General features: G+C 59.7%; 60 protein-coding genes (1 of these 60 running past the window's edge). 30 read left to right on the top strand and 30 right to left on the bottom strand.

Going from position 1 to position 54,203, the window contains the following annotated elements; all coding sequences use genetic code 11:
* The 3 genes from GHO42_RS24175 to choX all read right to left on the bottom strand — a co-directional run.
* Positions 1-274, bottom strand: partial view of an L-carnitine dehydrogenase gene (locus GHO42_RS24175; RefSeq protein ID WP_153326887.1) — the 5' end (the start) only. The gene continues 692 nt to the left of window position 1, outside the view; the window shows 274 of its 966 coding nt (coding positions 1-274); the start codon lies at positions 272-274; its stop codon lies off the left edge, out of view.
* Positions 275-427: 153 nt separating this feature from the next.
* The gene (locus GHO42_RS24170) at positions 428-1,315 is read right to left on the bottom strand and encodes a 3-keto-5-aminohexanoate cleavage protein (RefSeq protein WP_153326885.1); all 888 of its coding nucleotides are present in this window, start codon (positions 1,313-1,315) and stop codon (positions 428-430) included.
* A 73-nt stretch (positions 1,316-1,388) separates the two neighbouring features.
* Positions 1,389-2,315 carry a choline ABC transporter substrate-binding protein gene (gene choX, locus GHO42_RS24165; RefSeq protein WP_094999820.1) on the bottom strand — a complete coding sequence of 309 codons (927 nt, stop codon included), beginning with the start codon at positions 2,313-2,315 and terminating at the stop codon, positions 1,389-1,391.
* A gap of 165 nt (positions 2,316-2,480) precedes the next feature.
* Between choX and GHO42_RS24160 the strand changes: the two genes are divergently transcribed.
* Positions 2,481-3,428, top strand: coding sequence for a GlxA family transcriptional regulator (locus GHO42_RS24160; protein ID WP_153326883.1), 948 nt, complete (start codon positions 2,481-2,483; stop codon positions 3,426-3,428).
* On the opposite strand, the gene GHO42_RS24155 is transcribed toward GHO42_RS24160, so the two are convergent.
* Positions 3,418-3,834 carry a DUF3010 family protein gene (locus tag GHO42_RS24155; protein ID WP_094999822.1) on the bottom strand — a complete coding sequence of 139 codons (417 nt, stop codon included), beginning with the start codon at positions 3,832-3,834 and terminating at the stop codon, positions 3,418-3,420. The genes GHO42_RS24160 and GHO42_RS24155 overlap by 11 nt on opposite strands.
* A 28-nt stretch (positions 3,835-3,862) precedes the next feature.
* Complete coding sequence (locus GHO42_RS24150; RefSeq protein WP_153326881.1) at positions 3,863-4,264, bottom strand: lysozyme inhibitor LprI family protein; 402 nt, start codon at positions 4,262-4,264, stop codon at positions 3,863-3,865.
* Between the two features lie 220 nt (positions 4,265-4,484).
* Here GHO42_RS24150 and GHO42_RS24145 point away from each other — a divergent pair, with 220 nt between their 5' ends.
* The 6 genes from GHO42_RS24145 (at position 4,485) to GHO42_RS24120 (ending at position 12,400) form a co-directional block, all read left to right on the top strand.
* Positions 4,485-5,462 carry a dipeptidase gene (locus GHO42_RS24145; protein ID WP_094999824.1) on the top strand — a complete coding sequence of 326 codons (978 nt, stop codon included), beginning with the start codon at positions 4,485-4,487 and terminating at the stop codon, positions 5,460-5,462.
* Positions 5,463-5,640: 178 nt separating this feature from the next.
* Complete coding sequence (locus tag GHO42_RS24140) at positions 5,641-6,171, top strand: 4-vinyl reductase (protein WP_153326878.1); 531 nt, start codon at positions 5,641-5,643, stop codon at positions 6,169-6,171.
* A gap of 15 nt (positions 6,172-6,186) precedes the next feature.
* Complete coding sequence (gene dgcA / locus GHO42_RS24135) at positions 6,187-8,247, top strand: dimethylglycine demethylation protein DgcA (RefSeq protein ID WP_095023221.1); 2,061 nt, start codon at positions 6,187-6,189, stop codon at positions 8,245-8,247.
* 135 nt (positions 8,248-8,382) lie between these two features.
* Complete coding sequence (dgcB, locus tag GHO42_RS24130; RefSeq protein WP_153326876.1) at positions 8,383-10,323, top strand: dimethylglycine demethylation protein DgcB; 1,941 nt, start codon at positions 8,383-8,385, stop codon at positions 10,321-10,323.
* Positions 10,320-11,573, top strand: coding sequence for an electron transfer flavoprotein subunit alpha/FixB family protein (locus tag GHO42_RS24125; protein WP_153326874.1), 1,254 nt, complete (start codon positions 10,320-10,322; stop codon positions 11,571-11,573). Before dgcB ends, GHO42_RS24125 begins: the two co-directional genes overlap by 4 nt.
* Before the next feature lie 56 nt (positions 11,574-11,629).
* Entirely contained in the window at positions 11,630-12,400 is a 771-nt protein-coding gene (locus GHO42_RS24120) for an electron transfer flavoprotein subunit beta (RefSeq protein ID WP_095025286.1), read from the top strand.
* 30 nt (positions 12,401-12,430) lie between these two features.
* On the opposite strand, the gene GHO42_RS24115 is transcribed toward GHO42_RS24120, so the two are convergent.
* Entirely contained in the window at positions 12,431-13,093 is a 663-nt protein-coding gene (locus GHO42_RS24115) for a transglycosylase SLT domain-containing protein (RefSeq protein ID WP_323165439.1), read from the bottom strand.
* Between the two features lie 1,092 nt (positions 13,094-14,185).
* Here GHO42_RS24115 and GHO42_RS24110 point away from each other — a divergent pair.
* On the top strand, positions 14,186-14,761 hold the full coding sequence (locus GHO42_RS24110; protein ID WP_153326872.1) for a GNAT family N-acetyltransferase: 576 nt from the start codon (positions 14,186-14,188) through the stop codon (positions 14,759-14,761).
* A 23-nt stretch (positions 14,762-14,784) separates the two neighbouring features.
* On the opposite strand, the gene gbcA is transcribed toward GHO42_RS24110, so the two are convergent.
* The gene (gene gbcA, locus GHO42_RS24105) at positions 14,785-16,077 is read right to left on the bottom strand and encodes a glycine-betaine demethylase subunit GbcA (RefSeq protein WP_094999832.1); all 1,293 of its coding nucleotides are present in this window, start codon (positions 16,075-16,077) and stop codon (positions 14,785-14,787) included.
* A gap of 281 nt (positions 16,078-16,358) precedes the next feature.
* Between gbcA and gbcB the strand changes: the two genes are divergently transcribed.
* From gbcB to GHO42_RS24090, 3 genes are all read left to right on the top strand, one after another.
* Positions 16,359-17,459, top strand: a complete 1,101-nt coding sequence (gene gbcB / locus GHO42_RS24100; protein WP_094999833.1) for a glycine-betaine demethylase subunit GbcB — start codon at positions 16,359-16,361, stop codon at positions 17,457-17,459.
* 145 nt (positions 17,460-17,604) lie between these two features.
* Positions 17,605-17,829 (top strand): hypothetical protein, encoded by a 225-nt coding sequence (locus GHO42_RS24095; RefSeq protein WP_016782568.1) that lies wholly within the window; start codon positions 17,605-17,607, stop codon positions 17,827-17,829.
* Positions 17,826-18,128, top strand: a complete 303-nt coding sequence (locus tag GHO42_RS24090) for a cell division protein ZapA (RefSeq protein WP_094999834.1) — start codon at positions 17,826-17,828, stop codon at positions 18,126-18,128. The genes GHO42_RS24095 and GHO42_RS24090 overlap by 4 nt, the downstream gene beginning before the upstream one ends.
* A gap of 133 nt (positions 18,129-18,261) precedes the next feature.
* On the opposite strand, the gene GHO42_RS24085 is transcribed toward GHO42_RS24090, so the two are convergent.
* On the bottom strand, positions 18,262-19,302 hold the full coding sequence (locus GHO42_RS24085; protein WP_094999835.1) for a low specificity L-threonine aldolase: 1,041 nt from the start codon (positions 19,300-19,302) through the stop codon (positions 18,262-18,264).
* Positions 19,303-19,650: 348 nt separating this feature from the next.
* Here GHO42_RS24085 and glyA point away from each other — a divergent pair, with 348 nt between their 5' ends.
* The 7 genes from glyA (at position 19,651) to fdhA (ending at position 28,453) form a co-directional block, all read left to right on the top strand.
* On the top strand, positions 19,651-20,904 hold the full coding sequence (gene glyA, locus GHO42_RS24080) for a serine hydroxymethyltransferase (RefSeq protein ID WP_094999837.1): 1,254 nt from the start codon (positions 19,651-19,653) through the stop codon (positions 20,902-20,904).
* Between the two features lie 22 nt (positions 20,905-20,926).
* Positions 20,927-22,177: a sarcosine oxidase subunit beta family protein gene (locus GHO42_RS24075; RefSeq protein WP_016782563.1), complete on the top strand. Its 1,251-nt coding sequence runs from the start codon at positions 20,927-20,929 to the stop codon at positions 22,175-22,177.
* A 14-nt stretch (positions 22,178-22,191) separates the two neighbouring features.
* Positions 22,192-22,524 (top strand): sarcosine oxidase subunit delta, encoded by a 333-nt coding sequence (locus GHO42_RS24070; RefSeq protein ID WP_094999838.1) that lies wholly within the window; start codon positions 22,192-22,194, stop codon positions 22,522-22,524.
* Positions 22,521-25,538, top strand: coding sequence for a sarcosine oxidase subunit alpha (locus tag GHO42_RS24065; protein ID WP_094999839.1), 3,018 nt, complete (start codon positions 22,521-22,523; stop codon positions 25,536-25,538). The genes GHO42_RS24070 and GHO42_RS24065 overlap by 4 nt, the downstream gene beginning before the upstream one ends.
* A 12-nt stretch (positions 25,539-25,550) precedes the next feature.
* On the top strand, positions 25,551-26,183 hold the full coding sequence (locus tag GHO42_RS24060; protein ID WP_094999980.1) for a sarcosine oxidase subunit gamma: 633 nt from the start codon (positions 25,551-25,553) through the stop codon (positions 26,181-26,183).
* Between the two features lie 145 nt (positions 26,184-26,328).
* Complete coding sequence (purU, locus tag GHO42_RS24055) at positions 26,329-27,186, top strand: formyltetrahydrofolate deformylase (protein WP_016782559.1); 858 nt, start codon at positions 26,329-26,331, stop codon at positions 27,184-27,186.
* 67 nt (positions 27,187-27,253) lie between these two features.
* Positions 27,254-28,453 carry a formaldehyde dehydrogenase, glutathione-independent gene (fdhA, locus tag GHO42_RS24050; protein WP_094999840.1) on the top strand — a complete coding sequence of 400 codons (1,200 nt, stop codon included), beginning with the start codon at positions 27,254-27,256 and terminating at the stop codon, positions 28,451-28,453.
* A 119-nt stretch (positions 28,454-28,572) separates the two neighbouring features.
* Here fdhA and GHO42_RS24045 read toward each other — a convergent pair whose 3' ends face one another.
* Together GHO42_RS24045 and GHO42_RS24040 are read right to left on the bottom strand one after the other, a co-directional pair.
* The gene (locus tag GHO42_RS24045; protein ID WP_095019602.1) at positions 28,573-29,247 is read right to left on the bottom strand and encodes an anti-sigma factor domain-containing protein; all 675 of its coding nucleotides are present in this window, start codon (positions 29,245-29,247) and stop codon (positions 28,573-28,575) included.
* Positions 29,244-29,876, bottom strand: a complete 633-nt coding sequence (locus tag GHO42_RS24040; RefSeq protein ID WP_232527652.1) for a sigma-70 family RNA polymerase sigma factor — start codon at positions 29,874-29,876, stop codon at positions 29,244-29,246. Before GHO42_RS24040 ends, GHO42_RS24045 begins: the two co-directional genes overlap by 4 nt.
* Before the next feature lie 182 nt (positions 29,877-30,058).
* Here GHO42_RS24040 and GHO42_RS24035 point away from each other — a divergent pair, with 182 nt between their 5' ends.
* Entirely contained in the window at positions 30,059-30,616 is a 558-nt protein-coding gene (locus tag GHO42_RS24035; RefSeq protein ID WP_094999842.1) for a DUF2780 domain-containing protein, read from the top strand.
* A gap of 3 nt (positions 30,617-30,619) precedes the next feature.
* On the opposite strand, the gene GHO42_RS24030 is transcribed toward GHO42_RS24035, so the two are convergent.
* Complete coding sequence (locus tag GHO42_RS24030; protein ID WP_094999843.1) at positions 30,620-31,507, bottom strand: acyltransferase; 888 nt, start codon at positions 31,505-31,507, stop codon at positions 30,620-30,622.
* A 163-nt stretch (positions 31,508-31,670) separates the two neighbouring features.
* On the opposite strand from GHO42_RS24030, the gene GHO42_RS24025 reads away from it, so the two are divergent.
* Positions 31,671-32,171, top strand: coding sequence for an ATP-dependent zinc protease (locus GHO42_RS24025; RefSeq protein ID WP_095019604.1), 501 nt, complete (start codon positions 31,671-31,673; stop codon positions 32,169-32,171).
* 122 nt (positions 32,172-32,293) lie between these two features.
* Here GHO42_RS24025 and mtgA read toward each other — a convergent pair whose 3' ends face one another.
* Entirely contained in the window at positions 32,294-33,049 is a 756-nt protein-coding gene (gene mtgA / locus GHO42_RS24020) for a monofunctional biosynthetic peptidoglycan transglycosylase (RefSeq protein ID WP_370688633.1), read from the bottom strand.
* Between the two features lie 45 nt (positions 33,050-33,094).
* Here mtgA and GHO42_RS24015 point away from each other — a divergent pair, with 45 nt between their 5' ends.
* The 4 genes from GHO42_RS24015 to trmB all read left to right on the top strand — a co-directional run bounded on the left by GHO42_RS24015 (position 33,095) and on the right by trmB (position 35,333).
* The gene (locus GHO42_RS24015) at positions 33,095-33,466 is read left to right on the top strand and encodes a DUF423 domain-containing protein (RefSeq protein WP_094999845.1); all 372 of its coding nucleotides are present in this window, start codon (positions 33,095-33,097) and stop codon (positions 33,464-33,466) included.
* An 80-nt stretch (positions 33,467-33,546) separates the two neighbouring features.
* The gene (gene thiS / locus GHO42_RS24010) at positions 33,547-33,747 is read left to right on the top strand and encodes a sulfur carrier protein ThiS (protein ID WP_016782550.1); all 201 of its coding nucleotides are present in this window, start codon (positions 33,547-33,549) and stop codon (positions 33,745-33,747) included.
* Positions 33,748-33,806: 59 nt separating this feature from the next.
* Positions 33,807-34,601, top strand: coding sequence for a thiazole synthase (locus GHO42_RS24005; RefSeq protein ID WP_019828053.1), 795 nt, complete (start codon positions 33,807-33,809; stop codon positions 34,599-34,601).
* 9 nt (positions 34,602-34,610) lie between these two features.
* Entirely contained in the window at positions 34,611-35,333 is a 723-nt protein-coding gene (trmB, locus tag GHO42_RS24000; RefSeq protein WP_094999846.1) for a tRNA (guanosine(46)-N7)-methyltransferase TrmB, read from the top strand.
* Between the two features lie 164 nt (positions 35,334-35,497).
* On the opposite strand, the gene GHO42_RS23995 is transcribed toward trmB, so the two are convergent.
* From GHO42_RS23995 to GHO42_RS23945, 11 genes are all read right to left on the bottom strand, one after another.
* Complete coding sequence (locus GHO42_RS23995) at positions 35,498-35,821, bottom strand: DUF3392 domain-containing protein (RefSeq protein ID WP_016782547.1); 324 nt, start codon at positions 35,819-35,821, stop codon at positions 35,498-35,500.
* 9 nt (positions 35,822-35,830) lie between these two features.
* Entirely contained in the window at positions 35,831-37,045 is a 1,215-nt protein-coding gene (gene hemW, locus GHO42_RS23990; protein WP_095026639.1) for a radical SAM family heme chaperone HemW, read from the bottom strand.
* Positions 37,042-37,638, bottom strand: coding sequence for an RdgB/HAM1 family non-canonical purine NTP pyrophosphatase (gene rdgB, locus GHO42_RS23985; RefSeq protein WP_094999848.1), 597 nt, complete (start codon positions 37,636-37,638; stop codon positions 37,042-37,044). The genes hemW and rdgB overlap by 4 nt, the downstream gene beginning before the upstream one ends.
* On the bottom strand, positions 37,635-38,072 hold the full coding sequence (locus tag GHO42_RS23980) for a DUF4426 domain-containing protein (RefSeq protein WP_094999849.1): 438 nt from the start codon (positions 38,070-38,072) through the stop codon (positions 37,635-37,637). The genes rdgB and GHO42_RS23980 overlap by 4 nt, the downstream gene beginning before the upstream one ends.
* 26 nt (positions 38,073-38,098) lie before the next feature.
* A complete protein-coding gene (gene metW, locus GHO42_RS23975; protein ID WP_016782543.1) occupies positions 38,099-38,719 on the bottom strand; it encodes a methionine biosynthesis protein MetW in 621 nt (206 codons plus the stop codon).
* A 7-nt stretch (positions 38,720-38,726) separates the two neighbouring features.
* Positions 38,727-39,866: a homoserine O-acetyltransferase gene (locus GHO42_RS23970; RefSeq protein WP_095020465.1), complete on the bottom strand. Its 1,140-nt coding sequence runs from the start codon at positions 39,864-39,866 to the stop codon at positions 38,727-38,729.
* 187 nt (positions 39,867-40,053) lie between these two features.
* Positions 40,054-40,344: a DUF167 domain-containing protein gene (locus GHO42_RS23965; protein ID WP_095019607.1), complete on the bottom strand. Its 291-nt coding sequence runs from the start codon at positions 40,342-40,344 to the stop codon at positions 40,054-40,056.
* Positions 40,344-40,931, bottom strand: a complete 588-nt coding sequence (locus GHO42_RS23960; protein WP_094999852.1) for a YggT family protein — start codon at positions 40,929-40,931, stop codon at positions 40,344-40,346. The genes GHO42_RS23965 and GHO42_RS23960 overlap by 1 nt, the downstream gene beginning before the upstream one ends.
* A gap of 11 nt (positions 40,932-40,942) precedes the next feature.
* Positions 40,943-41,761 (bottom strand): pyrroline-5-carboxylate reductase, encoded by an 819-nt coding sequence (proC, locus tag GHO42_RS23955; protein WP_094999853.1) that lies wholly within the window; start codon positions 41,759-41,761, stop codon positions 40,943-40,945.
* Between the two features lie 33 nt (positions 41,762-41,794).
* Entirely contained in the window at positions 41,795-42,481 is a 687-nt protein-coding gene (locus GHO42_RS23950; RefSeq protein ID WP_095019608.1) for a YggS family pyridoxal phosphate-dependent enzyme, read from the bottom strand.
* A gap of 119 nt (positions 42,482-42,600) precedes the next feature.
* Entirely contained in the window at positions 42,601-43,248 is a 648-nt protein-coding gene (locus tag GHO42_RS23945) for a C40 family peptidase (RefSeq protein ID WP_094999855.1), read from the bottom strand.
* 252 nt (positions 43,249-43,500) lie between these two features.
* Here GHO42_RS23945 and GHO42_RS23940 point away from each other — a divergent pair, with 252 nt between their 5' ends.
* Positions 43,501-43,917 carry a TM2 domain-containing protein gene (locus GHO42_RS23940; RefSeq protein WP_094999857.1) on the top strand — a complete coding sequence of 139 codons (417 nt, stop codon included), beginning with the start codon at positions 43,501-43,503 and terminating at the stop codon, positions 43,915-43,917.
* Between the two features lie 92 nt (positions 43,918-44,009).
* Here the strand turns inward: GHO42_RS23940 and GHO42_RS23935 are convergent, their stop codons facing one another.
* The 7 genes from GHO42_RS23935 to gshB all read right to left on the bottom strand — a co-directional run bounded on the left by GHO42_RS23935 (position 44,010) and on the right by gshB (position 49,981).
* A complete protein-coding gene (locus GHO42_RS23935; RefSeq protein WP_094999858.1) occupies positions 44,010-45,281 on the bottom strand; it encodes a dihydroorotase in 1,272 nt (423 codons plus the stop codon).
* Positions 45,278-46,282 carry an aspartate carbamoyltransferase catalytic subunit gene (locus GHO42_RS23930; RefSeq protein WP_095026642.1) on the bottom strand — a complete coding sequence of 335 codons (1,005 nt, stop codon included), beginning with the start codon at positions 46,280-46,282 and terminating at the stop codon, positions 45,278-45,280. The genes GHO42_RS23935 and GHO42_RS23930 overlap by 4 nt, the downstream gene beginning before the upstream one ends.
* Before the next feature lie 12 nt (positions 46,283-46,294).
* Positions 46,295-46,801 carry a bifunctional pyr operon transcriptional regulator/uracil phosphoribosyltransferase PyrR gene (pyrR, locus tag GHO42_RS23925; RefSeq protein ID WP_094999860.1) on the bottom strand — a complete coding sequence of 169 codons (507 nt, stop codon included), beginning with the start codon at positions 46,799-46,801 and terminating at the stop codon, positions 46,295-46,297.
* Between the two features lie 83 nt (positions 46,802-46,884).
* The gene (ruvX, locus tag GHO42_RS23920; RefSeq protein WP_088378774.1) at positions 46,885-47,325 is read right to left on the bottom strand and encodes a Holliday junction resolvase RuvX; all 441 of its coding nucleotides are present in this window, start codon (positions 47,323-47,325) and stop codon (positions 46,885-46,887) included.
* A complete protein-coding gene (locus GHO42_RS23915) occupies positions 47,325-47,897 on the bottom strand; it encodes a YqgE/AlgH family protein (protein WP_094999861.1) in 573 nt (190 codons plus the stop codon). The genes ruvX and GHO42_RS23915 overlap by 1 nt, the downstream gene beginning before the upstream one ends.
* A gap of 154 nt (positions 47,898-48,051) precedes the next feature.
* Complete coding sequence (locus GHO42_RS23910; protein WP_094999862.1) at positions 48,052-48,951, bottom strand: energy transducer TonB; 900 nt, start codon at positions 48,949-48,951, stop codon at positions 48,052-48,054.
* A 76-nt stretch (positions 48,952-49,027) separates the two neighbouring features.
* A complete protein-coding gene (gshB, locus tag GHO42_RS23905) occupies positions 49,028-49,981 on the bottom strand; it encodes a glutathione synthase (protein WP_094999863.1) in 954 nt (317 codons plus the stop codon).
* 247 nt (positions 49,982-50,228) lie between these two features.
* Here gshB and pilG point away from each other — a divergent pair, with 247 nt between their 5' ends.
* From pilG to GHO42_RS23880, 5 genes are all read left to right on the top strand, one after another.
* Positions 50,229-50,636, top strand: coding sequence for a twitching motility response regulator PilG (gene pilG, locus GHO42_RS23900; RefSeq protein WP_095019610.1), 408 nt, complete (start codon positions 50,229-50,231; stop codon positions 50,634-50,636).
* A 41-nt stretch (positions 50,637-50,677) separates the two neighbouring features.
* Positions 50,678-51,055, top strand: a complete 378-nt coding sequence (pilH, locus tag GHO42_RS23895; protein ID WP_095019611.1) for a twitching motility response regulator PilH — start codon at positions 50,678-50,680, stop codon at positions 51,053-51,055.
* A 10-nt stretch (positions 51,056-51,065) separates the two neighbouring features.
* Positions 51,066-51,605, top strand: coding sequence for a chemotaxis protein CheW (locus tag GHO42_RS23890; RefSeq protein ID WP_094999866.1), 540 nt, complete (start codon positions 51,066-51,068; stop codon positions 51,603-51,605).
* Between the two features lie 41 nt (positions 51,606-51,646).
* Entirely contained in the window at positions 51,647-53,704 is a 2,058-nt protein-coding gene (locus tag GHO42_RS23885; RefSeq protein ID WP_094999867.1) for a methyl-accepting chemotaxis protein, read from the top strand.
* Between the two features lie 27 nt (positions 53,705-53,731).
* Positions 53,732-54,203: Hpt domain-containing protein (locus tag GHO42_RS23880; RefSeq protein ID WP_153384199.1), on the top strand; the 472-nt coding region annotated here is incomplete at its 3' end.

The raw sequence follows: 54,203 nt of genomic DNA, 5'->3' as shown, positions 1-54,203 counted from the left end.
GGGCGCTTTCCTGAATGAAATCGGCATCGCGCACGCATTCATCAATGGTGCTGACAAACCGCAGCCGGTGTTGGGATGCGCCTTCAGCAAGGCCGCTTTTTTCCAGTGCGGGCCAGGCTTTGGCGACGCGTTTGCGCAGGGCCGCTTCGGCACCGGGGCCCGGGTCCCAGGCCACCACGTCCAGGCCGTAGGCGAGGGCGCGAGCAACCCAGCCGCTGCCAATGACACCGCTGCCCAGGGCGGCGAAGGTTTTAATCTCGGTGATAAAGGTCATGGCGTGCTCCTGGATAACAATAATGAGAGTGCGTGGGAGCGAGCCTGCTCGCGAAGGCCCCAAGGGCACCGCGATAACTCAGTCAACAGGCGTTATCGTTGACGACCTTCGCGAGCAGGCTCGCTCCCACAGGCAATGCTGCTGCGTAGTTGCTTAGCGGCGTTTTTTAAGGCCCATCTTCACCCGGCCTTCTGCCGGGCTCAGCACCCGTGCACCCAGGCGGCTGAGGATCTCTGTGGCGCGCTCCACCAGTTGCCCGTTGGTGGCCAGCACTCCTCGGTCCAGCCATAAATTGTCCTCAAGCCCGACCCGCACGTTGCCGCCCAGCAGCACCGCCTGCGCGGCCATCGGCATTTGCATGCGACCAATGCCGAAACCGGCCCACACCGCATCAGGCGGCAAATTGTCGACCATGGCTTTCATGCTGGTGGTGTCTGCCGGAGCGCCCCACGGGATACCCAGGCATAGTTGAAACAGCGGGTCATCCAGCAGGCCTTCCTTGATCATCTGTTTGGCGAACCACAAATGGCCGGTGTCGAAAATTTCCAGTTCGGCTTTAACGCCAAGTTCCTGGATGCGCTTGGCGCCCGCTCGCAGCTGTGCCGGGGTGGACACGTAAATCGTGTCGCCGTCGCCAAAGTTCAGGGTGCCGCAGTCCAGGGTGCAAATTTCCGGCAACAGCTCCTCGACGTGAGCCAGACGGGTCAGCGGGCCGACCAGGTCGGTGTTGGGACCAAACTCCATCGGGTTCTCACCCGGGCCGATATGCAAGTCCCCCCCCATCCCGGCCGTGAGGTTGACGATGATGTCGATGTCCGCCTCGCGGATGCGCTCCATCAGTTCGCGGTACAGCGCTACATCGCGGCTGAACTGCCCGGTTTTCGGGTCGCGTACATGGCAATGCACCACTGTGGCTCCGGCCTTGGCCGCTTCCACGGCAGCTTCGGCAATTTGCTTGGGGGTGACCGGTACCAAAGGGCTGCGGCCGCTGGTGTCGCCGGCACCGGTGAGTGCGCAGGTGATGATGACGTCGTGGTTCATGGGGCATTTCCTTGGGGCGTAGAGCGCCACACCGCAGCCATTGCAGGCTGCGCAGGGCGGGCTCGGTGTTGAATTATTTAGCGCTGAGTTTCAGGTTCCCGGCAGCGGGTTTGCCGTCTACCGTGGTCACCCCTTCAAGCCAGCGCTGCTGGTCTTGCGGGTGGTCCTTGAGCCACTGCCGGGCTGAGGCTTGAGCATCCTTGTGATCAAGCAGCGGCTGCATCATGCGGCTCTCGTCTTCGGCGCTGAAGGTCAGGTTGCTGAGCAAACGGCTGACGTTCGGGCAGCGGCTGGCGTAGTCCGGGGCAGTGACCGTCCACACCGTGGCCCGGCCTTCATCGGGGCCAAGGGCATCTTCACTGCCCGTCAGGTAGGTCATGTCCTGATTAATATTCATCGGGTGTGGGGTCCAGCCGAAGAACACAATCGGCTCATTGCGTTTTACTGCGCGGGTCACCGCCGAGAGCATGCCGGCTTCACTGGACTCCACCAACTGGAACTTGCCCAGGCCAAACTGGTTTTTCTCGATCATGGCCTTGATCTGGGTATTGGCGCCGGAGCCCGGTTCGATCCCGTAAATCCTGCCGCCCAGTTCTTTCTCGAATGTGGCAATGTCAGCAAAGCTTTTGAGCCCCTTGTCAGCCATATAGGTTGGAACGGCAAGCATGGCCTTGGCGTCTTTAAGGCTCGGTTCGGCCAGTACCGTGACCTGTTTGGCGTCCACAAACGGGGTAATGCTCTGGTTCATGATCGGGTTCCAGTAACCCAGAAACATGTCCAGCCGCTTGTCACGCAGGCCGGCGAAAATAATTTGCTGTGAGGCACTGGTCTGTTTGGTTTTATAGCCCAGACCGTCGAGCAGGGTTTGCGCCATGGCGCTGGTGGCGATTACATCGGTCCAATTGACCACGCCCATGCGTACGTTCTTGCACGAAGCATCTTCAGCCGCCAACGCGTAGGGGCTCAGTACCAGCAGGCAACAGCTGATCAGTCGTTTCATGGGGAGGGCCTCGGCAGGTTGTTATTGGGGGATCGGCGTCTTTGTGCACCGTGATACCAAGGTACGCAGGCGGCGTGCTGCGCAACCGCACTGGGGCGACGTGGATTTGCACTGCAGCGACCTGACTGTGGTTCAATCCGCTGAACCGACGTGAGAGCGCCCCCTATGGCCCAGGATTTCTACTTCCTTCTGCTGCCCGGCTTTTCCTCAATGGGCTTTATTTCGGCCATCGAGCCGCTGCGGGTGGCCAACCGTTTTCGCGGTGAGCTGTACCGCTGGCATGTGCTCAGTTGCGGGGGTGGCGCCGTGTTGGCGAGCAACGGTATGTCGGTCAATGCCGAAGGCGGGTTTGAGGCACTTGAAGCCGAGGCGACGTTGTTGGTGGTGGCCGGCTTTGATCCGCTGACCCACGTGACCCCGGCGCTGATTCAGTGGCTGCGTCGGCTGGACAACGACGGCGTCACCTTGGGTGGCATCGACACGGGTAGCGTGGTACTGGCGCAGGCAGGTTTGCTCGACGGCTATCGCCTGACCTTGCATTGGGAGGCGCTGGAAGCGTTCAAGGAGTCATACCCCAGGCTGCATGTGACTCAAGAGCTGTTTGAGATTGACCGCCAGCGCATCACCTGTGCGGGCGGCACAGCCTCCATCGACCTGATGCTCGACCTGATAGCCCAGGCTTATGGGCCTGAGTTGGCGATTCAGGTGTCCGAGCAATTCGTGCTTGGCCGTATCCGTCAGCGCAAAGACCACCAGCGCATGCAGGTCGCCAGCCGTTATGGCATTCATAACAAGAAATTGGTGCAGGTGATTGGCGAGATGGAACAGCACAGCGAGCCGCCACTGAGCACTGCGCAACTGGCGCTTGGCATCAACGTTACGCGGCGCCAGCTGGAGCGTCTGTTCCGTTTGCACCTGAACGACACCCCGCGCAACTTCTATCTGGGCCTGCGCCTGGAAAAGGCCCGGCAACTGCTGCGTCAGACCGACATGAGCGTGCTGGACATCAGCATTGCCTGCGGCTTTGAGTCACCGTCGTATTTCACCCGCAGCTACCGGGCGCGGTTTACCTGTGCGCCGAGGCAGGATCGGGTTGCCGCTACTAACCCTTGAGCAACGCCGCACACGCCGCCTTGTAGGCCTCATGCTGATACTTGTTCAGCGAGGCGGGCAAGTCGAAGGCGTGTTTCTTGTATTGCGCATTGAGGGTCTGTGGCGACAGCAACTGCACCTCGCAATCGTCCAGCAACTGGATGATGCCCTCGATCTTGAAGGTAGTCGGGCCACCGGCAAATTCACCCTTTTTGCTGCGCTTCTTGATTGCAATGCGGGTGATGCCGTTGGCTTTCACAAAGGCCGCTATTTGCATGGCGAAGGCTTTGACGTTGACGCTCTCGTCATCGTCGTCCAGGGCGATTTTCTTGGTGGCATTGGCCCTGTGTTCAAGGCCATTGGCGCCTTGGGCTGCCATTGCAAAAATGGCTTCGCTGCCTTTGATCTCGATACCGCAAATAGTCATAAAAACCCTGGTTTATTCAATATGAAGATCAGTCCTGCCCGATCGATTCCAGAAACTCTGAACGGTCATCGCTGATACGCGCCATGCAATCGTTCTGGGCGATGTTGAACGCTTCGGTGCCGGCGGTGGCGGGGAACACGGCAATTGCGCAATCGGCGTCGCGCTGGTGCAACCACAGGGCCTGGGCGGTCTTTATCTTGCTCAGGATGTTATTGAGTTGCGTCGCGTTACTGCCGTACAGCGAAGTCATGCGTTCCTGCAGGGCTTCGTAGTTTTCGTTCAGCAATTGTTCGGCAGCATTCTTGCTGAACACCGAGCACGCCAGGGTTTGGCGGTCGTTTTCTACCGCGTCGCACGGGTTGTAGTCGGCATTTTCAGCTGCATGAGCGCCGCCGGTGAACAATGCCAAGGCCAGGAGAATCGATTTCATTGCCGCTTCCTAATCCATAGTTGGGGCCGATTCTGGCTTATGCGTGAGCCAAAGAACAGATAGCTCATGACATTGCTGTCGGCGGCTTTGTCGCGTGTTGACGCTTTCGGCAATTGCGCTGTCGCTTTTGCACCCGGCTGGTTTTGACCCCGGGCCTATGCTGGCCCCAATAGCGCCGGCAGACGATTCGGCGCAGCAAACGCCAATAAGGGGACGCCTGATGAGCCCAACCGAGTTGCACGCAGACAGTATCGTTATCGACGGGCTGATCATTGCCAAATGGAACCGCGAACTGTTTGAAGACATGCGCAAGGGCGGCCTCACGGCGGCCAACTGCACTGTGTCGGTATGGGAGGGCTTCCAGGCCACGATCAACAACATCGTCGCCAGCCAGACCCTGATCCGCGACAACAGCGACCTGGTGCTTGCGGTCAAGACCACTGCCGATATCCGTCGCGCCAAGGAACAGGGCAAGACCGGGATCATCTTCGGCTTCCAGAATGCCCATGCCTTTGAAGACCAGCTGGGCTATATCGAGATCTTCAAGCAGCTCGGCGTTGGCGTGGTGCAGATGTGCTACAACACCCAGAACCTGGTGGGCACCGGCTGCTATGAACGCGATGGCGGGCTCTCGGGGTTTGGCCGTGAAGTAGTGGCTGAAATGAACCGTGTCGGGATCATGTGCGACCTGTCCCACGTGGGTTCGAAAACCTCGGAAGAGGTGATCCTGGAATCGAAAAAACCGGTCTGCTATTCCCACTGCCTGCCTTCCGGCCTCAAGGAACATCCACGCAACAAATCCGACGCCGAGCTCAAGTTCATTGCCGACCATGGCGGTTTTGTCGGGGTGACCATGTTCGCGCCGTTTCTGGCCAAGGGTATTGATTCGACCATCGACGACTACGCCGAAGCGATCGAATACACCATGAATATTGTCGGCGAAGATTCGATCGGTATCGGCACTGACTTTACCCAGGGCCACGGTCAGGACTTTTTCGAAATGCTGACCCACGACAAGGGCTACGCCCGCCGCCTGACCAGCTTCGGCAAGATCATCAACCCGCTGGGCATCCGCACCGTGGGCGAGTTCCCCAACCTGACCGAAACCCTGCTCAAGCGCGGCCACAACGAGCGCGTGGTGCGCAAGATCATGGGCGAGAACTGGGTCAACGTGCTCAAGGATGTCTGGGGCGAGTAACTGCACCGTATTTGTTGCGTAGCAGCTGCCGAAGGCTGCGTCCGGCTGCGAAGCAGTCGTAAACCCATATTGCACATTTTTCCTGTCAGGGCGCAGTGAGCGGTTTTGCGACCGCTTCGCGCTCGAACGCAGCCTTCGACAGCTGCACGGGACTTCATCATCTTTTGGAGCGCTACCCATGGCCAAAATCGCCCCGCAATTACCCATCGAAGTCGACAGCGAAACCGGCGTCTGGACTTCCGACGCTTTGCCGATGCTCTATGTGCCGCGCCACTTTTTCGTCAACAACCACATGGGCATTGAAGAAGTCCTTGGCGCTGATACCTACGCCGACATTCTTTACAAGGCCGGCTACAAATCCGCCTGGCACTGGTGCGAAAAAGAAGCCGAATGCCACGGCATCGAAGGCGTCGCGGTGTTCGAACACTACATGAAACGCCTGTCCCAGCGCGGCTGGGGCCTGTTCAAGATCCAGGACATCGATCTCGACAAAGGCACTGCCACCATCAAGCTGGAACACTCCTGCTTTGTGTACGTGTACGGCAAGGTCGGGCGCAAGGTCGACTACATGTTCACCGGCTGGTTTGCCGGCGCCATGGACCAGATTCTGCACGCCCGTGGCAGCAACATCCGCACCGTGGCAGAACAGCTTTATAGCGGATCGGAAGAAGGCCACGACCACGGCCTGTTTATCGTCAAGCCGTTGTAAGTCGAGGATCGTGATATGGCGTTCGAAGCAATGTTTGAGCCGATTCAAATCGGCAAGCTGACCATCCGCAACCGTGTGCTGAGCACCGCCCATGCCGAGGTGTATGCCACCGATGGCGGCATGACCACCGAGCGTTATGTGCAGTACTACGAAGAAAAGGCCAAGGGCGGTATCGGCCTGGCGATTTGCGGCGGCTCTTCGGTGGTGGCCATCGACAGTCCGCAAGAGTGGTGGAGTTCGGTCAACCTGAGCACTGACCGCATTATCCCGCACTTCCAGAACCTGGCCGATGCCATGCACAAGCATGGCGCCAAGATCATGATCCAGATTACCCACATGGGCCGCCGCTCGCGCTGGGACGGCTTCAACTGGCCGACCCTGATGTCACCTTCCGGTGTACGTGAGCCGGTGCACCGGGCCACATGCAAAACCATCGAGCCTGAAGAAATCAGGCGGATCATCGGTAACTACGCCAGTGCCGCAGGCCGGGCCAAAGCCGGTGGACTGGACGGGGTTGAGCTGTCGGCGGTGCACCAGCACATGATTGACCAGTTCTGGAGCCCGCGTGTCAACAAACGCACGGATGAATGGGGCGGCAGTTTTGAAAACCGCATGCGTTTCGGCCTCGAAGTGCTCAAGGCCGTGCGCGCTGAAGTCGGCCCGGATTTCTGCGTGGGCATCCGCCTGTGCGGGGATGAATTTCACCCTGATGGCCTGAGCCATGAGGACATGAAACAAATTGCCAAGTACTACGACGACACCGGCATGCTCGACTTTATCGGCGTGGTCGGCTCGGGCTGTGACACCCATAACACCCTGGCCAACGTAATCCCCAATATGAGCTTTCCGCCGGAGCCGTTTTTGCACCTGGCCGCCGGGATCAAGGAAGTGGTCAAGGCCCCGGTGCTGCATGCGCAGAACATCAAGGATCCGAACCAGGCCACGCGGATTCTGGAAGGGGGTTATGTCGACATGGTGGGCATGACCCGTGCCCATATCGCCGATCCGCACCTGATCGCCAAGATCAAGATGGGCCAGGTCGACCAGATTAAACAATGCGTGGGTGCCAACTACTGCATTGACCGTCAGTACCAGGGGCTGGACGTGCTGTGCATCCAGAACGCGGCCACCTCCCGGGAATATATGGGCGTGCCGCATATCATCGAAAAATCCACCGGGGCCAAACGCAAGGTGGTGATTGTCGGCGCCGGGCCAGCAGGGATGGAGGCGGCACGGGTAGCTGCCGAGCGCGGTCATGACGTGACCCTGTTCGAGAAAAAGGACGCCATCGGCGGGCAGATCACCACCGCCTCCAAAGCGCCTCAGCGTGACCAGATGGCAGGCATCACCCGCTGGTTTCAACTGGAACTGGCGCGCCTGAAAGTTGACCTGCGCCTGGGCACCGCAGCGGATGCGGCGACGATTATGGACTTGCGTCCGGACATTGTGGTGCTGGCGGTGGGCGGGCACCCGTTTGTAGAGCAGAACGAACACTGGGGCGCGGCCGAAGGGCTGGTGGTCAGCAGCTGGGATGTACTCGACGGCAAAGTGGCGCCCGGCAAAAACGTGCTGGTGTACGACACCATTTGCGAATTTACCGGTATGTCGGTGGCCGATTTTGCGGCGGACAAGGGAGCGCAGGTCGAGATCGTGACCGACGACACCAAGCCCGGTGTGGCCATTGGCGGCACGTCATTCCCCACGTATTACCGCAGCCTGTATCCCAAGGAAGTGGTCATGACCGGCGACATGATGCTGGAGAAGGTCTACCGCGAGGGTGACAAGGTGATTGCTGTGCTGGAGAACGAATACACCGGTGTCAAAGAGGAGCGGGTGGTCGATCAGGTAATCATCGAAAACGGTGTGCGACCGGATGAAGAGCTGTATTACGGGCTCAAGCCGGATTCGCGCAACAAGGGCCAGATCGACGTCGAAGCGCTGTTCGCGATCAAGCCGCAACCGTGCTTGAGCGAGGCGGGGGACGGCTACCTGCTGTTTCGTATCGGTGACTGTGTGGCCCAGCGCAACGTGCATGCAGCGATCTATGACGCGCTGCGGTTGTGCAAGGATTTTTGACCCGACACCGAACCAATGTGGGGGCGGGCTTGCTCGCGATAAACGATCACGCGGTGGTGCTGATGCACCGCGTCGCCTGAATCGCGAGCAAGCCCGCTCTCACATCAGACCTGCGTGGTCTTTGGGAGCTTCACCATGCTCAATATCGTTCTTCCCATCCTGCTGTTCGCCGCCCTCGTCCTGGCGATTGCGGGCGCCATTCGGCGCATGAACATGTGGCGCCGTGGTCGCCCGGCCAAGGTCGATCTGCTTGGCGGGCTGCTGGCCATGCCCCGGCGCTACATGGTCGATCTGCACCACGTGGTCGCCCGCGACAAATACATGGCCAACACCCACGTCGCCACTGCTGGCGGCTTTGTGCTGGCGGCCGTGCTGGCGATCCTGGTGCATGGCCTGGGCCTGCATAACCGCATCCTCGGCTATGCCTTGCTGTTGGCCACGGCGCTGATGTTTGTGGGCGCGCTGTTCGTGTTCAAGCGTCGCCTGAACCCACCCTCGCGCCTGTCCAAAGGCCCGTGGATGCGCCTGCCGAAAAGCTTGCTGGTGTTTTCCGCCAGTTTTTTCATCCTCACCTTGCCGGTTGCAGGGCTGTTGCCCGAAGGCTTCGGCGGTTGGATGCTGGCGGCGGTTTTAAGCGTGGGCGTGGCGTGGGGTGTGTCGGAATTATTTTTCGGCATGACCTGGGGCGGGCCGATGAAGCACGCCTTCGCGGGCGCATTGCATCTGGCCTGGCACCGCCGCGCCGAGCGCTTTGGCGGCGGCCGTTCAACAGGGCTAAAACCGCTGGATTTAAACGATCGCAGTGCGCCCCTGGGCGTGGAAAAACCCAAGGATTTCACCTGGAACCAATTGCTGGGGTTTGACGCCTGCGTGCAATGCGGCAAATGCGAAGCCGCCTGCCCGGCTTTCGCCGCCGGCCAGCCGCTCAATCCAAAGAAACTGATTCAGGACATGGTGGTCGGCCTCGCGGGCGGCACCGATGCTCACTTTGCTGGCAGTCCCTATCCCGGCAAACCTATTGGTGAGCATGGCGGCAACCCGCATCAGCCGATCGTCAACGGGCTGGTCGATGCCGACACGCTGTGGTCCTGCACCACTTGCCGCGCCTGCGTTGAAGAGTGCCCGATGATGATCGAGCATGTGGACGCCATCGTCGATATGCGCCGTTTCCTGACCCTGGAAAAAGGTGCGACACCGAACAATGGCGCGCAGGTGCTGGACAACCTGATCGCCACCGATAACCCCGGCGGTTTTGCCCCCGGCGGGCGGATGAACTGGGCAGCGGACCTGAACCTCGACCTGATGCGCGACAAGCCCGCCGTGGACGTGTTGTTCTGGGTCGGTGACGGGGCTTTCGACATGCGTAACCAGCGCACCTTGCGTGCCTTTGTCAAAGTGCTCAAGGCCGCCCGGGTCAACTTTGCCGTGTTGGGCCTGGAAGAGCGCGACAGTGGCGACGTGGCCCGGCGTCTGGGGGATGAAGCGACCTTTCAGGCGCTGGCTAAGCGCAATATCCAGACCCTGGCGCAGTACAGCTTCCAGCGCATCGTCACCTGCGATCCGCACAGTTTTCATGTGCTGAAAAACGAATACGGCGCCTTTGGCGGCGACTACCTTGTGCAACATCACAGCACTTATATGGCCGAGTTGATCGATGCCGGCCTGCTCAATCTTGCCGCGGATGCGGGCGGCAGCGTGACCTATCACGACCCCTGCTACCTGGGCCGCTATAACGGCGAATACGAGGCGCCGCGTGCGGTACTGCGCGCCTTGGGCATCGAGGTCAAGGAGATGCAGCGTTCGGGCTTTCGTTCCCGTTGCTGTGGTGGCGGTGGCGGCGCGCCGATTACCGACATCCCCGGCAAGCAGAGGATCCCCGACATGCGCATGGACGATATCCGTGAGACGGGCGCCGAGCGTGTGGCGGTGGGTTGCCCGCAATGCACGGCGATGCTCGAAGGGGTGGTCGAACCCCGTCCGCAAATCAAGGACATTGCCGAACTGGTGGCCGATGCGCTGATTGAAGACGTCGTGGCCAAACCTGTCCGACGGCCAGAATCGGAGGTGATCGCATGAGTGACATTATCCGCCGCGACCCACGGGCCGAGTGGATCGCCCGTAACCGTCTGCATCCGTTGCACGCGGCCATGCAACCCGTGCAGCAGAGCTGGATGGGGCCCAATGGCGTAGTGCGCAAAAATGTCCATGGTGCGGGTTTTATCGGCCCCAACGGCATCAAGCGCATAGACCGCAGCGGCGTGCAGCAGGGCGGGACCAGCAGGCGCGCGGCCAGCGTCGAGGTGCAATTACCGCTGCATCAGGTCGCGGCCCCGGCGTTTTATATCGCCGTGGTGCCGGATATGGTCGGGGGCCGCCTGAGCAGCCACGACCGCGATCTGCTGGGGCTGGCCCACCAATTGGCGGGCAGCGACGGAGCGGTGCTGGCGGTGGTATTCGGCGAGTCCAGGGAGACCGCCTTTGCCACGGCCGGGGTTGATCGGCTGTTGATGCTCGACAGTGAAGGTTATGCACCGGAGCACCAGGTGCTGGGTTTACGGGCTGTGGATAACCAGTTCACGCCACGCCACTGGCTATTGCCTGACAGCCGCAGTGGTGGCGGTGAATTGGGCCGGCGCTTTGCCGCCAGCCTGGGAGAACGCCCGGCCACGCGGGTCTGGCAACTCAAGGATGGCGTTTGCATCGGCCGTGCCGGGGCAGGTCAGCAAGATGTCGTCCAGCCGTTGCGGCGGTTGATTCTGGCAGCGGCCGAGTGTGCAGAGCCGGTCAGTGAAACCCGGCATGAAGCGCTGGAGGTGCAGTTATCCACAGCAGCTGCCAGCTGTTTGCCGCGTATTGAGGATCTGGGCGCGGTTGAAGTTGACCCTGCTGCGATTCCCATGGCTGAAGCCGAATTTATCCTCAGCGGTGGTAACGGGATCAAGGACTGGGGACTTTTCCACAGGGCTGCCACTGCCCTTGGCGCCACCGAAGGTGCATCACGGGTGGCGGTGGACGATGGCTTTATGGGTCGCGAGCGTCAGGTGGGGGCCAGCGGGGTATGGGTCACGGCGCGGGTGTATGTGGCGGTCGGGATCAGCGGGGCGATCCAGCATCTGCAAGGGATTGGTGCCTGTGACAAGGTGGTGGCGATCAACCTTGACCCTGGCTGCGACATGGTCAAACGCGCGGATGTGTCGGTGATTGGTGACGGTGCGGCGGTGCTTGAGGCACTGATCGAGGCTGTGGATAACTGGCGCAGCGCAACCTCTGTGGGAGTGGGCTTGCCCGCGACTCGGGCGACCCGGTCAGCCGATACACCGCAGTGATTCCATCGCGAGCAAGCCCGCTCCCACAGGATTGAGTTCAGTCTGGAGATTTGCAAATGACCATCGCCACCGTTGCACTGGTTTCAATCGGCGCCCATCCTGCTTCAGGCCGCGCCCGTCGCGCCGAACAGGACGCCCGTGCTGTCGAACTGGGCCTGGAGCTGGCCGGTGACAGCCTGCATGTGCTGCACGCGGGTAACCCCCATGAACCGGCCTTGCGCGCCTATCTGGGCATGGGACTGGAGGAGCTTCATGTGCTGGAGCAACCCGACGGCGCCGATGCCGTGCCAGCGTTGCGCGATTACATCCGTGAAGCGGGCGTGCAACTGGTACTCACCGGCAGCCAGGCCGAAACCGGTGAGGGTTCGGGCATGCTGCCGTACCTGTTGGCCGAAGAGCTGGGCTGGCCGCTGCTGGTAGGCGTGGCGCAGATTGAATCTATCCACAATGGCGTGGCCCAGGTGCTGCAAGCCTTGCCCCGGGGGCAGCGGCGCAGGCTGCAAGTGCGACTGCCATTTATGGTTACTGTGGATAACGCTGCTCCCAAGGCGCGCCAAAGCGCCTACGGCCCGGCTACAAGGGGGCTGGTCAGTGCCGAAGTGGTTGAAATCGTTGCCGATGAGTTATCCACAACCGGCGTATTGCAACCTGCCCGACCACGGCCCAAGCGCTTGAAGGTGATAAGGGCCAAAAGTGGTGCAGATCGCATGAAAGCAGCTACCGCCAAGGCGGCTGGGGGTTCCGGGCAAGTTCACAAAGGGCTCAGTGCTCAAGCGGGAGCCGAGGTGATTCTCAAGCTCCTGATCGAAGAAGGCGTTGTGCGCTAGCGTTTGCGGCCGGAACCTGAGCCAGCGACATCATTTGTATTTGCGCTCGCCGCCAGATGCAAATATGGCCTGAGATTTACGGGCGTCAGCCTGGAGTCTTTGCTCGCGCTGGCTGACTAACTGCCCGTAGTACCCCTTGACGCGAAGGGCGTAACGATTGCGCAGATGTTCACGATTTGGCTTTGTTCCGGCGTTATAGGCGCCCACGGCGTCCCAGCTGTAACCCAGTTGTTTGACAAATTTGGCGAGGATCCAGGCACCGGCCATGACACTGGTGCAGGGTTGAGTCTGTAGTTGATATTCACTAATGCCAAAAGTGGCAAGGTGTTTCAAATGGCGACTGTTGACTTGCATCAAGCCTATATCGTAAGTCCCGTCTTTATTGACGTTGCGTGCGGCCGGATTCATTTTCGATTCAACTTGGGCAATGGCATGTAACAGCAACGGATCAATGTCATAGCGGTTGCCTGCATCCTGCCAGCAATTAGCATGTGCGAAGGTCGGTGTTAGTCCCGCACATATGACAAGTATAATCAAAAATGAATGTTTCATATCAAGACCTCGCCGTTTCAGATAACGGATAAAGCAGGGGTGCCAATCTAATCGATAGATTGTTTTATCCTGTTGAATCTGCACGGTTTTATTGATAATTAATAAGGGATCCGCAGTGTTAAGTGTGGCGCGCAAGATCACAAAATTTTCACGTTTAAACTATAAGTATTGGCGGGTTTTAGGGGCGTGTTACCTGCAGTTTTTGTAGGTGGTTGAGTGCCTGTATAAACAGGGTAGCGAACAGGCTGCATAAAAATAAATATAGGACTTATTCGATTGATGGCAATTATCCTGCAATCAAAATTGGATCCATTGAAATGAACCGGCTAATAGTGAGTTGGTTATCTTTTTGTTGGGTTGTTCATTTTGTGAGTGTTTAGAGTTGTTTAATAGGGGGGAGGGGGCTTGCAGGCTGAAATTGATATAATGTTTGGCGTGATGCCAAATCTCTAAAAAGTCTAAGAAACGTGGCAGATGATGGTGATCGATCCAGTGTTTTTAACGTCTGATATCACTGCCTTCGCGAGCGAGTTTGCGGACAGCATTTTAGTAGGCAAGGTACTGCCAGACATCTGCGCAAAGTTACCCCGGGTTTCTGTGTGCCTGCCTGTGGGTAACCTGTCTGTATTTGCTTGCAGGGCCCGGCTGACGTGGCTCCTGCAGGTTTGTACAAAAAATGATCGCTGCCAGGAAATCACACTTGCAGAGCGCTTGCTTTGTTTACCCACAAACTCTGTTGGTGAAGGTGTGGATAAGTTGTTCGCTCTATCCTGCAGGCCTTTATATTAAAGGGCTCCAAGGTGCTGATCAAAAAATGTTCAATCCACGTTGGCATCGTCTTTTGATGGGATAAAACCAGCCAATACAAGGGCTAAGGGAGTTTTCAACAGGGTGGATAAAGTTGCGCACATATTCAGTTGGTCAAACTGTGGATAAGGTGGGTGTGGTTATCTGCAGGCCTTTAAAACCGTGGCTTGTGCAGGTTTGCACAAAAAATGTACAGATGTCTGCCCCGGTAGTGATCCATGACTTCCCCACAGTTGCTGTGGGTGTGCCTGTGGACAAGATGTTGGTGAAGGGCTGTAGCCCTTTGATTGCATGGGCTAGAGGGGAGTGGTTAAAAAACGATCATTAGCATGCAATACATGGACATAAATGAGGCCAGGGTTGTGTGTTGTTGACTTGAATCGGTTTGAGCTAAAAAGAGTCCTGTGCCCCCGTGGAGTAAAACGAATGAGCGTTTCATTTCGTCCAGCAGTGCGTGCCGATGCACGCGAAATTGCACGTCTTTTTCAGATATCGTCCGAAGGCTGCGCCGATTACATCTGGAGTCAGATGGCGCAGCCGGGTCAGCAACTACTGGACGTCGGGGAGATGCGTTATGCCCGTGCGGGGGTCATATTTTCGTATGAAAACTGCTGGATTGCCGAGGCCGAGGGCCAGGTGATCGGCATGATGCACAGCTTTGAGATGCGCGACGACCCGGATGCCCAGCCTGAGACTGACCCGGTGCTGGCACCTTATGCGGATATGGAAATCCCGGACACGCTGTATATCTCAAGCCTGGCTTTGCATAAGGGCTGGCGAAACCTCGGGTTGGGCGCCAGGTTCTTGCTGCATGCCAAGGCGCGTTGCGGCGAACTGGGGCTGACTGGTTTGAGCCTGATCGACTATGCGGCGAACACAGGTGCCCGTCGATTTTATGAGCGCCATGGTTTTGAGATCGTCAAAACCTGCCAGATAACGCCCCACCCGCTGATCCGCGTAACGGGTGAGGCGTATTTGATGCATTGTCCACTTCCCAGTTAAACGCCCCCTGCGCAGATGCAGGTTTACTGGGCAACCACACCCTTGAGATACGCCGCAGGCGCCGCCCCCAGGTTGTTCAGCAGCCGCTCGCTGTACCAGTCGACAAAGTTGACCACGCCAAACTCGTAGGTTTGCGAGTACGGCCCTGGCTGGTAGGCGACCGAGTTGATGCCGCGCTGGTTTTCTTCAGCCAGCCGGCGATCCTGGTCGTTGGTGGCGTCCCAGACCTTGCGCATGCGCTCCACGTCGTAGTCCACGCCTTCTACCGCATCCTTGTGCACCAGCCATTTGGTGCTGACCACGGTTTCCTGCGCGCTGATCGGCCATACGGTAAATACGATGATATGGTCGCCCATGCAGTGGTTCCACGAGTGCGGCAAGTGCAGGATGCGCATTGAGCCCAGGTCCGGGTTTTTGATGCGCCCCATCAGTTTTGCACAGCCTTGCTTGCCGTCCAGGGTCATCGAGACCGTGCCCTTGAGCAGTGGCATGCGCACGATGCGGTTACGCAGGCCGAAGCTGGCGTGGGCATAAGGAATTTTCTCGGCGTCCCAGGCGGCTGCGGAGGCGGCGACGTGATCCTTGAACGCTTGATCGGCGCGCGGGTCGGTGACGTCGTCCCATTCGAGCAGGGTCTTGAGCAACTCAGGGTGCGACGCGTTGCAGTGGTAGCACTCGCGGTTATTTTCCAGTACCAGTTTCCAGTTGGCCTTTTCCACCAGGGTGGTTTGAATCGCCACCTTGGTGTTTTCCATGTCGTAAGGTTCCATATAGTGGTTCAGTGTGGCGAGGAACTCATCGATGGCGGGAGGGTTCTCGGCCAGGCTGATAAAGATATAGCCGCCCGCGGTTTTGACGTTCACCGGCTTGAGGCCGTATTGCTTCATGTCGAAGTCCGCACCCATCTCGGTGCCGGCAAACAACAGGCGCCCGTCCAGCTCATAGGTCCACTGGTGGTAATGACACACCAGTTTGGCGACCTTGCCTTTTTCGCTGGTGCACAGTCGTGAACCACGATGGCGGCACACGTTATGAAAGGCATGCACCTGACCTTCTGCGCCGCGAATCACGATAATCGGGTTCTTGCCCACCTGCAGGGTCAGGAAGTTGCCCTTGGCCGGTATCTCGCAAGTCATGCCTGCAATCAGCCACTCCTTCTGGAAGATCTCCTGCATATCGATTTCGAACAGGCGCTCGTCGTTATAAAACGGCTGTGGCAGCGAAAATGTCCGCTCGCGGTTCTGCAGCATCTCGGCGGTGGCCTTGCGTGCGGGTTCCAGTGGATCGCCCAGGCTCAAGTTTGCGGTGACGTCCATCGTTGTAGTCCTCATGGCCATCGGATGTGGCCTAAAAATGGCTGATCAGGGGTTCGACGCAAGGCAAAGCAATACAAGTGGTAGTGGCGCTGAGTGTGCGTTCGAAGTGCGCCGCAGCCATATCTACGGGCGACATGGCCCAATCTGTTCCCGACGCTGAAGGTGCTGTTTTCAGGGGCTGGTCGCGATAAGTATGTGGATGTCGCGAATGGATAAATGGCCGCTTCGGGGCATGCGCAGAATCGCCAGCAAGAGGCCGGCTGTCGGCCGTGGAGAAGCGCATGTCCAATAGCTTTCTGAACCCGGTAACCACCCAGACCTGGGCCAATGGCCGACACATCGTGCGATGCGTCAAAGTGATTCAGGAAACCTGGGATGTGCGCACCTTCTGTTTTATGGCCGACCAGCCGATCCTGTTCTTTTTCAAACCGGGGCAATTCGTGACCCTGGAGCTGGAAATCGACGGTGACCCGGTGATGCGCTCGTACACTATTTCCAGCTCACCCTCGGTGCCGTACAGCTTTTCGGTGACCATCAAGCGGGTGCCCGGTGGCCGGGTCTCCAACTGGCTGCACGACACCTTGAGCGAAGGCCAGGAACTGGCCGTGCACGGGCCGGTGGGACTGTTTAACGCCATCGACGCGCCGAGCCCCAAAGTGCTCTATCTGAGCGGCGGTGTCGGTATAACCCCGGTAATGTCGATGGCACGCTGGTTTTACGACACCAACGCCAATGTCGACATGGTGTTTATCCACAGCGCCCGCTCGCCCAAGGACATTATTTATCACCGCGAGCTGGAGCATATGGCCTCGCGTATCGACAACTTCAGCCTGCACCTGATCTGCGAGAAGCACGGGCTGGGCGAACCCTGGGCCGGGTATCGCGGTTATCTGAATCATAAGATGCTCGACCTGATGGCCCCCGACTTCATGGAGCGCGAGGTGTTTTGCTGCGGGCCGACGCCTTACATGAACGCGGTCAAGCGCCTGCTGGAAAGCAACGGTTTTGACATGAGCCGTTACCACGAAGAATCCTTTGGCGCGACGCCGCCTGAAGTGCGGGCTGAAGCGGTAGAACAGGCCGAGCAGGCGGCGGACGCACCGGAGCTGGACGTGGCGGACTTGAACCAGGTGGAATTCACCGCGTCCGGCAAGAGCATTCGTGTGGGACCAGCCGAGACCGTGCATGCGGCAGCGGCCAAACTCGGACTGATGATCCCCAAGGCTTGCGGCATGGGCATTTGCGGGACATGCAAGGTGTTGAAACTGGGGGGGGAGGTGGACATGGAGCACAACGGCGGCATTACCGACGAAGATGTGGCCGAGGGTTATATCCTGTCGTGCTGCAGCGTACCGAAAGGGGATGTGCGGATTGAGTTTTGACGGGCTTTCGTGGCTCCAGAACCCTGGCAGGGAACAAAGGTTGCAAACCACAGTCTTTAGGGGTCTGAAAGCAAGGTTGCCGCTAGCTTAGCCGCTGACTTTTCTTTATCGTACGCGCCCTTCGAAACTGCTTGAGAACATCACCATGATTGAGTCATCCCTTAGCAAACTGGAACAACTGGTCAGCGACCTGGTACAGCAAAAACAAGAACTGCTGGATGCCAACGAGCAACTGAACACCGAACTGGCCCAGGCCCGTGACGAGAACGAAAGCCTGCAACTGACCCTGATGGAACAGGAAGAAAAGCAAGGCGCGACCGCAGCCCGCATCCAGGCACTGGTTGAGCGCGCGAGCCCTGTCAGCGCATGAGCCTTGACAGAGACGGAGTAAATGTCGTCTCGATTTTGGGTAACGACTACACGATCAAGGCGCCGGAGGGGGAGCAGAAAACCCTGATGGCGGCCACGGTCATGTTGAAAGCCGCCCTGGCCGAAACGAAAAGAAAGTACCCGAGCCTGATCGGGGACAAGCTGCTGGTGCTGGCAGCACTGAATCTGTGTTCAAAACAGATTGAGTTGCAACTGAGCCACAAACAGGAACTCGACCGTTATCAAGAGCAAGTCAGCGCCACGGTCGATGTGATTGAGCGAACCCTGGGGCAATCCTGACGGTTCGCAAACCAATCACCCCCTGTGGGAGCGGGCTTGCTCGCGATTCAGGCAACGCGGTTTGTCTGCACGACCGCGCTGATGCCATCGCGAGCAAGCCCGCTCCCACAGTGTTATTGATGTTACGTGCGCTTTAAGCGGACATCACTTCGCGAATATCCGCCGCAAGTTCCCGCACCCGTGCTTCCTCGGTATCCCACGAGCACATGAAGCGTGCGCCGCCCTTGCCGATAAAGGTATAGAAGCGCCAGCCCCTGGCGGTCAGTGCCGCTACGGCCGGTTCCGACAGTTGCAGGAACACGCCATTGGCTTCCACCGGAAACATCAGCTCGACCCCCGGAATGTCACTCACCAGCTGACTCAGCAACTGCGCGCAGTGGTTGGCATGGCGCGAGTGTTTGAGCCAGGCGTCGTTTTCCAGCAGGCCCACCCACGGCGCAGACAGAAAGCGCATTTTCGAAGCCAGTTGCCCGGCCTGTTTGCAGCGGTAGTCAAAATCCACTGACAAGGCATGGTCGAAAAACAGAATCGCCTCGCCCACCGCCATACCGTTCTTGGTGCCGCCAAAGCACAGCACATCCACCCCGGCTTTCCAGCTCAGTTCGGCGGGCGTGCAGCCCAGAAATGCGCAGGCATTGGAGAACCGCGCGCCGTCCATGTGCAACAACAGGCCCAACTCCTTGCAGGTGTCGCTGATCGCGCGGATTTCTTCAGGGCGGTACACGCTGCCGACTTCAGTGGCCTGGGTGATGGTGACCACCCGCGGTTTTGGATAGTGGATATCTTTGCGCTTGAGGGCGATCTCGCGGATTGACTCGGGGGTGATCTTGCCGTTTTCAGTGCGGGCGATCAGCAGCTTGGAGCCGTTGGAAAAAAATTCCGGAGCGCCACATTCGTCCGTCTCGACGTGGGCGGTCTCGGAGCAGATCACGCTGTGAAAGCTCTGGCACAGGGACGACAGCGCCAGGGAGTTGGCCGCCGTGCCGTTAAAGGCGAAATACACTTCGCAGTCGGTTTCGAACAGTTTGCGAAAATCGTTCGAGGCGCGCAGCGTCCATTCGTCGTCGCCGTAAGAGCGCTGGTGGCCGTGGTTGGCTTTTTCCATGGCGGACCAGACTTCAGGGCAGATACCGGAGTAGTTGTCGCTGGCGAATTGTTGGCTCTTGTCAGTCATTTCCCGGTTCCATGGTCGAATAGTGTTGTGCACTTTATCCAAGAATCTGGCAGGTGCACAGGCGCGACTTAAAGTGCGGAAATGCCCTACAAAAGAATAACCCAAAGGCCTGTAACAAAATGTGGGAGCGGGCTTGCCCGCGATGGCATCTCCCGGTTTCGCCAGACAAACCTCGCAGCCAGTATCGCGAGCAAGCCCGCTCCCACAGGGTTATGGGAAACCATGTCGTAAACGCACCATTGCGTGGCGTCCATGGGCATTTGGTCTGCCTGCGCCAGCTCTACCATCTGGCTCAAAGGGCATTAGCCCCACCGAGACCAAAAGGCGCGCTGGCGCTGGGAGAACGCGATGTTCAGCAAGCAGGATCAGATCCAGGGTTACGATGACGCCTTGTTGGCGGCCATGAATGCTGAAGATCAGCGCCAGGAAGATCACATCGAACTGATCGCCTCCGAAAACTACACCAGCCAGCGGGTGATGGAAGCCCAGGGCAGCGGTCTGACCAACAAGTACGCCGAAGGCTACCCAGGCAAACGCTATTACGGCGGCTGCGAACATGTGGACAAAGTTGAGCAGTTGGCCATCGACCGCGCCAAACAGTTGTTCGGCGCCGATTACGCCAACGTGCAGCCGCATTCCGGCAGCCAGGCCAACGCAGCCGTCTACCTGGCATTGCTCAACGCCGGTGACACCGTGCTGGGCATGAGCCTGGCCCATGGCGGTCACTTGACCCATGGGGCCAGCGTCAGTTTTTCGGGCAAGCTGTACAACGCCGTGCAGTACGGCATCGACACCAGCACCGGCTTGATCGACTACGACGAAGTCGAGCGTCTGGCTGTTGAACATCAACCCAAAATGATCATTGCCGGGTTCTCGGCCTACTCAAAATTTCTCGACTTCCCACGCTTTCGTCAGATTGCAGACAAGGTGGGAGCCTACCTGTTTGTCGACATGGCCCACGTTGCCGGTCTGGTCGCTGCCGGGTTGTACCCCAACCCGCTGCCGTATGCCGATGTGGTGACCACCACCACCCACAAAACCCTGCGCGGCCCCCGTGGCGGCCTGATTCTGGCCAAGGCCAACGAAGCCCTGGAAAAGAAACTCAATTCGGCGGTGTTCCCCGGCGGTCAGGGCGGGCCCTTGATGCACGTGATCGCGGCCAAGGCAGTGTGCTTCAAGGAAGCGCTGGAACCGGGTTTCAAAACCTATCAAAAGCAGGTCATCGACAACGCCCAAGCCATGGCCGAGGTGTTTATCAAGCGTGGCTATGACGTGGTCTCGGGTGGTACCGACAATCATCTGTTCCTGCTCAGCCTGATCCGCCAGGGCCTGACCGGCAAGGACGCCGACGCCGCCCTGGGCCGCGCCCATATCACGGTCAACAAGAATGCCGTGCCTAACGACCCGCAATCACCGTTTGTGACCTCGGGCCTGCGTATCGGCACCCCGGCGGTGACCACCCGTGGTTTCAAAGTGGCGCAATGCACGGAGCTGGCAGGCTGGATCTGCGACGTTCTCGATCACCTCGGCGATGCCGATATCGAGGCCGATGTGGCCCGCCAGGTGACTTCGCTGTGCCAAGACTTCCCGGTTTATCGCTGAGCGCGTTTTTGGAGTAGATCCTATGCAACGGTATTCAGGCTTCGGCCTCTTCAAGCACTCCCTCAGCCACCACGAAAACTGGCAGAAGATGTGGCGCACGCCGACCCCGAAAAAGGTCTATGACGTGGTCATCGTCGGCGGCGGCGGCCATGGTCTGGCAACTGCTTACTATCTGGCCAAGGAACACGGCATCACCAACGTGGCCGTGGTTGAAAAAGGCTGGTTGGGTGGCGGCAACACGGCACGCAACACCACCATCGTGCGCTCCAACTATTTGTGGGACGAGTCGGCGCACCTGTACGAACACGCGATGAAGCTATGGGAAGGTTTGTCCCAGGACTTGAACTACAACGTGATGTTCTCCCAGCGCGGCGTCTATAACCTGTGCCACACCCTGCAGGACATGCGTGACTCCGAGCGTCGGGTCAGCGCCAACCGCCTCAATGGTGTGGACGGTGAACTGCTCAACGGCAAACAAGTAGCGGACGAGATTCCCTACCTCGATTGCTCGAAGAACACCCGCTACCCGATCATCGGCGCCACCGTACAACGGCGTGGCGGCGTGGCCCGCCATGATGCCGTGGCCTGGGGCTTTGCCCGTGCCGCCGATGCTCTGGGCGTAGACCTGATCCAGCAAACCGAAGTGCTCGGCTTTCGCAAGGAAAACGGCGTGTGCATCGGCGTCGAAACCAGCAAGGGCTTTATCGGCGCCAAGCGCGTTGGTGTGGTCACGGCTGGCAACTCGGGGCATATGGCGCGTCAGGCCGGCTTTCGCCTGCCGATCGAATCCCACCCGCTGCAAGCGCTGGTGTCGGAGCCGATCAAGCCGATTATCGACAGCGTGATCATGTCCAACGCCGTACACGGCTATATCAGCCAGTCCGACAAGGGCGACCTGGTGATCGGCGCGGGTATCGACGGCTGGGTCGGCTACGGCCAGCGCGGTTCGTACCCGGTGATCGAGCACACGATCCAGGCGATTGTGGAAATGTTCCCTGTGTTGTCCCGCGTGCGCATGAACCGTCAGTGGGGCGGCATCGTCGACACCACACCCGACGCCTGCCCGATCATCTCGAAAACCCCGGTGCCCAATCTGTTCTTTAACTGCGGCTGGGGCACGGGTGGATTCAAGGCCACGCCGGGTTCGGGCAACGTGTTTGCTGCCAGCCTGGCCAAGGGCGAGATGCACCCGCTGGCCGCGCCGTTTTCCATTGACCGGTTCCACACCGGTGCCCTGATCGACGAACACGGCGCTGCCGCTGTCGCCCACTAACAGGAGAAATACCCATGTTGCATATCTTCTGTCCCCATTGCGGCGAGCTTCGCTCCGAAGAGGAATTCCACGCCAGCGGCCAGGCGCATATCCCGCGCCCGCTCGACCCTGGCAGTTGCACCGACGCAGAATGGGGCGACTACCTGTTCTTTCGCGACAACCCCCGTGGCCTGCACCACGAACTGTGGAACCACGTCGCCGGTTGCCGGCAGTTTTTCAATGCCACGCGCAATACCGTGACCTACGAAATTCTTGAAACCTACCTGATCGGCAGCAAGCCGCAGTTCACTGAGCAGGCAGTACCTGCGGCCACCACGGCCACCCGCGAGCTGGGAGAAAAAGTATGAGCCAGACCCATCGCTTGCCCAATGGCGGCCGCGTTGACCGCACCAAGGTGCTGAGCTTCACATTCAACGGTCAACAATACAAAGGCTACGAGGGCGACAGCCTGGCGGCCGCTTTGCTGGCCAACGGCGTTGACGTGATTGGCCGCAGTTTCAAATATTCCCGGCCCCGAGGCATCTACGCTGCCGGTGCCGAAGAGCCCAACGCGGTGTTGCAGATCGGTGCCACCGAGGCCACGCAAATCCCCAACGTGCGCGCCACGCAGCAGGCTTTGTACCAGGGCCTGGTGGCCACCAGCACCAACGGCTGGCCCAACGTCAACAATGATGTGATGGGCATCCTCGGCAAGGTCGGCGGCAAGCTGATGCCGCCGGGCTTTTACTACAAAACTTTTATGTACCCGCAGTCGTTCTGGATGACTTACGAGAAGTACATCCGCAAAGCCGCAGGCCTGGGTCGCTCGCCGACCCAGAACGATCCCGACACCTACGACTATATGAACCACCACTGCGACGTGCTGATTGTCGGCGCAGGCCCTGCAGGTCTGGCCGCAGCACTGGCAGCAGCGCGCAGCGGTGCGCGGGTAATCATCGCCGATGAACAGGAAGAATTCGGCGGCAGCCTGCTCGACAGCCGCGAAAGCCTGGACGGCAAACCGGCCATGGAGTGGGTGGCCAAGGTGATCGCCGAACTCAAGACGCTACCCGACGTGATCCTGTTGCCCCGCGCGACGGTGAACGGCTATCACGACCACAACTTCCTGACTATTCACGAACGTATCACCGACCACCTCGGCGATCGCGCCCCTATCGGTCAGGTACGCCAGCGTATCCACCGGGTCCGGGCCAAGCGCGTGGTATTGGCCACCGGTGCCTGCGAGCGGCCGTTGGTGTACGGCAACAACGACGTACCGGGCAATATGCTCGCCGGAGCCGTGTCCACCTATGTGCGCCGCTATGGTGTGGCGCCGGGCAAAAAACTGGTGCTCAGTACCAACAACGATCATGCCTACCGCGTAGCCCTGGACTGGCTCGACGCCGGCCAGCAAGTGGTTGCTGTTGCCGATGCACGCAGCAACCCCCGTGGTGCGCTGGTCGAAGAAGCTCGGGCCAAAGGCATTCGCATCCTCACCGGGAGTGCGGTGATCGAAGCCCGTGGCAGCAAGCATGTAACGGGTGCACGAGTGGCGGCGATCGACGTCAAGGCTCTCAGCGTTGCCAGCCCCGGCGAGTGGCTGGAGTGCGATTTGCTGGCCACTTCGGGCGGCTACAGCCCGGTGGTTCACTTGGCCTCGCACCTGGGCGGCAAGCCGACCTGGCGTGAAGATATTCTCGGTTTCGTCCCCGGCGAAGCACCGCAAAAGCGCGTATGTGTGGGCGGTATCAATGGTGTCTACCCGCTGGGCGACAGCCTGGCCGATGGTTTTGAGGGCGGCGCACGTGCGGCCAGCGAAGCCGGTTTCAAGGCCGTGGAAGGGGTGTTGCCCAAAGCCCTGAATCAGCTGCAGGAACCGACCCTGGCGCTGTTCCATGTGCCCCACGAAAAAGGTACGGCGCGGGCACCGAAGCAATTTGTCGACCTGCAAAACGACGTCACTGCTGCGGCCATCGAACTGGCGACCCGTGAAGGGTTCGAGTCGGTTGAGCACGTCAAACGCTATACCGCGCTGGGCTTCGGCACGGATCAAGGCAAGTTGGGCAACGTCAACGGCCTGGCCATTGCCGCCCGCTCGCTGAACGTGACCATCCCGCAGATGGGCACCACCATGTTCCGCCCCAACTACACGCCGGTGACCTTCGGCGCGGTGGCGGGGCGCCATTGCGGGCATATTTTCGAGCCGGTGCGCTACACCGCGCTGCAAGCCTGGCACGTCAAGCAAGGCGCTGAATTTGAAGACGTCGGCCAGTGGAAACGGCCGTGGTACTTCCCGCGTAACGGCGAAGACATGCATGCGGCGGTCAAGCGCGAATGCAAAGCGGTGCGTGACAGCGTCGGCATTCTCGATGCCTCTACCCTGGGCAAGATCGACATCCAGGGCCCGGATGCCCGCGAGTTTCTCAACCGTATCTACACCAATGCCTGGACCAAACTTGATGTGGGCAAGGCCCGCTACGGGCTGATGTGCAAGGAAGACGGCATGGTCTTCGACGACGGCGTGACGGCCTGCCTGGCCGACAATCATTTCGTCATGACCACCACTACCGGCGGCGCGGCCCGTGTGTTGCAGTGGCTGGAAATTTACCAGCAGACCGAATGGCCCGAGCTGAAGGTCTACTTCACCTCGGTCACCGACCACTACGCGACCCTGACCTTGTCCGGCCCCAATAGCCGCAAGTTGCTGAGCGAAGTGACCGACATTGATCTGGATCGCGAGGCGTTCCCGTTCATGACCTGGAAAGAAGGCCTGGTGGGCGGTGTGCCGGCGCGGGTGTTCCGTATCTCGTTTACCGGCGAGCTGTCCTACGAGGTCAATATCCAGGCTGACTACGCCATGGGCGTGCTGGAAAAAATCGTCGAGGCGGGCAAGCAGTACAACCTCACCCCTTATGGCACCGAGACCATGCACGTGTTGCGGGCCGAGAAGGGCTTCATCATCGTTGGTCAGGATACTGACGGTTCCATGACCCCCGACGACCTGAACATGGGCTGGTGCGTGGGCCGCACCAAACCATTCTCGTGGATCGGCTGGCGCGGCATGAACCGTGAAGACTGCGTACGTGACCAGCGCAAGCAACTGGTGGGGCTCAAGCCCATCAACCCGACCCAATGGCTGCCCGAAGGCGCGCAACTGGTGTTCGATGCCAAGCAGTCGATCCCGATGACCATGGTCGGCCACGTGACGTCGAGTTATGCCCACAACTCACTGGGTTATTCATTTGCCATGGGTGTGGTCAAGGGCGGCTTGAAGCGTATCGGCGAACGGGTGTTCTCGCCCCAGGTCGACGGCAGCGTGATCGAGGCTGAAATTGTGTCTTCGGTGTTCTTCGACCCGAAAGGCGACCGGCAGAATATTTGAATGGGTGATCTCATGACCACAGCCAACGTATACCAACAGCGCCCGGAGTCGGGCGCCAAAGCCGAATCCTCGCTGCACCATGCCAGCCTGGCCGGCCTGATCGGCAAGGGCCGGAAAAACCCTGGCGTGACCGTACGCGAGAAAAAACTGCTGGGCCACCTGACCCTGCGCGGTGACGCCAAAGACCCGGCCTTTGCCGAAGGCGTGCACAAGGCCCTGGGCCTGGAACTGCCCGTGGCCCTGAGCCTGGTGGCCAACGCTGATACCTCGCTGCAATGGATGGGGCCGGATGAGTGGCTGCTGATCGTCCCCGGTGGCCAGGAGTTCGCCGTGGAGCAAGCCCTGCGGGCGGCGCTGGCGGGGCTGCATATTTCGGTGGTCAACGTCAGTGGCGGGCAGCAGTTGCTGGAGCTTAGCGGGCCGAAGGTGCGCGAGGTGCTGATGAAGTCCACCAGTTATGACGTACACCCCGACAATTTCCCGGTGGGCAAGGCGGTGGGCACGGTCTTCGCCAAGTCGCAGCTGGTGATTCGTCATACCGGCGAAGACACCTGGGAACTGCTGATCCGCCGCAGTTTTTCGGATTACTGGTGGTTATGGTTGCAGGATGCGGCGGCTGAATACGGGTTGAGCGTGGAGGCGTAAACCCGCCTGCTGTCCCCTGTGGGAGCGGGCTTGCTCGCGATGGCAGCCCCTCGGTCAACCGGATGCACCGAGTTGTTTGCATCGCGGGCAAGCCCGCTCCCACACCTGTACGTGCGCATTCCAACAACAACCAAGGACTCCCGCCATGAGCCGCGCCCCCGACACCTGGATCCTGACCGCCGACTGCCCGAGCCTGCTGGGCACCGTCGACGCGGTGACGCGTTATCTGTTTGAGCACCGCTGCTACGTCACCGAACACCATTCCTTCGACGATCAGCGTTCGGCGCGTTTTTTTATCCGCGTTGAGTTCCGCCAGCCCGACGGCTTCGATGAACATGAATTTCGCGCCGGCCTGGCCGAGCGCGGCCAGGCCTTTGGCATGACGTTCGAACTGACGCCGCCACACCATCGGCCCAAAGTGCTGATTATGGTGTCCAAGGCTGACCACTGCCTCAACGACCTGCTCTATCGCCAGCGCATTGGCCAGTTGTCGATGGACGTGGTGGCCGTGGTCTCCAATCACCCCGATCTGGAGCCTCTGGCGCAGTGGCACGGCATCCCCTACCACCACTTCGCCCTCGACCCGGCCAACAAGCCCGCGCAGGAGGCCAAGGTTTGGCAGGTGATCGAAGACACCGGCGCCGAGCTGGTGATCCTCGCCCGCTATATGCAAGTGCTGTCCCCCGAGCTGTGTCGCAAGCTCGACGGCAAGGCGATCAATATTCACCACTCCCTGCTGCCCGGCTTCAAGGGCGCCAAGCCCTATCATCAGGCCTACGAGAAGGGCGTCAAACTGGTCGGTGCTACCGCCCATTACATCAACAACGACCTCGACGAAGGCCCGATCATTGCCCAGGGCGTCGAGGTGGTAGACCACAGCCACTACCCCGAAGACCTGATCGCCAAGGGCCGTGATATCGAAGCGCAAACCCTGGCGCGAGGCGTGGGCTATCACATTGAGCGGCGCGTTTTCCTAAATGGAGGTCGTACCGTGGTGCTGTGACCCCGCGCCACCTTCTAAGCTGCAAGCAGCAAGTTAATCCCGCCAATAACAACTAAGGGTGAATACGATGGCTGACAATCGCGGTGTGGTGTACCTGGGCAACGGCCAGGTTGAAGTGCAAAGCATTCCTTTCCCCAAGATGCAGAACCCTCAGGGCAAGCCCATCCACCACGGCGTAATCCTGCGGGTAGTGTCGACCAATATCTGCGGCTCCGACCAGCATATGGTGCGTGGCCGCACCACGGCGCAAACCGGGCTGGTGCTGGGTCATGAGATCACCGGCGAGGTGATCGAGGCCGGGCGTGATGTGGAACACCTGAAAGTCGGCGACCTGGTTTCGGTGCCGTTCAACGTGGCGTGCGGCCGCTGCCGCAGCTGCAAGGAACAGAACACCGGCGTGTGCCTGACCGTCAACCCGGCCCGTCCCGGCGGCGCATATGGTTACGTGGACATGGGCGACTGGGTTGGCGGTCAGGCTGAATATGTATTGGTGCCTTACGCCGATTTCAACCTGCTCAAGCTGCCGAATCGCGATGCGGCGATGGAAAAAATCCGCGACCTGACCTGCCTCTCCGACATCCTGCCCACCGGCTATCACGGCGCCGTCACTGCTGGCGTTGGCCCTGGCAGCACGGTGTATATCGCCGGTGCTGGCCCGGTGGGGCTGGCGGCTGCGGCTTCGGCGCGCTTGCTGGGTGCGGCGGTGGTGATTGTCGGTGACGTTAATCCGATTCGTCTGGCCCACGCCAAGGCGCAGGGTTTTGAAATTGCCGACCTGTCCAAAGATACGCCCCTGCACGAACAGATCGCCGAACTGCTGGGCGAGCCGGAAGTGGATTGTGCGGTGGATGCAGTGGGTTTTGAAGCTCGCGGGCACGGCCATGACGGGGTCAAGCATGAAGCACCGGCCACGGTGCTCAACTCGCTGATGGGCGTGGTGCGGGTGGCGGGCAAGATCGGCATTCCGGGCCTGTATGTGACCGAAGACCCGGGTGCGGTAGACGCGGCGGCGAAGAAGGGCAGCCTGAGCATCCGCTTCGGGTTGGGCTGGGCCAAGTCCCACAGCTTCCACACCGGGCAGACGCCAGTGATGAAATACAACCGCCAGCTGATGCAGGCGATCATGTGGGACCGAATCAAGATCGCTGACATCGTAGGTGTTGAAGTGATCAGCCTGGACGACGCGCCGCGGGGCTATGGCGAGTTCGATGCCGGTGTGCCGAAGAAGTTCGTGATCGACCCGCACCGGATGTTCAGCAAGGCATAAACACCAGCGCCAACCCTGTGGGAGCGGGCTTGCCCGCGATTGCAGCACCTCGGTTATTGAGATGTACCGAGTTGTCTGCATCGCGAGCAAGCCCGCTCCCACAACTGCGTGGATTGTTTTTACAGGCTGGCCAGCGGCCCCTGATACAGCACGGGGCCCGTCGGCTGACCGGTTGGCGAGCCGCCTTGCGGTTCCAGGCTCACGGCGAGCACCACCGGCACCCTGATGAGTTGCTGCTGACTTTGGCTAAGGGTTATGCGGCCATCGCCATCGCGGGGGATCAGTCCAAGGGACACCGGTTTGCCTTCAACCGGTATCGCCCACAGTTCCAGGCTGCTGCCCCCATCCACCGCCGACAGCTCCAGCGGTTTTACTTTCAGATAATCGCTGTGGGCCTCGATGCTCAGGCCGGGCTGCGCAGTGCCGCTGAGCAGGGTGGCTTTGTATTGCACGCTGTCGCGGTTGTAGAGCAGGCCGGCAGTCACGACGATCAGCAATGAGCAGGCAAGTGCACTCAAACGCAGCCAGTTCCAGAACGGACGCTTTGCCGGCACATGCAGGGTTTGCGGCTCGATACGGGCCACGATGGCCCGCCACACGCGATCCGGTACGGGTTGCTCGATCAGTGGCTCGGTCAGCAGGTTGAGGTGTTCCAGCCAGCGGGCCAGTTCGGCGCGCAGGAGCGCGTCGCCCTGCAGCAGGTGCTCAAAACGCCTGCGGGCCGTGGGCGGCATCAGCCCGATGGCGTAATCGGCGGTCAGCGCACGGCGTAACTCGGGTGTTTGATAGTTCATGATTCGAGGCACCTGCGCAGTCGCTGCATACCCCGGCGAATCCAGGATTTGACCGAACCGAGGGGTGCAGCCAGTTGCTGTGCCAGCTCGCTGGCGCTCAGCCCATGGAAGTAAGCGCTGGTGATGCTCTGGAGTTGCATGCCTTCGAGTTGTTCCAGGCACTGGTTGAGGGCGCAGGCTTCACGGGCGCTGCCCAGTTGGTCGAGGGCGCTGGGACTGTCATCGGCCACGTTGTCTTGCTGCTGGTCACTCAAGGGCAATTCACGGTGTTTGCGCAACTGGTCGATGGCCTGGTTGCGGGTGATGGTGATCATCCAGGTCAGCGGTGCCGACAAATGGGCTTCGTAACGTGAGGCGCTGTGCCAGATACGCACAAAACTTTCCTGCACCACATCCTCTGCCAGGTCGCGTCGGCCCATGCAGCGCAAGGCCACGCTGTACAAGCGCGGGGCCACGCTGCGGTAGAGGGTTTCAAAGGCGCGTCGATTACCCAATGAACATTGGGCCAACAGCTTTTCAAGGTAATCGGTATTGGCGGTTAAAATAGCTGTTCTCCCCTCAAAAAAAGCCAGGACTTCAGACCAGTTGTCGGTTGAGGGTAGTTCAGGGTATAGGGTTGTTCCAATCATGTGAGTTACCTCGCTGCTCTGTATACGCAGGCAAGGGCTCAGCGGATGCACTCGTTTTCAATTAAGATTACAGACCGTTTGACCCGATAGTGGCACTTGGGAACATCTGCCCGGTTTTTGGGTCTTACCCATAGTTTTACCGCTCCCTGGCGGGCGGCTTTTTGGTTCTAGAGGTTGAAGCGATGAAAAAGTTGAGCGGCGTGGCACTGGCAACATTGATGACCGTGGCAGCGAGCCCGGTGTTCGCAGGTTTCAGCCTGAGCGACGTAGCCAACGTGGCCGCGCAGGTTCAGGGTGGCAACGGTAATGGCGCCACCACGGACAAATCGGCCCAGGCCGTGCAGATGCTGACCAAGGTCAACGAGCTGGGCGTCAAGCCTGAGCAGGCAGCGGGCGGTATTGGCGCGATGTTGAGCCTGGCGAAAAACCAGCTGACCTCCAGCGACTACTCCGAACTGACCCAGCAAGTGCCGGGCGTGAACAAGCTGGCTGGCGCCGGTGCCCTGGGTCAGTTGAGCCAGTTGGGCGGCCTGCTGGGCAAATCCAGCGGTGTTTCCGAGACCGCGACCAGCGCTGTCAGCAACGTGGCCAACACTGACCAGCTGAACGCCGCATTCACGGCGCTGGGCATGCAGGACGGTATGGTTGCCAAGTTTGCTCCGGTACTGCTGGACTACTTCAAGGGCCAGAACGTCAGCACTTCGCTGCTGAGCAAGCTGGGCAGCGCCTGGGGCGTTTAAAGGCTAGCCGCGCTCGGCACGCAAGGTGCTGATACGCTGGTCTTTCAGGGTCCAGAGCTGGTTGACCCAGCTCTGGACCTGCTCACGAAACACCGGGTCGTTTTCGTAATCCCCCTGCCACAATGCCGGATCCAGTTCGCGGGTCTGTATATCGACAATCACCTTGGGCACCTGCCCGCTGATCAACTGCCAAAAGCCCGGAATCTTTGCCTGTGGATACACCACAGTCACGTCGAGCACGGCATCCAGCTGTTCGCCCATCGCCGCCAGCACAAACGCCACCCCGCCTGCCTTGGGCTTGAGCAGCCAGGTATAGGGTGAATGTTGTTGCGCGTGTTTGGCCGGGGTAAAGCGCGTGCCCTCGAGGTAATTGACGATCGTCACCGGCTGGCGCTTGAACAGTTCGCAGGCAGCCCGGGTGATCTTCAGGTCTTCGCCTTTGAGCTGCGGATGTTTGGCCAGAAAGGCCTTGGAATAGCGCTTCATGAACGGGTAGTCGAGCGCCCACCAGGCCAGGCCCAGAAAGGGGACCCAGATCAGTTCTTTTTTCAGGAAGAATTTGAAGAATGGCGTGCGCCGGTTCAGGCCCTGCATTAACGCGGGGATATCGACCCACGACTGGTGGTTGCTGATCACCAGATACGAGGTATCGCGGCTCAGACCTTCGGCGCCGCGAATATCCCATTGGGTGGGCAGGCACAGGGCAAAAATGCGTTTGTCGATTTCGGACCAGGTTTCGGCAATCCACATCACCGCCCGCGAATTGTAATCGCGCAGGCGCCCCGATGATGCCAGTTTGAGCAGGGCAAACAGCATCAACGGCCCGAACAGGATCAGGGTGTTGCACAGCAACAGCAGGGTAACCAGACAGCCGGTGAGCAGGCGGCGCATAAGCAACTCTTGAACGTTTAAGGACTGGCCATGATAAGCAGACTGGCGTAGAACGCCAAATCCATGGACCTTGTGGGAGCGAGCCTGCTCGCTCCCACACACCCAGTGTGAACCTACTGTGGATAAGTGGTCTAACTCTTACTTTTTCAAAGGAAATGCCTGCATGAAGTCTGTTCTTGCGTTGCTGTCTGTATTGGCGCTGCCGGTGATGGCCGCCGAGCCGACCCTTTACGGGCGTTACGAGTACATCAAATTGCCGGAAATCGGCGAGACCCTTAAAGCCAAGATGGACACGGGTGCCTTGACCGCGTCGCTGTCGGCCAAAAATATCCAGACCTTTACCCGTGACGGTGAAGAGTGGGTGCGCTTCCAGCTGGCCACCGAAGGTGCCAGCAGCAAAGTGTATGAACATAAGGTGGCGCGCATCAGCAAGATCAAAAGCCGCGCCGATGAAGATGAAGACCGGGAAACCCCCGAAAGCGCCAAGCGCCCGGTGGTCGATCTGGAAATGTGCCTGGGTGATGTCAAACGCACGGTGGAGGTCAACCTCACCGACCGGAGCAGCTTCAACTACCCGCTGTTGATTGGCGCCAAGGCACTGCGTGAGTTTGGTGCGGCGGTAAACCCGGCGCGGCGCTATACAGCGGACAAACCGGATTGCTGAGTGAGTGCTTGGCCCTCACCCCAGCCGCTTGATCGGGGTTGACGTGGATTTTGAATTCGCTGGAGATCGGCCCCCTCTCCCTTTGGGAGAGGGCTGGGGTGAGGGGCTTGCAGATTTTCAGGTTAGCCCGCCCAAGGCGCCTTGCGTGAGTTGTTCAGTGTGGTGAGATAGCTGTCGCCCCCCAACTGGCTCATCTGCTGACGAATCCACCCGGCGCGGCGGCTGACATAGGTGCTGGGGTGGCTTGCACTCCAGTTCAGCGGGCTGGGCAGTACGGCCGCCAGATAACTGGCCTGCTGGCGCGTAAGGTTTTTGGCACTCACGCCAAAGTGATGCTGCGCTGCGGCCTCGGCGCCGAACACGCCTTCATCCCACTCCGCACTATTGAGGTACACCTCAAGAATCCGCTGCTTGGGCCACAACACCTCGATCAACGCGGTAAACCAGGCTTCCAGGCCTTTGCGCAGCCAGCTGCGACCGGACCACAAAAACAGGTTCTTCGACACTTGCTGGCTCAGCGTACTGGCACCGCGCAGCGTTCCGCCTTGTTCGTTGTGGATCAGCGCAGCCCTGATCGCGCCGAAGTCAAAACCCCAGTGCTCGGGGAATTTCTGATCCTCACCTGCCATGACCGCAACTTTCAGTTCGTCGGATATTTCATCCCACGGCCGCCAACTGCGCTGCAGGTCAATCGGCTGGCCGTCAAGCCATGACTCGACCTTGCGTTCGACCATCAGCGCCGTGCCGGGAAGCGGCACCCAGCGAAAAACCAGCACCAGCAATGCGCTGCCCACTGCGAACCAGAGCAGGACCTTGAGAAAGCGATGAACAAGAAAACGCAGCATGGATGACTTGGCCGAACCCGTTGAGCGGGCCATTATACAGACCCTGCGCCATTCCATGATCCTGACTGGAGTAACCCCATGCTGCGCGTTTTTTTGATGCTGGCCGCATTCTTCGGCTTTACCGGTGTTGCTTTGGGTGCTTTCGCGGCCCATGGCCTTAAAGGCCGCCTGACTGAACAGTATCTGGCTATTTTTCATACAGGCGTGACCTACCAGTTGGTCCACACCCTGGCCCTGTTTGGCGTGGCCTTGCTGGCCACTCATCTGCCCGGGCGCCTGGTGACCTGGGCAGGTGTCTGTTTTGCTGTCGGCATTGTGCTGTTTTCCGGCAGCCTGTATGTGCTGACCATGACCGGCATCAGCAAGCTGGGGATCATCACGCCCTTCGGCGGCCTGGCATTTCTGGCCGGCTGGCTGTGTTTAGGGCTGGCCGCCTGGCGCCTGAGCTGAGCCTGCAAGATGAATGGCTTGGGTCGGCCTGACTGATCGGGCTAGAATGCTGGCCCCTTAAAATGAAGGCAGCGTCGCGCATGCTCATTCAGTTGAACGGTGAATCCTTTGAACTACCCGACGGCGAGACCGTCGCCGACTTGCTGGCCCGTCAGGAACTGACCGGCCGCAGGGTTGCGGTCGAGCTGAACCTGGACATTGTCCCGCGCAGCCAGCATGCCGAGACGGTACTCAAAGCCGGTGACCAGGTCGAAGTGGTGCATGCCATCGGTGGCGGCTAGGTTTTTGCCCTGCCCAACATGCTCGACCCGCAAGTGCACATAATTAAAGAGGATTCCCGATGAGCAACGTTCGCAGCGACAAGCCTTTTACCCTGGCCGGCCGTACCTACCAGTCGCGCCTGCTGGTGGGCACCGGCAAGTACCGTGACCTTGAAGAAACCCGCCTGGCCATTGAAGCCTCGGGTGCCGAGATCGTCACCGTCGCCGTACGCCGCACCAACATCGGTCAGAACCCGGGCGAGCCGAACCTGCTCGATGTGTTGCCGCCGGATCGCTACACCATCCTGCCCAACACTGCAGGCTGCTATGACGCGGTTGAAGCCGTACGTACCTGCCGCCTGGCCCGTGAACTGCTCGATGGCCACAAGCTGGTCAAGCTTGAAGTGCTGGCCGACCAGAAAACCCTGTTCCCCAACGTGATCGAAACCCTCAAGGCCGCCGAGATTCTGGTCAAGGACGGTTTCGACGTAATGGTGTACACCAGCGATGATCCGATCATTGCCCGCGAGCTGGAAGCCATGGGCTGTATTGCCGTGATGCCGCTGGCTGGCCTGATTGGCACCGGTCTGGGGATCTGCAATCCCTACAACCTGCGCATCATTCTTGAAGAAGCGAAAATTCCGGTACTGGTCGATGCGGGTGTGGGCACTGCCTCCGACGCGACCATCGCCATGGAAATGGGCTGCGAAGCGGTGCTGATGAACTCGGCCATCGCCAATGCCCAGCATCCGATCATCATGGCCGAAGCCATGAAACACGCCATTGTGGCGGGCCGCCTGGCGTACCTGGCCGGGCGCATGCCGAAAAAACTCTATGCCAGCGCCTCTTCGCCGCTGGATGGTCTGATCAAGTAAGAGCCACTGATGACTGAATCACTAGACACCCCAATCCCGGAAGAAGGCGACGATCGCCAACACCGTCGCATCAAGAGTTTTGTGATGCGCGCCGGGCGCATGACCGAAGGCCAGCAACGCGGCCTCGACCAAGGCACGCCGCTGTATGTACTGCCACTGGCTGACGCGCCGGTCGATTTCGACCAGGTGTTCGGTCGCTCTGCGCCGCGCACCCTGGAGATCGGTTTTGGCATGGGCCATTCCCTGCTGGAAATGGCAGCGGCTTCGCCTGAGCAGGACTTTATCGGCGTAGAGGTTCACCGTCCGGGTGTGGGCGCGCTGCTTAACGGCGTGTTGACCCAGGGCCTGACCAACTTGCGGGTATACGATTGCGATGCAATCGAAGTCCTGACCCGTTGCGTGGCAGACAACAGCCTGGATCGCCTGCTGCTGTTCTTCCCGGACCCTTGGCACAAGAGCCGTCACCACAAGCGCCGGATCGTGCAAGCGTCCTTCGCCGAACTGGTGCGCTCCAAGCTCAAGGTTGGCGGCGTGTTGCACATGGCTACCGACTGGGAACCGTATGCTGAATACATGCTGGAAGTGATGAACGTCGCGCCGGGTTACCGCAATCTGGCTGAAGACGGCAAGTGCGTGCCACGTCCGCCTGAGCGCCCGGTGACCAAGTTCGAACGCCGCGGCGAACGTCTTGGGCACGGTGTGTGGGATTTGAAGTTCGAAAAACTGGCTTAAGCGGTTTTTCAATCACCGGCCCCACCCTGCTTTGGGGTCGGTGAAGTTCGTACGAAATCTGTGGGAGCGGGCTTGCTCGCGATGGCATCACAGCGGTGAATCAGATGCACCGCGTAGCCTGTATCGCGAGCAAGCCCGCTCCCACACGATATCCTGGGTGTTCTTCAGCGCCGATCCGCCACCACCCCGATCAATACCAGCACCACCAACAGCACCGGTGCCAGGCTGTAGTTGTTGAACTGGCTCAACCCGCGTTCGACCCAGGGCGTGGCGTAGATCAGGGCCGCACCGCTGCCGATCAGGCAAAGCAGGGCCATCAGCGGCACGCGCAGGGCGCCCGCAATGCTGCCCAGACGTTGTTCGACCCAGCCCTTGAAGTCGGCACCGAACAGCACCAGTACACAGCCAATCAAGGCCAGAGCGATCTCCGAGAGGTGACTGCGGCTCCAGCGCGATACGTTGGCAAGCAGGTCGAGTACCAAGTCCATTCGATTTCCTTAGGTCAAAAAGTGCTGCAACAGGTCATTGAGAAACAGCTGGCCCCGGGCAGTTGCCGCCAGGCGTGACGGTTCGACCTGCAATAAGCCACTTTGTTCGGCTGCTTTGCGTCCAGTGCTCAAGCTGTCCAGTGGTAACCCCGTGCGTTGAGGGTAGAGCGCCGAGTCAACGCCGTCGGTCAGGCGCAAGGCGTTCATTAGAAACTCAAATGGCAGCTCTTCTGCTGTAAGAGCTTTCTCTCCTGCTTGAAAGGATTTAGCTGGATTCAGGTAGTCCTTTGGCAGACGAGTTTTCCAGGTGCGCACGATACGGCCATCAGGATGGCTCAGTTTGCCGTGGGCGCCAGCGCCGATGCCGATAAAGTCGCCGAAACTCCAGTAATTGAGATTGTGCCGCGCCGGCCGGCCGGGCTGGGCGTAGGCCGACACTTCGTACTGGGTGTAGCCGTGCTCGGCGAGCAGCGCTTGACCGGCTTCCTGAATGTCCCACAGGGTGTCGTCTTCCGGCAGCACGGGGGGCTGGTTCCAGAACACCGTGTTGGGCTCCAGGGTCAGCTGATACCACGACAGATGCGTCGGCTTGAGCGCAATAGCCTGGCGCAGGTCGCTCAGGGCGTCCTCCAGGGACTGATCGGGCAAGCCGTGCATCAGGTCCAGGTTGAAGTTGTCAAAGCCCGCCAGTCGCGCCATTGAGGCTGCACGCACAGCTTCATCGCCGTTGTGGATGCGACCCAGGGCCTGCAGCTTCTCTTGCTGGAAGCTCTGGATACCGATCGACAGGCGATTGATGCCCAGCTTGCGGTAAGCCACGAACTTTTCCTGCTCGAATGTGCCCGGGTTGGCTTCCAGGGTGATTTCGATATCACTGGCAAACGGGATGCGCGCTTCAACGCCTTTTAGCAGGCGCCCCAGAGCGTGTGCGCTGAACAGGCTCGGTGTGCCGCCGCCGAAGAAGATCGAGCTGAGCTCGCGACCATAAACAGCGTGCAGGTCCTGATCGAGGTCGGCCAGCAGCGCGTCGACGTATTCTTCTTCGGGCAGCACCGGGCTGGCGGTGTGGGAGTTGAAGTCGCAATACGGGCATTTGCGCACGCACCACGGAATATGGATATACAGCGACAGAGGGGGCAATTGGCTCAGCGGCGCGCGCGGCGCCTGCTGGGTAAAGCCAGCCGCGCCCAGATAGAGCGGCTGTGGAGGTGTGTCGTGGGTCATTTCAGGCCCAAACGCTGACGCAGCAAAACCATGGCGCGCGCACGGTGGCTCAGCTGGTTTTTCTCCGTGGGGCTGAGTTCGGCGCTGGAGCAGTTGCGCTCCGGTACCCAGAACAGCGGGTCATAGCCGAAACCGTGTTCGCCGCTGGCTGCAGGCAGGATGCGCCCGTGCCACAGGCCTTCACAGATGATCGGCAGCGGGTCGTCGGCGTGGCGTACCAGTGCCAGCACGCAGACAAACTGTGCACCGCGCTCTGCCTCGGGCACGTCTTTGAGGGCGTCGAGCAGCTTGGCGTTGTTGGCCGCGTCGCCTTTGCCGTCTGCATAACGTGCCGAATAAATGCCCGGCGCGCCGCCGAGAAAGTCCACGGCCAGCCCCGAGTCGTCGGCCAGTGCCGGCAAGCCCGAGAGGCGTGCGGCATTGCGGGCTTTAAGAATTGCGTTCTCAACAAACGACAAGCCGGTTTCTTCCGGCTCAACGCTGCTGAATTCTCCAATCGAGCGCAACTGCACCGACTCGCCGAGCATGGCCTGAAGTTCTTTGAGTTTGCCGGCGTTGTGGCTAGCCAGTACCAGTTGCGTGAGGTTCATCATTCGATTGGAGCGACCATTTGAGAAAATTGGATGGTTTCAGAGGTAGCGCCGCCTGCCTTCACATCCACTTTGAAGGTGAAGGTCTGCGGCCCGGCCACCGGGAACTGGGCCAGATAATTGATTTCGCCGTTCTTGCCCACCTGACGGAAGGTCAAGGGTATCGGCTTGGCATCGCCCGTCCGGACCGTGCCTTGAACGTTGGCGGCAATGTTCTTGCCGCCCTTGTTCAGGGTGATGTTGAGCACCGCATTGGTTTTGCTGCGGGTGACTTCAAATTCGTTGGCGATTTCCGGCGTCAGGAAAGTCGACGGGAACGCGTTGTAATACACCGTTGTGTCGCCAAACGTCTGTTGACGCTGGGCAGATGTGCCGTCACCGGCAAAAGCCTGCATGCCAAAACACATCGAAAGCAGTAGTAATCCAATACGACCCATTGTCACTCTCCTTAGAACTTGCTGGTTTAGACCGCGACCTGATGATCCTGAAGGCCGGGACTGCTGACACGATAAATGCCAATCTCGCCCAACAGGTTAGGCCATATCTTGCTCGCCCACCCGTGTCGGTGTTGTTGATCTACGGCAAGGCGGTTGATCACTTGTGCTTCGCGCTCGCGGCACAGCGCCTCGAAGTCTTCGAAAGTACAGAAGTGAATGTTCGGCGTGTTGTACCAGGTGTAAGGCAGGAATTCGGAGACCGGCATCCGCCCCTTGCTGGCCAGGTACCAGCGGCAACGCCAGTGGCCGAAGTTCGGAAAGGTGATGATGCACTGGCGACCGACGCGCAGCATTTCATCGAGGATCCGGTCGGGGTAGTGCACGGCTTGCAGCGCCTGGGTCATGACCACGATATCAAAGCTGTTGCTGGCGAAGTTGCCCAGGCCCTTGTCGAGGTCTTGCTCGATGACGTTGATGCCCTTGGCCACACATTCGGCAATGTTGTCCGGGTCGTTTTCCAGGCCGTAACCGGTGACTTGCTTGTTGTCGCGCAGCCAGCTCAGCAGTTCGCCATCACCACAACCAAGGTCGAGCACGCGGCTGCCGGCGGGGATCCAGTCTTGGATGATTTCCAGGTCGGCTCTCATGGCGTTCTCACAGTTCTATGCGGTTCATGTAATTGCTGAAGGCTTGCAGGTAGCGCGGAATCGGGATCAGAAAGGCGTCATGGCCTTGCGGAGCGTCGATTTCCAGGTAGCAGACGTCTTTTTTCGCGGCCATCAATGCATCCACCAGCTCCCGCGAGCGGGCCGGCGAGAAGCGCCAGTCGGTGGTGAACGACATCACGCAGAAGCGTGCCTTGGCCCCGGCAAAGGTTTTGGCCAGGTCGTCGTCAAAGTTGGCCGCCGGGTCGAAGTAGTCCAGCGCCTTGGTCATCAACAGGTAAGTGTTGGCGTCGAAACGCCCGGAGAACTCTTCGCCCTGATAACGCAGGTAGCTCTCGACCTGGAACTCGACGCTGTGGAAGTCGTAGTTGAGGTTTTCGTTCTTCAGGCCACGGCCGAATTTTTCGCCCATCGAGTCATCGGACAGGTAGGTGATATGCCCGACCATGCGTGCCAGCATCAGGCCGCGCTTGGGAATCACGCCTTTTTCCTGGAACGAACCGCCGTGGAACTCGGGGTCGGTAAGGATGGCCTGACGAGCGACTTCGTTGAACGCGATATTTTGCGCGGACAATTTGGGCGCCGAGGCAATCGCCAGGCAATGGCGCAGGCGATCAGGGTAACTGATGCTCCACTGCAGCGCCTGCATGCCACCCAGGCTGCCGCCGATCACGGCGGCCCATTGGCTGATGCCCAGCCTGTCCGCCAGGCGAGCCTGACTGTGGACCCAATCTTCAACGGTCAACACCGGGAACTCGGCGCCAAACGGCCGGCCGGTTTCAGGGTTCATGCTGCTTGGGCCGGTAGAACCGTTGCAGCCGCCCAGGTTGTTGAGGCTGACGACGAAGAACTTGTTGGTGTCGATTGGCTTGCCGGGACCGATGCAACTGTCCCACCAGCCGGGCTTGCGATCATCGGCGCTGTGGTAGCCCGCCGCGTGATGGTGCCCTGACAGTGCGTGACAGATGAGTACGGCGTTGCTGGCCGAGGCATTGAGGTGGCCGTAGGTTTCGTAGATCAGATCATAGGCAGGCAGTGAGCGACCGCAGGCTAGCGCCAGGGGCTCGTTGAAGTGCGCTGTTTGCGGCACGACCAGACCAACGGAATCGGGGGGAAAGGCAGCTGGCATCGACCCTGCTCTCATTTAAATGAGGCGTAAGTCTAATGAGCGGGGGGCGTAGCAGCAAGCAATGGTCTGGGCTGATTTTATGACCTGTAGCCAAACTCTGTGGGAGCGGGCTTGCTCGCGATTGCATCACCGCAGTTTGTCGACCGAGCGCGGTGCCAGTATCGCGAGCAAGCCCGCTCCCACAGGTTCAGGGCCTGGCCAGCCCCGGCAAGTCCGGCAGTTTTTTGGGTGCATGCAAGCGCACGCGTTTCTGCCGGTTAAGCTCGCCGCTCACCAGGCTGACCTGACTTTTGGCTATGCCGAACGCCTTGGCCAGAAAGGCCATCAGGTGGGCGTTGGCCTTGCCCTCTACCGGTGGGGCGGTGAGACGGATTTTCAGGCGGTCACCGTGCAGGCCGGCGAACTCGTCGCTGCTGGCCTTGGGTTGCAGGTGACAGTCGAGAATCAGGTCCTCGCCGTCCCAACGGTAGTAGCTCATCAGATCAGGCCGAACAAGATGACCGGCATGCCGACGTACATGGCCAATGGCGGGATCACGAAGCTCTGGATCAGCTGGATCACCATAAACGCCAGGATGGGCGAGATATCCAGGCCGCCCATGCTTGGCAGGAAGCGGCGGAACGGGGCCAGGGCAGGTTCGGTGATCTGGTTGACCAGTTCAGCGCCAGGGCTGGTGCTGCCGGGTGCCACCCACGACAGGATCACGCTGATGATCATGGCGAAGAAGAACACTTTCAAAAACAGCGCAGTCACGCCAATGATCGCCCAGAGCAGCAGGCCAAAGACGTTGAACGACATGTAGCTGAGCGTCAGGACCACGGCGAAGATCACCATCTGCACGATGATCGCCAGTACCAGCGATGACATGTCCAGGCCGAACAGGCTCGGGATCACCCGGCGCAGCGGCTTGAGCAGCGGCTGGGTGGCCTTGACGATGAACTGGCACAGCGGGTTGTAGAAGTTCGCCCGCACCAGTTGCAGGATAAACCGCAGCAGTACGATCAGCAGGTAGAGGCTACCCAGGGTTTGAATCACGAAAATGGCAGCGCCATTAAGTCCGGACATCATGTGCTCCTTTATTGACCCAGTTGTTCGGCCATTTCGGCCGAGCGGTGCGCGGCGGCACTCAATGCTTTTTCGACCGTGGCGGCAAAGCCGTCGGCCTGGAATGACTTGATCGCTGCTTCAGTAGTACCGGCAGGCGAGGTCACGCGGCGGCGCAGCTCGGCAGCATCGACATCGCTGGCCACGGCCATGTGCGCGGCACCCAGTGCAGTCTGCTCGGCAAGCTGCTTGGCCACGTCACGGGGCAGGCCGAGCTTGACGCCGGCATCGGTCATGGCTTCGATCAACAGGAAGAAGTACGCCGGGCCGCTGCCGGACACGGCAGTTACGGCATCGATCTGCGCTTCGCTGTCCACCCACACCACAATGCCCACGGCACTTAGCAGTTGTTCAGCTTGCTGGCGTTGCTCGGCGGTAACATCGGCGGTGGCAAACAGGCCACTTACGCCCTTGCCCAGCAGGGCCGGGGTGTTGGGCATGCAGCGTACCAGCGGCTGGTTGCCCAGCCAGTCAAGCAGGCTGGCGCAGGTAATGCCGGCGGCAATGGATACCAGCAATTGATGGGGCTTGAGGTGCGGGCGCAGGTCCTGGCACACGGCTTTCATGGCCTGTGGCTTGACCGCGATCACGATCACATCGGCGTCCTGAATGGCTTGCGCGTTATCGGCAAACAGTTCGATGCCATGCTCGGCGGCCACTTTGGCCCGCGTCTCGGCACCCGGATCGCTGGCGCGGATCTGTGCTGCATCCAGGCCTTTGGCCAACAGGCCGCCGATCAAGCTGGAAGCCATGTTGCCGGCGCCGATAAAGGCAATACGCATTTTGCTCATAACCGATCCTTATAAAAAATGAGACAGGCCGTTTCAGGCCTGGCCGTAGTCGCGGGCGCCAAATAATGCAGTGCCGATGCGTACCCAGGTGGCGCCTTGGGCAATCGCAGACTCCAGGTCATGGCTCATGCCCATTGAAAGCGTATCAAGGCCCATGTTCAGGCTTTCTTGCAATGTGCGTACTGTCGCAAAGGCTGCGTCCTGCTCGGCGCGGTCCTCCGTGGGCTCGGGTATCGCCATCAGGCCGCGCAGTTTCAAGCGTGGCAGGGCGCTGATGGCGGCCGCCAGCGCAGGAAGGTCTGCCGGTGTACAGCCCGACTTGCTGGCCTCACCGCTGACATTGACCTGAATGCAGATATTGAGCGGCGGCAGGTTTGCCGGGCGCTGTTCAGACAGGCGCTGGGCAATTTTGAGCCGGTCAACGGAATGCACCCACGCAAAATGCTCAGCGATGTCGCGCGTCTTGTTCGATTGAATGGGGCCGATGAAGTGCCAACACAAGGGCAGGTCGGCTAATTCGAGCTGTTTGGCGCGGGCTTCCTGCAGGTAGTTTTCGCCAAAGTCGCGAATGCCCGCGGCATGGGCTTCACGCAGCGCGCCAGCAGGTTTGGTCTTGCTGACAGCGAGTAGATGAATGCTTGTTACATCACGTTGCACAGCCAGTGCGGCTGCACGGATGCGCGCCTCAACCCGGGCAATGTTGCCTGCTATCGTGGACATTCGTGTAAGCCCGCTGTTGTGAAAGTCAGCGGCATTCTACTGGAATTGGGAGGGGGGATGGATATCGCTGACCTGGTTGGCATGCAGCCGCTGGAAGCGGCTGCATGATTTGCCTGCGCTTAGCGTTGCACAACCTGCAGCGCGCCTTTCTCTTTAGGCAGCACACGCTTGGCAACCACATAGTGGTTCTGCCAGTAAGGCTTTTGCAGCGTGTCGATAGTCACCGACTTGCCGCGACGCGGAGCGTGGATAAAGCGGTCGTTGCCCAGGTAGATGGCAACGTGGTTGACCTTGCGGCTCTTGATGTTGAAAAACAGCAAGTCGCCAGGCTTCAAGTCCTTGCGCTCGACCTTTTGGCCATGGCCGCTGGCCATTTCGCTGGAGGTGCGTGGCAAATCAACGGCGGCCACGTCATTAAAGGCGTATTTGACCAGCCCGCTGCAGTCGAACCCTTTACTTGGGCTGCTGCCGCCCCAACGATAAGGGGTGCCCAGCACGTTGACGGCGCGGCTCAGCACCGTGCTGCTCTGCTTGTTGGCGGCGGCCAGGGAAGCGGCCGCAATTTTGCCCGGGGCCTTGCGGTGGGCTTTACTGGAGGCAGGACGTGCTACGGTCTTGCTGGTAGAGGCAACATAAGGCGCACTCGCAGATGACTTTGCGGTGTAGCCGGTGAAGCCCGAAGGAAGGTGTTGCTCACGATTGGTGGCGTGGGCGGCCAGTGGCAATAATAGGCAAATGGTTAGCCATGTCTTGAATATAGGACGCATTCGGCAGGGCTCAATGGTTATAAACGCGAAACTTTATAACAGCTTTTTTGTCCTTTCTCAGGCCATTTGTCAGGTGGACTGTAGGGTCAATTTCCGTAACGATGATGGCAAATTGTCGCATGGCGAGGGTGCAGGTCAGGTAACACAAGGCTTTGCGCCAATTTCTGTAAGACACTTTTACCTTTTGCACGACAGTAAAAAAGTCACAAAAAACTTCACAATATTTTTCTATCAGCAGCAAAGAGGGCATTTATGAGCGGCTATCGAGACGATGTTCAGCGCGATACTCACAGCAAAGTGCTGGGCTATTTGCTGTGGATTTTTGGTTTCCTGGGCGCGCACCGCTTTTATTACGGCAAGCCGGTAACCGGGACGATCTGGTTTTTCACCCTGGGCTTGTTGGGTATTGGCTGGTTGATCGACTTGTTCCTGATCCCGAGCATGGACCGTGAAGCCGACTTGCGGTTTACCGCAGGTAATACTGACTACAGCGTGGCCTGGATTCTGCTGACGTTTCTGGGCGTCTTGGGCGTACATCGGATGTACATGGGCAAATGGATCACAGGGATCATTTACCTGTTCACCGGCGGTTTTTTCCTGATCGGCGTCCTGTATGACTTCTGGACTCTGAACGATCAGATTTCGATCAAGAACGCAGAGCGTCGTTAAGACACAAATCCTGCCTATGTGGGAGCGAGCCTGCTCGCGAATGATCTTCGCGAGCAGGCTCGCTCCCACGACTACAGGTTATTGGTAGCGCGTTAGCCTTCGTAACTGATCCGCCCATCTACCAGCGTGTAACGCACGGCACTCGGTAGGCAATGGCCGAGGAACGGGCAGTTGTCGCCTTTGGAGTGCCATTGTTCACCGACCAGGGTCGAGGCCGCCGGGTCAAACAGCACCAGGTCTGCCGCCGAACCCACTGCCAGCTTGCCGGCTGGCAGGCGCAAGGCGTCAGCCGGGCCAGCGCTCAGGCGGTTGAGCAGCGTCGGCAGGTCGAGCAAACCGTCTTCTACCAGTGTCATCGCCAGCGGCAGAAGCACTTCAACGCTGCTCATGCCCGGTTCGGTCGCGCCGAACGGTGCCAGTTTGGCATCGCGTTCGTGGGGCTGGTGATGGCTGGAGATGGCTTGCACCACGCCCGACTTCACAGCTTCGCGCAGGCCGTCACGGTCGGCGCGGGTGCGCAGTGGCGGTTGCACATGGTAAACGCTGGAAAAATCCACCAGTGCTTCGTCAGTCAGAATCAGCTGATACAACGCCACATCCGCAGTGACTTTCAGGCCACGAGCCTGGGCCTGAGCGATCAGGGCCACGCCACGGGCGCTGGTCAGCTGGCTGAAGTGTGCGCGCACGCCACTTTGCTCAACCAGCAGCAGATCGCGGGCCAGGGCTACGGTTTCGGCGGTTTCCGGAATGCCCGGCAAGCCTCGGAACGCAGCCATTGCACCGTCGTGGGCAATCCCGCCTTCGGCCAGATCACGGTCCTGGGAGTGGAAGATCACCGTCAGGTCGAACGTGGCGGCGTACTCCAGTGCCCGGCACAGAGTGCGGGTGTTGCTGAAGCTGTTGAGGCCGTTGCCAAATGCCACGCAGCCCGCGTCGCGCAGGGCGATCAGTTCGGCCAGTTGCTCGCCGTCCAGGCCTTTGCTCAATGCACCGATCGGGAACACCTTGCAGTTACCGGCTTCGCGGGCGCGGTCAAGGATCAGCTCGGCAACGGCCGAGGTGTCCAGCACCGGCTTGGTGTGCGGTGGGCAGCACAGGCTGGTGACGCCACCGGCCGCAGCCGCGCGGGTCTCGCTGGCGATGGTGCCTTTGCGGCTGTAGCCCGGTTCACGCAGGGCAACGTTGAGGTCAACCAGCCCGGGGGCGGCCACCAGGCCTTTGGCTTCGATGGTTTGCGTCGGGGTGAAACCGGCTGGCGCTGCGCCAATGGCAACGATCTTGCCGGCCTCCAGGTGCAGGTCAGTCACTTGATCCAGCTGGCTGGTCGGATCAATTACACGGGCGCCGAGAATGCTGAGCTTCACTGGGCGTTCTCCTGTTCGAATTGGCGCTGGGCGGTTTGCCCGCTCATGGTCATGGACAACACCGCCATGCGCACGGCAATGCCATAGGTCACCTGGTTGAGGATCACCGAGTGCGGGCCATCGGCCACCGCGGATTCAATCTCGACCCCCCGGTTGATCGGCCCCGGGTGCATCACGATGCAATCAGGCTTGGCCCCGGCCAGGCGGGCGGTGGTCAGGCCGAACAGGCGGTAGAACTCGCCTTCGCTCGGCAGCAGGCCACCGGACATGCGCTCGCGCTGCAGGCGCAGCATGATCACCACATCCACGTCTTTCAGGCCTTCGTTCATGTCGGTGTAGACCTTCACGCCGTACTGCTCGATGCCGATCGGCAACAGGGTCTTCGGCGCGATAACGCGAATGTCCTTACAACCCAGGGTCTTGAGGGCGATCATGTTCGAACGTGCCACCCGCGAGTGCAGGATGTCACCGACGATGGCCACCGACAGGTTTTCGAAGCCGCCCTTGTGCCGACGGATGGTCAGCATGTCGAGCATGCCCTGGGTCGGGTGGGCATGGCGGCCGTCGCCGCCGTTGATGATTGCCACCTGCGGGCACACGTGCTCGGCAATGAAGTGCGCGGCGCCGGAGTCACCGTGGCGCACCACAAACATGTCGGCGGCCATGGCTTCTAGGTTGCGCAGGGTGTCGAGCAGGGTTTCGCCCTTGCTCGCCGACGAGGTCGACACGTTCAGCGTAATCACGTCGGCCGACAGGCGCTGGGCGGCCATTTCAAAGGTGGTGCGGGTGCGGGTGGAGTTTTCGAAGAACACGTTGCACACGGTCTTGCCGCGCAACAACGGGACTTTTTTCACGGCTCGGGCGCCGACTTCAAGGAACGAGTCGGCGGTGTCGAGGATTTCTGTCAGCAGTTCACGGGGCAAACCGTCGAGCGACAGAAAGTGGCGCAGCTGGCCCTGATCATTGAGCTGCAGCGGGCGCTTGGCGTCTGTAGGCGTCATCGCAATGGTCTCTTAGAGGGCTAGGTCTTGAAGTTCGAGTGTCAGTGGCGCGGGGCCGGACAATTTTACCCGCTCGCTCGGCTTGAGCGACAAGGTCGCGCCCACCACATCCGGACGGATCGGCAGCTCGGCGGCGTCCAGGTCCAGCAGGCTGACCAGGGTCACGCTGGCCGGACGACCATAGTCGAACAGCTCGTTCAGCGCTGCGCGAATGGTCCGACCGCTCATCAGCACATCGTCGATCAGCACCAGGTGCTGGCCTTCAATTTCGAATGGCAATTCGGAAGGCCGCACTTGCGGGTGCAGGCCGTTCTGGCTGAAATCATCGCGGTAGAACGACACGTCCAGCGTGCCCAGCGGGGCCTCGCTGTTCAGCGCCTTGAGCAGCGCCTGGGCAACCCAGATGCCGCCGGTGCGGATACCGATGTAACGTGGTTCGGTGATACCGCGACGGGCCAGGTGGGCCTTGAGATCAAGGGCCATCTGGGAGATCAGTTCAGCGGGAACAGGCAGGATCATGGTGGCTCCTTAAAAGGCCCGCGCAGCAGAACGTGCGGCGGCGGGCGCAAACAATGAGGCGGGTCAATTGTACAAGCGCCGGGTCAGTCTTGAGAGTGCGCCGGGTTTTCGTCGAGCCAGCCTTGCAGCACCAGTTTGGCGGCGATGGCATCAACGGGGTTGTCGCGGTAGCTGCCGCGCTGGCCGCCCTGGGCCCGGCGCTCGCCCTTGGCCTCGAAGGTGGTCAGGCGTTCATCATGGGTAAAAACCGGCAAATTGAAGCGGCCATTCAGACGATTGGCAAATTTCTGCGCCCGGGCGCAGAAGTCGCTCGGGGTGCCGTCCATGTTCAGGGGCATGCCGACCACCATTGCGTCGGGCTGCCACTCCTTGATCAGCTTTTCGATTTCTTCCCACTTGGGGATGCCATTCTCGGCTTTCAGGTTGCACAGTTCGCGGGCCTGGCCAGTAATCATCTGGCCCACAGCCACGCCGATGGAGCGGGTGCCGTAGTCGAAGCCCAGCAGTAAACGAAGGCTGGCCATCAGCAATGGCCTGCTTGGGTGCTTAACAAATTGAGGTTCACTCCGAGGTGTTTGGCGGCTGCGTCGAGGCGCAGCTCGCTTGGGGTATCAAACAGGATATGAGCGGAATAGGGGCAGGTCAGCCAGGCGTTGTCGGCCAATTCGGCCTCCAGCTGGCCAGCATCCCAGCCGGCATAGCCCAGGCAGATCAGGCTGCGGTTCGGGCCGCGGCCGTCGGCAATGCTGAACAACACATCGGCAGAGGTACTCAGGGCCAGCCCGTCGTCGAGTTCGACTGTAGCGTCAAAGTTCATGCTGGCCGGATGCAGGACAAAGCCACGGTCGATCATGACAGGCCCGCCACCGAAGACCGGCACGTGCTGGCACAGGGGTGAAGAAAGTTTTTCCGGGCGCAACTGCTCAAGAACATCCGCCAGGTTCAGTTCCAGCGGACGGTTGATCATCAACCCCATGGCACCATTGGCCGTGTGCTCGACGATGTAGGTCAAGGAGTGGGCAAAGTTCGGGTCGGCCATATGGGGCATGGCGATCAGGAATTGATGCTTGAGGTAAGTCGGCGCGTGTTTTTTCATGAGTCTTAGTGTGGCGCTGGCAGCGTGAACTGACAAGTTTGCAGCTCAAGATTCCTGGGTCTTTGTGGGAGCGGGCTTGCTCGCGATACAGGCGGCGCGGTTTAACGTTAAAACGCAGCGATCCAATCGCGAGCAAGCCCGCTCCCACAGTAGTTCAGTTGCTGGACAGGCGGTCGCCTTCGGCGAATTTCCAGGTGCGGATGATCTCCAGCCGGTCGATGTCCGCCAGATCACCGGTAAAGGGGGCAAAAGGTGCCGCCAGGCGCACGATGCGTTGTGCCGCCTGGTCCAGCAGCGGCTGGCCCGACGATTCAAGCACCAACACTTCATGCAGCGAACCGTCGCGGTTGATCGACACCAGCAGGCGCAGTTTGCCGTAGATCTTTTCCCGGCGTGCCTGCTCGGGGTAGTTGAGGTTGCCGATGCGTTCAATCTTCTTGCGCCAGTCTTCTTTATACCAGGCGCCCTTGTCGCGCATGGTCGAAGCCGCGCTCATGCGGTAGATCTTCGGGCGCTTGGCGTACAGCTGCTGCTCGTTGGCCAGTTCGGCTTCGAGGCTGGAAATCTCGCTGGACAGCTGGGAACTGTCGAACGTTGGAATGCTGGCCTTGGGTGCCGCTTCGGTCTTGACCTTCTGCGGCTGGCTCGGGGCTTTTTTTGCCGTGGGCGCCACGGTAGTCACGGCGGCCTTGGGTGCGGCCTGGGTCTGTTCGGGTTTGGCGGCAGGCGGCGGGGTGACCTTCTTGACGCTGTTGTCCTGGAAAGGGGCGATTTCCGTCGTCTTGGGCACCGCTTTCTTGTCCAGCGTGCCGCTGCCCTGCTGGTTGTCCTGGGCTAAAAAGTCGGCTTTTTCCGGCGCTTTTTCGCTTTTGAACGTGGACAGGGTGATTTCCAGGGTTTTGCTGATCTGTTTGGGCGCTTCCATGTTGAACCCCACGCCGACGATCACTGCAATATGCAGCAGTGCCGCGACAAACAGGGTAAATCCGAGGCGATCGGCCGCACGCACGCCTTTATGGCCGAGTTCGGGGGGCAGGTCGTTGGGAGGTGTCATGGCAAAAAGACCAACATCGCGGGTTTCACGGGGTGCCCATGATAGCGCAATGTTGGTCTTTTATAGGGCTTGCAGATCAGCGTGCAGCGAGCTTGCGCTCTATCGCATCCATCAACAGGGCGCCGATATTGGTGCCGAACGCATTATCAATCTCGCGGATGCAGGTCGGGCTGGTAACGTTGATTTCAGTCAGGTGCTCACCGATTACGTCCAGACCTACAAATAGCAGACCCTTTTCACGCAGCGTCGGGCCGACCTGAGCTGCAATCCAGCGGTCCTTTTCGCTCAACGGGCGGGCTTCGCCACGACCGCCTGCGGCGAGGTTGCCGCGGGTCTCACCTTGCGCCGGAATACGCGCCAGGCAGTAATCTACCGGCTCGCCGTCAATCATCAGGATGCGTTTGTCGCCATCCTTGATCGCCGGCAAATAGCCCTGCGCCATGATCTGCTGAGTGCCGTTGTTGGTCAGGGTTTCGAGAATCACCGACAGGTTCGGGTCGCCCACTCGGTGGCGGAAAATCGAGGTGCCGCCCATGCCGTCCAGCGGTTTGAGGATCACGTCACCGTGCAAGGCAGCAAATTCACGCAGCACGTCGGCGCGGCGGCTGACCACGGTTGGCGGCGTGCATTGGGTGAACTGGGTGGCGAACAGTTTTTCGTTACAGTCGCGCAGGCTCTGCGGTTTGTTGACGATCAGTACGCCATCGCGCTCGGCCTGTTCCAGCAGGTAGGTGGAGTACACAAACTCCATGTCGAAGGGCGGGTCCTTGCGCATCAGGATCACGTCCAGATCGCTCAGGGCCGTGTCGGTCTCGGCGTCCAGCTCAAACCACTTTTGCGGGTTGGCGAACACCTTCAGCGGCTTCATGCGGGCCCGGGCCTTGCCTTCATTCAGGTAAAGGTCTTGCTGCTCCATGTAGAACAGGGTCCAGCCACGGTCCTGGGCTGCCAGCAACATGGCCAGCGAGCTGTCCTTTTTATAGGAGATGCCCGCAATGGGGTCCATGACAATCCCGACTCGAACGCTCATGGCAAATTCCTCAAATAAATAGTGGGCGCAAAGGCTTTGAAAAGTGGCGCCAGAGTGGCGCTGAGTGTGGCCCCGGTCAAGGAAAAACCGCCTGCTCCAGTCAGCCCGCAGCCCTTCGATAGATTGAAGGTCGTGACTGTGCTAAAAAGGCTCGCACAGTGCTTGCAGCCCTTGTCCATCAAGGAGTTGGGGTTTCAGGCCGTACAGTTGTAACAAAACGGGTCGCCTTGGCGATGGTAGAGCAGATATGGAAAAGCATTCCAGCGCCTTGAAGGTGATGGTGATCGACGATTCGAAAACCATTCGCCGCACCGCCGAAACACTCTTGAAAAACGTGGGCTGCGAGGTGATTACCGCCATCGATGGCTTTGATGCGCTGGCCAAGATTGTCGACCACCACCCGCACATTATCTTTGTCGACATCATGATGCCGCGCCTGGATGGCTATCAGACCTGCGCCCTGATCAAGAGCAACCGGGCTTTCAAGTCGATCCCGGTGATCATGTTGTCGTCCAAGGACGGTCTGTTCGACAAGGCCAAGGGGCGGATTGTTGGCTCTGATCAATTTTTGACCAAGCCCTTCAGTCGCGACGAACTGCTGAGCGCAATCAAGGCACATGTGCCAGCCTTCACTATCACCCAAAGTGCCCAATAACACCGGCCAGCCGGCCAACCACCTGATAAATGGGGAACACCATGGCTCGCATTCTGATCGTCGATGATTCGCCGACTGAAATGTACAAATTGACCGGCATGCTCGAAAAGCACGGCCATGTAGTGCTCAAGGCCGAAAACGGCGCAGACGGTGTTGCCCTGGCGCGTCAGGAAAAGCCCGATGTGGTCTTGATGGACATTGTGATGCCGGGCCTCAACGGCTTTCAGGCGACGCGTCAGCTCACAAAAGATCCGGAAACCGGCAACATCCCGGTGATCGTCGTGACGACCAAGGATCAGGAAACCGACATGGTCTGGGCCCAGCGCCAGGGTGCCAAGGGCTACCTGACCAAACCGGTGGATGAAGAGCAACTGATCCTCAAGGTGAAACAAATCCTGGAAGAAAACCCTCCTAAATGACGGTCACCCTATGCCCGGCGCACTGACAGCCTTCGAACTGCTGCTTGAGATCGACCAGCGTTGTCGCTCGCTGGCGGCGGGTCTGGCGCCTGCACAGGCGCAGCTCGACACCTGGAGCGGTATTGGTTTTCGCATCGGCGAGCATTGTTTTGTGGCGCCGATGGGCGAAATTGCCGAGATCCTGCATGAACCACGGTTCACCCTGCTGCCCGGGGTAAAACCCTGGGTCAAGGGCGTGGCCAATTTGCGTGGGCAACTGCTGCCGATCATGGATCTGTGCGGTTTTTTCGGGGTCGAGCTGTCACCCTTGCGTAAACAGCGCCGTGTATTGGTGCTGGAATACAAAGACGTGTTTGTCGGCTTGCAGGTCGATGAAGTGCAGGGCATGCAGCACTTCGCCCATGCCGACCTCAATACGGATACGCAAACCTTGCCCCACCCGGTATTTGCGCCTTATGTGCAAGGGCACTTTGCCGCTGAGCACCTGTGGTGGGTGTTCAGCCCGTTTGCCCTGGCCCGGGCGCCACAGTTCTGGGCGGTGGCCGTATGAACAGGCTTTCAGCTTTAAAACGGGATTTCGGGACCTGATCGATGACCACAGCCAATACCGCTAAACCACTGGAAGGGTCGCGCAGTCGTTCGCAGATCATCGTGCTTTTTATCGCCCTGATCGTGTTCATCATGCTGTTATTCGCCAACTTTGCTTACCTCAATACCCAGTCCAACTACGACAAGCAGTACATCAGCCACGCAGGTGAGTTGCGGGTGCTGTCCCAGCGTATCGCCAAAAACGCCACCGAGGCCGCTGCCGGCAAAGCCGCCGCATTCAAGTTGCTGATTGATGCGCGCAATGATTTCAGCCAGCGCTGGGGTTATCTGAGAAAAGGCGACCCGGCCACCGGCCTGCCTCCTGCTCCTGCAGCCGTACATAAAGAAATGCAGGCGGTGCAACGTGACTGGGAGCTGCTGCTCAACAACGTCAACGCCATTCTGGCCAGCGAACAAACCGTGCTGTCGCTGCATCAGGTGGCTGCAACCCTGGCCGAGACCGTGCCGCAGTTGCAGGTCGAATACGAAAAAGTCGTCGAAATCCTTTTGCAGCGAGGCGCCCCTGCCAGCCAGGTAGCCCTGGCCCAGCGCCAGTCCTTGTTGGCCGAGCGTATTCTGGGTGCGGTCAATACCGTGCTGGCCGGTGACGAAAACGCTGCCCAGGCCGCCGGTGCCTTTGGCCGTGATGCCAACCGCTTCGGGCTGGTGCTCAACGGCATGCTCGAAGGCAATGAAGGGATGAGAATTACCCAGGTTGAAGACAAGGATGCCCGCGCCCGCTTGCAGGAGATTTCCGAGCTGTTCCAGTTTGTGTCCGGTACGGTGGATGAAATCCTTGAAACCTCGCCGCAACTGTTCCATGTGCGCGAAGCGGCAAACAACATTTTCAGCCTGTCGCAAACCCTCCTCGATGAAGCCTCGACCCTGGCCAATGGTTTTGAAAACCTCGCCAGCGGGCGCTCGCTGGATATCATCGGCGGTTATGTTCTGGGCTTGCTGGCACTGGCATCGATTATCTTGATCGGCCTGGTGATGGTGCGCGAAACCAATCGCCAATTGCGCGAGACGGCGGAAAAGAACGAGCGAAACCAGAACGCGATCATGCGCTTGCTTGACGAGATTGCCGATCTGGCGGACGGCGACCTGACGGTGACCGCCTCGGTGACCGAAGATTTCACCGGTGCCATCGCCGACTCGATCAATTACTCCATCGACCAGCTGCGTGAACTGGTGGCCACCATCAACCTGACAGCAGGCCAGGTCGCGGCAGCGGTACAGGAAACCCAGGCCACCGCCATGCAGCTTGCCGAAGCTTCCGAGCATCAGGCCCAGCAGATTGCCGAGGCCTCCGGGGCGATCCAGGAAATGGCCCATTCGATCGACGAGGTATCGGCCAACGCTTCCGAATCTTCGGCGGTTGCCGAGCGTTCCGTAGCGATTGCCAACAAGGGCAATGAAGTGGTTCATAACACCATTCGCGGCATGGACAATATTCGCGATCAGATCCAGGACACCGCCAAGCGAATCAAGCGCCTTGGCGAGTCCTCACAGGAAATCGGCGATATCGTCAGCCTGATTGATGATATTGCCGATCAGACCAATATTTTGGCGCTCAACGCTGCCATTCAGGCCTCGATGGCCGGTGATGCCGGGCGCGGCTTTGCCGTGGTGGCCGACGAAGTGCAGCGCCTGGCCGAGCGCTCATCGGCGGCGACGCGGCAAATCGAAACCCTGGTGCGGGCCATTCAGGCCGATACCAACGAGGCCGTGATTTCGATGGAGCAAACCACTACCGAAGTGGTGCGCGGTGCCCGTCTGGCCCATGACGCTGGCGTGGCGCTGGAAGAGATCGAAGGGGTGTCGCAAAACCTGGCAGACCTGATTCAAAGTATCTCCAATGCCGCACAAAAGCAGACCACTTCGGCGGCGCAGATTTCCCTGACCATGAGTGTCATTCAGCAAATCACCAATCAGACCTCGTCCGGCTCCACGGCGACCGCCGAAAGCATCGGCAATCTGGCCAAAATGGCCAGCCAGCTGCGGCGCTCGGTGTCCGGTTTTACTTTGCCAGCTCCGTCCAAAGACCATGAGCCACAGTAATGCGCTGCAATTCTGACTGGAGTCGTTATGGTTGACCGGCACGACTATGTGGCCCTTGAATGGGTCAAAGGCGAAATTGCCCATACCCTGAAACAGGCCCGAGTGGCGCTGGACGCCTATGCCCAGCGGCCAGCCGCCGACGTGCTGGAGCAGTGCCTGGATTGCATTCATCAGGTGCATGGCAGTTTGCTGATGGTTGAATTCTATGGCGCGGCTTTGCTGGCCGAAGAGATGGAGCAACTGGTGATTGCCCTGCAGGAGGGCCGCGTCAGCCAGGTCGACGAAGCACTGCGCCTGCTGCAGCAAGCGTTCAGCCAATTGCCGTTGTATCTGGACCGCGTCCACAGTGCCCGGCGCGACTGGCCCCTGGTGGTGTTGCCGTTGCTCAACGATTTGCGCAGCGCCCGTGGCCAGGCCCTGCTCTCGGAAACCAGCCTGTTCAGCCCGCCCTTGCAGGTGTTGCCCGCCCTGGATGAGGCCGCCCTGGCCCGGCTGGCAC

The sequence above is a fragment of the Pseudomonas sp. FSL R10-0056 genome, from assembly GCF_009600105.1.
Classification (GTDB): domain Bacteria; phylum Pseudomonadota; class Gammaproteobacteria; order Pseudomonadales; family Pseudomonadaceae; genus Aquipseudomonas; species Aquipseudomonas bubulae.
This window is presented reverse-complemented; position numbering and strand designations above follow the sequence as displayed.

What these genes read in the sequence shown, in the direction of transcription:
- GHO42_RS24095 (WP_016782568.1), top strand. Translation starts at nt 17,605, where the DNA reads ATGATTGAGTCATCCCTTAGCAAACTGGAACAACTGGTCAGCGACCTG.
- hemW (WP_095026639.1), bottom strand. Translation starts at nt 37,045, where the DNA reads ATGACCCACGACACACCTCCACAGCCGCTCTATCTGGGCGCGGCTGGC.
- gshB (WP_094999863.1), bottom strand. Translation starts at nt 49,981, where the DNA reads ATGAGCGTTCGAGTCGGGATTGTCATGGACCCCATTGCGGGCATCTCC.
- choX (WP_094999820.1), bottom strand. Translation starts at nt 2,315, where the DNA reads ATGAAACGACTGATCAGCTGTTGCCTGCTGGTACTGAGCCCCTACGCG.
- proC (WP_094999853.1), bottom strand. Translation starts at nt 41,761, where the DNA reads ATGAGCAAAATGCGTATTGCCTTTATCGGCGCCGGCAACATGGCTTCC.
- fdhA (WP_094999840.1), top strand. Translation starts at nt 27,254, where the DNA reads ATGGCTGACAATCGCGGTGTGGTGTACCTGGGCAACGGCCAGGTTGAA.
- GHO42_RS24160 (WP_153326883.1), top strand. Translation starts at nt 2,481, where the DNA reads ATGGCCCAGGATTTCTACTTCCTTCTGCTGCCCGGCTTTTCCTCAATG.
- GHO42_RS24110 (WP_153326872.1), top strand. Translation starts at nt 14,186, where the DNA reads ATGAGCGTTTCATTTCGTCCAGCAGTGCGTGCCGATGCACGCGAAATT.
- GHO42_RS24075 (WP_016782563.1), top strand. Translation starts at nt 20,927, where the DNA reads ATGCAACGGTATTCAGGCTTCGGCCTCTTCAAGCACTCCCTCAGCCAC.
- GHO42_RS24125 (WP_153326874.1), top strand. Translation starts at nt 10,320, where the DNA reads ATGAGTGACATTATCCGCCGCGACCCACGGGCCGAGTGGATCGCCCGT.
- GHO42_RS23945 (WP_094999855.1), bottom strand. Translation starts at nt 43,248, where the DNA reads ATGCGTCCTATATTCAAGACATGGCTAACCATTTGCCTATTATTGCCA.
- GHO42_RS23965 (WP_095019607.1), bottom strand. Translation starts at nt 40,344, where the DNA reads ATGAGCTACTACCGTTGGGACGGCGAGGACCTGATTCTCGACTGTCAC.
- GHO42_RS24065 (WP_094999839.1), top strand. Translation starts at nt 22,521, where the DNA reads ATGAGCCAGACCCATCGCTTGCCCAATGGCGGCCGCGTTGACCGCACC.
- GHO42_RS24155 (WP_094999822.1), bottom strand. Translation starts at nt 3,834, where the DNA reads ATGACTATTTGCGGTATCGAGATCAAAGGCAGCGAAGCCATTTTTGCA.
- dgcB (WP_153326876.1), top strand. Translation starts at nt 8,383, where the DNA reads ATGCTCAATATCGTTCTTCCCATCCTGCTGTTCGCCGCCCTCGTCCTG.
- GHO42_RS24005 (WP_019828053.1), top strand. Translation starts at nt 33,807, where the DNA reads ATGAGCAACGTTCGCAGCGACAAGCCTTTTACCCTGGCCGGCCGTACC.
- GHO42_RS23960 (WP_094999852.1), bottom strand. Translation starts at nt 40,931, where the DNA reads ATGTCCGGACTTAATGGCGCTGCCATTTTCGTGATTCAAACCCTGGGT.
- GHO42_RS24040 (WP_232527652.1), bottom strand. Translation starts at nt 29,876, where the DNA reads ATGATTGGAACAACCCTATACCCTGAACTACCCTCAACCGACAACTGG.
- GHO42_RS23970 (WP_095020465.1), bottom strand. Translation starts at nt 39,866, where the DNA reads ATGCCAGCTGCCTTTCCCCCCGATTCCGTTGGTCTGGTCGTGCCGCAA.
- thiS (WP_016782550.1), top strand. Translation starts at nt 33,547, where the DNA reads ATGCTCATTCAGTTGAACGGTGAATCCTTTGAACTACCCGACGGCGAG.
- purU (WP_016782559.1), top strand. Translation starts at nt 26,329, where the DNA reads ATGAGCCGCGCCCCCGACACCTGGATCCTGACCGCCGACTGCCCGAGC.
- GHO42_RS24120 (WP_095025286.1), top strand. Translation starts at nt 11,630, where the DNA reads ATGACCATCGCCACCGTTGCACTGGTTTCAATCGGCGCCCATCCTGCT.
- gbcA (WP_094999832.1), bottom strand. Translation starts at nt 16,077, where the DNA reads ATGGACGTCACCGCAAACTTGAGCCTGGGCGATCCACTGGAACCCGCA.
- GHO42_RS24015 (WP_094999845.1), top strand. Translation starts at nt 33,095, where the DNA reads ATGCTGCGCGTTTTTTTGATGCTGGCCGCATTCTTCGGCTTTACCGGT.
- GHO42_RS24025 (WP_095019604.1), top strand. Translation starts at nt 31,671, where the DNA reads ATGAAGTCTGTTCTTGCGTTGCTGTCTGTATTGGCGCTGCCGGTGATG.
- GHO42_RS24045 (WP_095019602.1), bottom strand. Translation starts at nt 29,247, where the DNA reads ATGAACTATCAAACACCCGAGTTACGCCGTGCGCTGACCGCCGATTAC.
- GHO42_RS24150 (WP_153326881.1), bottom strand. Translation starts at nt 4,264, where the DNA reads ATGAAATCGATTCTCCTGGCCTTGGCATTGTTCACCGGCGGCGCTCAT.
- pilG (WP_095019610.1), top strand. Translation starts at nt 50,229, where the DNA reads ATGGAAAAGCATTCCAGCGCCTTGAAGGTGATGGTGATCGACGATTCG.
- GHO42_RS24145 (WP_094999824.1), top strand. Translation starts at nt 4,485, where the DNA reads ATGAGCCCAACCGAGTTGCACGCAGACAGTATCGTTATCGACGGGCTG.
- pyrR (WP_094999860.1), bottom strand. Translation starts at nt 46,801, where the DNA reads ATGATCCTGCCTGTTCCCGCTGAACTGATCTCCCAGATGGCCCTTGAT.
- GHO42_RS23910 (WP_094999862.1), bottom strand. Translation starts at nt 48,951, where the DNA reads ATGACACCTCCCAACGACCTGCCCCCCGAACTCGGCCATAAAGGCGTG.
- GHO42_RS23890 (WP_094999866.1), top strand. Translation starts at nt 51,066, where the DNA reads ATGCCCGGCGCACTGACAGCCTTCGAACTGCTGCTTGAGATCGACCAG.
- metW (WP_016782543.1), bottom strand. Translation starts at nt 38,719, where the DNA reads ATGAGAGCCGACCTGGAAATCATCCAAGACTGGATCCCCGCCGGCAGC.
- GHO42_RS24170 (WP_153326885.1), bottom strand. Translation starts at nt 1,315, where the DNA reads ATGAACCACGACGTCATCATCACCTGCGCACTCACCGGTGCCGGCGAC.
- trmB (WP_094999846.1), top strand. Translation starts at nt 34,611, where the DNA reads ATGACTGAATCACTAGACACCCCAATCCCGGAAGAAGGCGACGATCGC.
- GHO42_RS24090 (WP_094999834.1), top strand. Translation starts at nt 17,826, where the DNA reads ATGAGCCTTGACAGAGACGGAGTAAATGTCGTCTCGATTTTGGGTAAC.
- gbcB (WP_094999833.1), top strand. Translation starts at nt 16,359, where the DNA reads ATGTCCAATAGCTTTCTGAACCCGGTAACCACCCAGACCTGGGCCAAT.
- GHO42_RS24070 (WP_094999838.1), top strand. Translation starts at nt 22,192, where the DNA reads ATGTTGCATATCTTCTGTCCCCATTGCGGCGAGCTTCGCTCCGAAGAG.
- GHO42_RS23980 (WP_094999849.1), bottom strand. Translation starts at nt 38,072, where the DNA reads ATGGGTCGTATTGGATTACTACTGCTTTCGATGTGTTTTGGCATGCAG.
- GHO42_RS24140 (WP_153326878.1), top strand. Translation starts at nt 5,641, where the DNA reads ATGGCCAAAATCGCCCCGCAATTACCCATCGAAGTCGACAGCGAAACC.
- rdgB (WP_094999848.1), bottom strand. Translation starts at nt 37,638, where the DNA reads ATGATGAACCTCACGCAACTGGTACTGGCTAGCCACAACGCCGGCAAA.
- GHO42_RS24085 (WP_094999835.1), bottom strand. Translation starts at nt 19,302, where the DNA reads ATGACTGACAAGAGCCAACAATTCGCCAGCGACAACTACTCCGGTATC.
- GHO42_RS23950 (WP_095019608.1), bottom strand. Translation starts at nt 42,481, where the DNA reads ATGTCCACGATAGCAGGCAACATTGCCCGGGTTGAGGCGCGCATCCGT.
- GHO42_RS23995 (WP_016782547.1), bottom strand. Translation starts at nt 35,821, where the DNA reads ATGGACTTGGTACTCGACCTGCTTGCCAACGTATCGCGCTGGAGCCGC.
- ruvX (WP_088378774.1), bottom strand. Translation starts at nt 47,325, where the DNA reads ATGGCCAGCCTTCGTTTACTGCTGGGCTTCGACTACGGCACCCGCTCC.
- GHO42_RS24060 (WP_094999980.1), top strand. Translation starts at nt 25,551, where the DNA reads ATGACCACAGCCAACGTATACCAACAGCGCCCGGAGTCGGGCGCCAAA.
- GHO42_RS23930 (WP_095026642.1), bottom strand. Translation starts at nt 46,282, where the DNA reads ATGACGCCTACAGACGCCAAGCGCCCGCTGCAGCTCAATGATCAGGGC.
- GHO42_RS24035 (WP_094999842.1), top strand. Translation starts at nt 30,059, where the DNA reads ATGAAAAAGTTGAGCGGCGTGGCACTGGCAACATTGATGACCGTGGCA.
- dgcA (WP_095023221.1), top strand. Translation starts at nt 6,187, where the DNA reads ATGGCGTTCGAAGCAATGTTTGAGCCGATTCAAATCGGCAAGCTGACC.
- GHO42_RS24030 (WP_094999843.1), bottom strand. Translation starts at nt 31,507, where the DNA reads ATGCGCCGCCTGCTCACCGGCTGTCTGGTTACCCTGCTGTTGCTGTGC.
- glyA (WP_094999837.1), top strand. Translation starts at nt 19,651, where the DNA reads ATGTTCAGCAAGCAGGATCAGATCCAGGGTTACGATGACGCCTTGTTG.
- GHO42_RS23940 (WP_094999857.1), top strand. Translation starts at nt 43,501, where the DNA reads ATGAGCGGCTATCGAGACGATGTTCAGCGCGATACTCACAGCAAAGTG.
- mtgA (WP_370688633.1), bottom strand. Translation starts at nt 33,049, where the DNA reads ATGGCCCGCTCAACGGGTTCGGCCAAGTCATCCATGCTGCGTTTTCTT.
- pilH (WP_095019611.1), top strand. Translation starts at nt 50,678, where the DNA reads ATGGCTCGCATTCTGATCGTCGATGATTCGCCGACTGAAATGTACAAA.
- GHO42_RS23885 (WP_094999867.1), top strand. Translation starts at nt 51,647, where the DNA reads ATGACCACAGCCAATACCGCTAAACCACTGGAAGGGTCGCGCAGTCGT.
- GHO42_RS23915 (WP_094999861.1), bottom strand. Translation starts at nt 47,897, where the DNA reads ATGAAAAAACACGCGCCGACTTACCTCAAGCATCAATTCCTGATCGCC.